This window comes from Actinomycetospora callitridis (assembly GCF_028737265.1).
Taxonomy (GTDB): domain Bacteria; phylum Actinomycetota; class Actinomycetes; order Mycobacteriales; family Pseudonocardiaceae; genus Actinomycetospora; species Actinomycetospora callitridis.
In genome coordinates, this window is the sequence record NZ_JAQZAK010000005.1 from 53,364 (window position 1) to 108,996 (window position 55,633).

At 75.4% G+C, this 55,633-nt stretch carries 58 protein-coding genes (2 of these 58 only partly in view); 39 read left to right on the forward strand and 19 right to left on the reverse strand.

The features are described from left to right. The 3 genes in view from PH191_RS17550 to PH191_RS17560 are tightly spaced (at most 54 nt apart) and all read right to left on the reverse strand, a layout consistent with a single transcriptional unit that may run on beyond the window. Positions 1–188 carry the start of a DUF2267 domain-containing protein gene (locus tag PH191_RS17550; RefSeq protein ID WP_274195916.1) on the reverse strand. Its footprint begins 259 nt before the window's first position, so 188 of the gene's 447 nt are visible here — the first part of the coding sequence; its start codon is at positions 186–188; its stop codon lies beyond the left edge, outside the window. Positions 189–242: 54 nt separating this feature from the next. Continuing rightward, the gene (locus PH191_RS17555) at positions 243–560 is read right to left on the reverse strand and encodes a hypothetical protein (RefSeq protein WP_274196179.1); all 318 of its coding nucleotides are present in this window, start codon (positions 558–560) and stop codon (positions 243–245) included. Continuing rightward, entirely contained in the window at positions 560–1,651 is a 1,092-nt protein-coding gene (locus PH191_RS17560; RefSeq protein WP_274195917.1) for a glycosyltransferase family 9 protein, read from the reverse strand. Before PH191_RS17560 ends, PH191_RS17555 begins: the two co-directional genes overlap by 1 nt. 37 nt (positions 1,652–1,688) lie before the next feature. On the opposite strand from PH191_RS17560, the gene PH191_RS17565 reads away from it, so the two are divergent. From PH191_RS17565 to PH191_RS17585, 5 genes are read left to right on the forward strand one after another with little or no spacing between them, the layout of a single operon-like run. Beyond that, complete coding sequence (locus tag PH191_RS17565; RefSeq protein WP_274195918.1) at positions 1,689–2,570, forward strand: MBL fold metallo-hydrolase; 882 nt, start codon at positions 1,689–1,691, stop codon at positions 2,568–2,570. After that, positions 2,563–2,928, forward strand: a complete 366-nt coding sequence (locus PH191_RS17570) for a hypothetical protein (RefSeq protein ID WP_274195919.1) — start codon at positions 2,563–2,565, stop codon at positions 2,926–2,928. The genes PH191_RS17565 and PH191_RS17570 overlap by 8 nt, the downstream gene beginning before the upstream one ends. A gap of 31 nt (positions 2,929–2,959) precedes the next feature. Continuing rightward, on the forward strand, positions 2,960–4,099 hold the full coding sequence (locus PH191_RS17575; protein ID WP_274195920.1) for a glycosyltransferase family 4 protein: 1,140 nt from the start codon (positions 2,960–2,962) through the stop codon (positions 4,097–4,099). Continuing rightward, complete coding sequence (locus PH191_RS17580; RefSeq protein ID WP_274195921.1) at positions 4,099–5,100, forward strand: glycosyltransferase family 9 protein; 1,002 nt, start codon at positions 4,099–4,101, stop codon at positions 5,098–5,100. Before PH191_RS17575 ends, PH191_RS17580 begins: the two co-directional genes overlap by 1 nt. A 9-nt stretch (positions 5,101–5,109) precedes the next feature. Continuing rightward, a complete protein-coding gene (locus PH191_RS17585; RefSeq protein WP_274195922.1) occupies positions 5,110–6,099 on the forward strand; it encodes an aldo/keto reductase in 990 nt (329 codons plus the stop codon). 73 nt (positions 6,100–6,172) lie between these two features. Here PH191_RS17585 and PH191_RS17590 read toward each other — a convergent pair whose 3' ends face one another. After that, positions 6,173–7,630: a helix-turn-helix transcriptional regulator gene (locus PH191_RS17590; RefSeq protein WP_274195923.1), complete on the reverse strand. Its 1,458-nt coding sequence runs from the start codon at positions 7,628–7,630 to the stop codon at positions 6,173–6,175. 142 nt (positions 7,631–7,772) lie between these two features. On the opposite strand from PH191_RS17590, the gene PH191_RS17595 reads away from it, so the two are divergent. The 7 genes from PH191_RS17595 (at position 7,773) to PH191_RS17625 (ending at position 14,299) form a co-directional block, all read left to right on the forward strand. Continuing rightward, positions 7,773–8,462 (forward strand): GntR family transcriptional regulator, encoded by a 690-nt coding sequence (locus tag PH191_RS17595; protein ID WP_274195924.1) that lies wholly within the window; start codon positions 7,773–7,775, stop codon positions 8,460–8,462. A 192-nt stretch (positions 8,463–8,654) separates the two neighbouring features. Then, a complete protein-coding gene (locus PH191_RS17600) occupies positions 8,655–9,059 on the forward strand; it encodes a GlcG/HbpS family heme-binding protein (protein WP_274195925.1) in 405 nt (134 codons plus the stop codon). 92 nt (positions 9,060–9,151) lie between these two features. After that, a complete protein-coding gene (locus PH191_RS17605) occupies positions 9,152–9,625 on the forward strand; it encodes a diol dehydratase small subunit (RefSeq protein WP_274195926.1) in 474 nt (157 codons plus the stop codon). A 1-nt stretch (position 9,626) separates the two neighbouring features. Further along, complete coding sequence (locus PH191_RS17610) at positions 9,627–11,348, forward strand: propanediol/glycerol family dehydratase large subunit (protein WP_274195927.1); 1,722 nt, start codon at positions 9,627–9,629, stop codon at positions 11,346–11,348. Further along, positions 11,345–11,959 (forward strand): propanediol/glycerol family dehydratase medium subunit, encoded by a 615-nt coding sequence (locus PH191_RS17615; protein WP_274195928.1) that lies wholly within the window; start codon positions 11,345–11,347, stop codon positions 11,957–11,959. Before PH191_RS17610 ends, PH191_RS17615 begins: the two co-directional genes overlap by 4 nt. A gap of 4 nt (positions 11,960–11,963) precedes the next feature. Further along, positions 11,964–13,856 (forward strand): diol dehydratase reactivase subunit alpha, encoded by a 1,893-nt coding sequence (locus tag PH191_RS17620; RefSeq protein WP_274195929.1) that lies wholly within the window; start codon positions 11,964–11,966, stop codon positions 13,854–13,856. Between the two features lie 5 nt (positions 13,857–13,861). Next, positions 13,862–14,299, forward strand: coding sequence for a glycerol dehydratase reactivase beta/small subunit family protein (locus PH191_RS17625; protein ID WP_274195930.1), 438 nt, complete (start codon positions 13,862–13,864; stop codon positions 14,297–14,299). On the opposite strand, the gene PH191_RS17630 is transcribed toward PH191_RS17625, so the two are convergent. After that, positions 14,272–15,261, reverse strand: a complete 990-nt coding sequence (locus PH191_RS17630) for a patatin-like phospholipase family protein (protein ID WP_274195931.1) — start codon at positions 15,259–15,261, stop codon at positions 14,272–14,274. The two genes, PH191_RS17625 and PH191_RS17630, sit on opposite strands and share 28 nt — an antisense overlap. A gap of 82 nt (positions 15,262–15,343) precedes the next feature. Then, a complete protein-coding gene (locus tag PH191_RS17635) occupies positions 15,344–17,035 on the reverse strand; it encodes a metallophosphoesterase (RefSeq protein WP_274195932.1) in 1,692 nt (563 codons plus the stop codon). 137 nt (positions 17,036–17,172) lie between these two features. Between PH191_RS17635 and PH191_RS17640 the strand changes: the two genes are divergently transcribed. The 5 genes from PH191_RS17640 to PH191_RS17660 all read left to right on the forward strand — a co-directional run bounded on the left by PH191_RS17640 (position 17,173) and on the right by PH191_RS17660 (position 23,685). Then, entirely contained in the window at positions 17,173–18,864 is a 1,692-nt protein-coding gene (locus PH191_RS17640) for a CocE/NonD family hydrolase (protein WP_274195933.1), read from the forward strand. Positions 18,865–19,013: 149 nt separating this feature from the next. After that, the gene (locus PH191_RS17645; protein WP_274195934.1) at positions 19,014–20,033 is read left to right on the forward strand and encodes an alpha/beta fold hydrolase; all 1,020 of its coding nucleotides are present in this window, start codon (positions 19,014–19,016) and stop codon (positions 20,031–20,033) included. A 155-nt stretch (positions 20,034–20,188) separates the two neighbouring features. Continuing rightward, positions 20,189–20,980, forward strand: coding sequence for a SigB/SigF/SigG family RNA polymerase sigma factor (locus PH191_RS17650; protein WP_274195935.1), 792 nt, complete (start codon positions 20,189–20,191; stop codon positions 20,978–20,980). Between the two features lie 4 nt (positions 20,981–20,984). After that, positions 20,985–22,085: an FUSC family protein gene (locus tag PH191_RS17655; RefSeq protein ID WP_274195936.1), complete on the forward strand. Its 1,101-nt coding sequence runs from the start codon at positions 20,985–20,987 to the stop codon at positions 22,083–22,085. Positions 22,086–22,131: 46 nt separating this feature from the next. Next, complete coding sequence (locus PH191_RS17660; protein ID WP_274195937.1) at positions 22,132–23,685, forward strand: FAD-dependent oxidoreductase; 1,554 nt, start codon at positions 22,132–22,134, stop codon at positions 23,683–23,685. Positions 23,686–23,758: 73 nt separating this feature from the next. On the opposite strand, the gene PH191_RS17665 is transcribed toward PH191_RS17660, so the two are convergent. After that, a complete protein-coding gene (locus tag PH191_RS17665) occupies positions 23,759–23,974 on the reverse strand; it encodes a hypothetical protein (protein ID WP_274195938.1) in 216 nt (71 codons plus the stop codon). Positions 23,975–24,116: 142 nt separating this feature from the next. Between PH191_RS17665 and PH191_RS17670 the strand changes: the two genes are divergently transcribed. From PH191_RS17670 to PH191_RS17680, 3 genes are read left to right on the forward strand one after another with little or no spacing between them, the layout of a single operon-like run. After that, the gene (locus PH191_RS17670; RefSeq protein ID WP_274195939.1) at positions 24,117–25,175 is read left to right on the forward strand and encodes a hypothetical protein; all 1,059 of its coding nucleotides are present in this window, start codon (positions 24,117–24,119) and stop codon (positions 25,173–25,175) included. Positions 25,176–25,207: 32 nt separating this feature from the next. Further along, positions 25,208–25,528 carry a YrhK family protein gene (locus PH191_RS17675; RefSeq protein WP_274195940.1) on the forward strand — a complete coding sequence of 107 codons (321 nt, stop codon included), beginning with the start codon at positions 25,208–25,210 and terminating at the stop codon, positions 25,526–25,528. A gap of 32 nt (positions 25,529–25,560) precedes the next feature. Further along, positions 25,561–26,442 carry a DUF1206 domain-containing protein gene (locus PH191_RS17680; protein ID WP_274195941.1) on the forward strand — a complete coding sequence of 294 codons (882 nt, stop codon included), beginning with the start codon at positions 25,561–25,563 and terminating at the stop codon, positions 26,440–26,442. Here PH191_RS17680 and PH191_RS17685 read toward each other — a convergent pair. Beyond that, entirely contained in the window at positions 26,439–27,407 is a 969-nt protein-coding gene (locus tag PH191_RS17685) for an acyl-CoA desaturase (RefSeq protein WP_274195942.1), read from the reverse strand. The two genes, PH191_RS17680 and PH191_RS17685, sit on opposite strands and share 4 nt — an antisense overlap. Positions 27,408–27,606: 199 nt before the next feature. Beyond that, positions 27,607–28,488, reverse strand: coding sequence for a Rieske (2Fe-2S) protein (locus PH191_RS17690; protein ID WP_274195943.1), 882 nt, complete (start codon positions 28,486–28,488; stop codon positions 27,607–27,609). 145 nt (positions 28,489–28,633) lie between these two features. Here PH191_RS17690 and PH191_RS17695 point away from each other — a divergent pair, with 145 nt between their 5' ends. Next, positions 28,634–28,873, forward strand: coding sequence for a DUF6343 family protein (locus tag PH191_RS17695; protein ID WP_274196180.1), 240 nt, complete (start codon positions 28,634–28,636; stop codon positions 28,871–28,873). Positions 28,874–28,901: 28 nt separating this feature from the next. Here PH191_RS17695 and PH191_RS29965 read toward each other — a convergent pair whose 3' ends face one another. From PH191_RS29965 to PH191_RS17705, 3 genes are all read right to left on the reverse strand, one after another. Further along, positions 28,902–29,288, reverse strand: a complete 387-nt coding sequence (locus PH191_RS29965) for a zinc-binding metallopeptidase family protein (RefSeq protein WP_337994069.1) — start codon at positions 29,286–29,288, stop codon at positions 28,902–28,904. Beyond that, a complete protein-coding gene (locus tag PH191_RS17700; RefSeq protein WP_337994070.1) occupies positions 29,279–30,145 on the reverse strand; it encodes an amidohydrolase in 867 nt (288 codons plus the stop codon). The genes PH191_RS29965 and PH191_RS17700 overlap by 10 nt, the downstream gene beginning before the upstream one ends. A 255-nt stretch (positions 30,146–30,400) precedes the next feature. After that, a complete protein-coding gene (locus tag PH191_RS17705) occupies positions 30,401–31,243 on the reverse strand; it encodes an IclR family transcriptional regulator (protein ID WP_274195944.1) in 843 nt (280 codons plus the stop codon). A 103-nt stretch (positions 31,244–31,346) separates the two neighbouring features. Between PH191_RS17705 and pcaH the strand changes: the two genes are divergently transcribed. The 4 genes from pcaH (at position 31,347) to PH191_RS17725 (ending at position 35,305) form a co-directional block, all read left to right on the forward strand. After that, positions 31,347–32,069 (forward strand): protocatechuate 3,4-dioxygenase subunit beta, encoded by a 723-nt coding sequence (gene pcaH / locus PH191_RS17710; RefSeq protein WP_420791828.1) that lies wholly within the window; start codon positions 31,347–31,349, stop codon positions 32,067–32,069. Next, positions 32,069–32,677, forward strand: coding sequence for a protocatechuate 3,4-dioxygenase subunit alpha (pcaG, locus tag PH191_RS17715; RefSeq protein WP_274195945.1), 609 nt, complete (start codon positions 32,069–32,071; stop codon positions 32,675–32,677). The genes pcaH and pcaG overlap by 1 nt, the downstream gene beginning before the upstream one ends. Next, a complete protein-coding gene (locus tag PH191_RS17720) occupies positions 32,674–33,867 on the forward strand; it encodes a 4-hydroxybenzoate 3-monooxygenase (RefSeq protein ID WP_274195946.1) in 1,194 nt (397 codons plus the stop codon). Before pcaG ends, PH191_RS17720 begins: the two co-directional genes overlap by 4 nt. 64 nt (positions 33,868–33,931) lie before the next feature. Next, on the forward strand, positions 33,932–35,305 hold the full coding sequence (locus PH191_RS17725; RefSeq protein ID WP_274195947.1) for a glycosyltransferase: 1,374 nt from the start codon (positions 33,932–33,934) through the stop codon (positions 35,303–35,305). On the opposite strand, the gene PH191_RS17730 is transcribed toward PH191_RS17725, so the two are convergent. Beyond that, the gene (locus PH191_RS17730; protein ID WP_274195948.1) at positions 35,302–35,790 is read right to left on the reverse strand and encodes an Lrp/AsnC family transcriptional regulator; all 489 of its coding nucleotides are present in this window, start codon (positions 35,788–35,790) and stop codon (positions 35,302–35,304) included. The genes PH191_RS17725 and PH191_RS17730 overlap by 4 nt on opposite strands. An 80-nt stretch (positions 35,791–35,870) precedes the next feature. Between PH191_RS17730 and PH191_RS17735 the strand changes: the two genes are divergently transcribed. Continuing rightward, positions 35,871–36,902 (forward strand): DMT family transporter, encoded by a 1,032-nt coding sequence (locus tag PH191_RS17735; RefSeq protein WP_274195949.1) that lies wholly within the window; start codon positions 35,871–35,873, stop codon positions 36,900–36,902. A 310-nt stretch (positions 36,903–37,212) separates the two neighbouring features. Here PH191_RS17735 and PH191_RS17740 read toward each other — a convergent pair whose 3' ends face one another. Both PH191_RS17740 and PH191_RS17745 read right to left on the reverse strand, forming a co-directional pair. Beyond that, on the reverse strand, positions 37,213–38,523 hold the full coding sequence (locus tag PH191_RS17740; protein ID WP_274195950.1) for a sensor histidine kinase: 1,311 nt from the start codon (positions 38,521–38,523) through the stop codon (positions 37,213–37,215). Continuing rightward, complete coding sequence (locus PH191_RS17745; protein ID WP_274196182.1) at positions 38,520–39,182, reverse strand: response regulator transcription factor; 663 nt, start codon at positions 39,180–39,182, stop codon at positions 38,520–38,522. Before PH191_RS17745 ends, PH191_RS17740 begins: the two co-directional genes overlap by 4 nt. Positions 39,183–39,265: 83 nt before the next feature. On the opposite strand from PH191_RS17745, the gene PH191_RS17750 reads away from it, so the two are divergent. From PH191_RS17750 to PH191_RS17760, 3 genes are read left to right on the forward strand one after another with little or no spacing between them, the layout of a single operon-like run. Beyond that, positions 39,266–40,315: a LolA family protein gene (locus PH191_RS17750; protein ID WP_274195951.1), complete on the forward strand. Its 1,050-nt coding sequence runs from the start codon at positions 39,266–39,268 to the stop codon at positions 40,313–40,315. Then, on the forward strand, positions 40,312–41,277 hold the full coding sequence (locus PH191_RS17755) for an ABC transporter ATP-binding protein (RefSeq protein ID WP_420791819.1): 966 nt from the start codon (positions 40,312–40,314) through the stop codon (positions 41,275–41,277). Before PH191_RS17750 ends, PH191_RS17755 begins: the two co-directional genes overlap by 4 nt. Further along, positions 41,274–42,134, forward strand: coding sequence for an ABC transporter permease subunit (locus PH191_RS17760; RefSeq protein ID WP_274195953.1), 861 nt, complete (start codon positions 41,274–41,276; stop codon positions 42,132–42,134). The genes PH191_RS17755 and PH191_RS17760 overlap by 4 nt, the downstream gene beginning before the upstream one ends. Positions 42,135–42,140: 6 nt before the next feature. On the opposite strand, the gene PH191_RS17765 is transcribed toward PH191_RS17760, so the two are convergent. Beyond that, a complete protein-coding gene (locus PH191_RS17765) occupies positions 42,141–42,971 on the reverse strand; it encodes an NAD(P)H-binding protein (RefSeq protein WP_274195954.1) in 831 nt (276 codons plus the stop codon). Positions 42,972–43,053: 82 nt separating this feature from the next. Between PH191_RS17765 and PH191_RS17770 the strand changes: the two genes are divergently transcribed. From PH191_RS17770 to PH191_RS17785, 4 genes are all read left to right on the forward strand, one after another. Next, entirely contained in the window at positions 43,054–43,752 is a 699-nt protein-coding gene (locus PH191_RS17770; protein WP_274195955.1) for a TetR/AcrR family transcriptional regulator, read from the forward strand. 38 nt (positions 43,753–43,790) lie between these two features. Further along, entirely contained in the window at positions 43,791–45,215 is a 1,425-nt protein-coding gene (locus PH191_RS17775) for an acyl-CoA synthetase (RefSeq protein WP_274195956.1), read from the forward strand. 116 nt (positions 45,216–45,331) lie between these two features. Beyond that, entirely contained in the window at positions 45,332–45,496 is a 165-nt protein-coding gene (locus tag PH191_RS17780; protein ID WP_274195957.1) for a hypothetical protein, read from the forward strand. Positions 45,497–45,711: 215 nt separating this feature from the next. Continuing rightward, positions 45,712–46,446 (forward strand): hypothetical protein, encoded by a 735-nt coding sequence (locus PH191_RS17785; RefSeq protein WP_274195958.1) that lies wholly within the window; start codon positions 45,712–45,714, stop codon positions 46,444–46,446. Positions 46,447–46,569: 123 nt separating this feature from the next. Here the strand turns inward: PH191_RS17785 and PH191_RS17790 are convergent, their stop codons facing one another. Beyond that, positions 46,570–47,217, reverse strand: coding sequence for an SAM-dependent methyltransferase (locus PH191_RS17790; protein ID WP_274195959.1), 648 nt, complete (start codon positions 47,215–47,217; stop codon positions 46,570–46,572). Beyond that, the gene (locus PH191_RS17795) at positions 47,214–48,170 is read right to left on the reverse strand and encodes an NAD(P)/FAD-dependent oxidoreductase (protein WP_274195960.1); all 957 of its coding nucleotides are present in this window, start codon (positions 48,168–48,170) and stop codon (positions 47,214–47,216) included. Before PH191_RS17795 ends, PH191_RS17790 begins: the two co-directional genes overlap by 4 nt. Positions 48,171–48,220: 50 nt before the next feature. Here PH191_RS17795 and PH191_RS17800 point away from each other — a divergent pair, with 50 nt between their 5' ends. The 6 genes from PH191_RS17800 to PH191_RS17825 all read left to right on the forward strand — a co-directional run bounded on the left by PH191_RS17800 (position 48,221) and on the right by PH191_RS17825 (position 55,530). Beyond that, the gene (locus PH191_RS17800) at positions 48,221–48,790 is read left to right on the forward strand and encodes an XRE family transcriptional regulator (RefSeq protein ID WP_274195961.1); all 570 of its coding nucleotides are present in this window, start codon (positions 48,221–48,223) and stop codon (positions 48,788–48,790) included. 106 nt (positions 48,791–48,896) lie between these two features. Further along, on the forward strand, positions 48,897–50,777 hold the full coding sequence (locus PH191_RS17805) for a methylmalonyl-CoA mutase family protein (protein ID WP_274195962.1): 1,881 nt from the start codon (positions 48,897–48,899) through the stop codon (positions 50,775–50,777). Continuing rightward, a complete protein-coding gene (gene scpA, locus PH191_RS17810; RefSeq protein WP_274195963.1) occupies positions 50,774–52,981 on the forward strand; it encodes a methylmalonyl-CoA mutase in 2,208 nt (735 codons plus the stop codon). The genes PH191_RS17805 and scpA overlap by 4 nt, the downstream gene beginning before the upstream one ends. Next, positions 52,981–53,961, forward strand: a complete 981-nt coding sequence (meaB, locus tag PH191_RS17815; RefSeq protein ID WP_274195964.1) for a methylmalonyl Co-A mutase-associated GTPase MeaB — start codon at positions 52,981–52,983, stop codon at positions 53,959–53,961. The genes scpA and meaB overlap by 1 nt, the downstream gene beginning before the upstream one ends. 82 nt (positions 53,962–54,043) lie before the next feature. Beyond that, a complete protein-coding gene (locus PH191_RS17820; protein WP_274195965.1) occupies positions 54,044–54,400 on the forward strand; it encodes a hypothetical protein in 357 nt (118 codons plus the stop codon). After that, on the forward strand, positions 54,397–55,530 hold the full coding sequence (locus PH191_RS17825; protein WP_337994071.1) for an alkaline phosphatase family protein: 1,134 nt from the start codon (positions 54,397–54,399) through the stop codon (positions 55,528–55,530). The genes PH191_RS17820 and PH191_RS17825 overlap by 4 nt, the downstream gene beginning before the upstream one ends. On the opposite strand, the gene PH191_RS17830 is transcribed toward PH191_RS17825, so the two are convergent. Then, positions 55,510–55,633: the final stretch of an NAD(P)-dependent oxidoreductase gene (locus PH191_RS17830; RefSeq protein WP_274195966.1), read on the reverse strand. 560 nt of this gene lie beyond the right edge of the window; the window shows 124 of its 684 coding nt (coding positions 561–684); its start codon lies off the right edge, out of view; the stop codon is at positions 55,510–55,512. The genes PH191_RS17825 and PH191_RS17830 overlap by 21 nt on opposite strands.

Sequence of the window (55,633 nt, forward strand, 5' to 3'; positions counted from 1 at the left end):
GCGAGGCCGGAACTGATGGCCTTGCCCAGCTCGTTCAGCGTGGCGCGGACCAGCACCTCGGCCTCGGACTGCGTCTCCAGCCCGATCCGGCGCTGGACCTGCCCGGTGAACGCCGCGAGCGTGGCGCTGGAGCGCGCCGGGTTCGGGTCGTCGGGGTTCTCGTCGGACTGCACCGGCGGGGTGGTCATGTCTTCTCGTGCCTCCAGCTCGTGACTGCTTCTTCTCCGGACACGGGCACCCACTCAGGAGGCGGGCGCAAACCCCTCGTCGCCGGCGCGTCGCACTCCCTCGGTCCAGCGGTCGCGGCGCTGGGCCTCGGTCTGCTCCCACCACTCCGGGCCCCGCTCGCCGAGCGCGGTCTTCGCCGCGTGCACCCGAGCCCGCGCGGACGCCTCCGCGTCGGCGTCGTCCGCGCGCTTCGCGGTGCCCACGTCCCGGCGCGCGGCCATGAGCCAACGGCGCAGGACCGAGGCGTCGTCCTCGGGGATCAGCGGATCGGTCGCCCGCCAGCGCCGTCCGTCGATCACGACGTGGTGGCCGTCGTCGGTGTGCTCGACCATCACGCCACGTCCACATCCATGCCCACGCGGCGCAGGCGCCGGGACGCCGCGAGCACCTCGTCGGGGCCGATCGCCAGGCACTCCTGGTCGAACGGGCACACGAGCTGGCGGCACGGGCTGCAGGACACGGGACGCGTGAGCACCTCGGCGCGGGTGGAGCGCGGCCGATACTGGTCGACGGTCTCGGTGCCGGCGAACAGCTCGACCACCGGTGCGCCGACGGCGTCGGCGAGGTGCACGCCCCCGGAGTTGTTGGCGACGACGACCTCGGCGTCGGTGAGCACCGCCGCCAGGTCGCCGAGCTCCAGGCCCGTGACCGGGAGCCCCACGTCGCCGGCGACCGCCGCGACGAGCTCCGCCTCGCGCTCGGTGCCCGTCACCGCGACCGTCAGCCCGTCCTCGGCGAGACCCCGGACGACGGCGGCGAACCGCTCGGGGGGCCAGCGTCGCGACGGGCAACTCGCACCGGGGGCCACGACGGCGTAGCGGGCGAGGTCGAGCGCGGCGGGGACGTGGGCGTCGAGGGGGACGCGGGCGTGCAACGTGTGCCCCTGCGACGGCACGCCCACGGCGGCGAGCAGCCCGAGCATGCGGTCGACCTGGTGCACCTCGTCGGGCGGGGCCGGCACCCAGTGGGTCAGCAGGGCGCCGCCGAACTCCTTCGACGTGCCCACCCGGACGCCGATGCCGGCGCGGCGCGCGAGCTCGGCGGCCGGCCACGGCGACTGCGAGAACGACGTGAGCACGATCGCGGCGTCGTGGTCGCGGGCGGTGAGCTCGGCGACGAGGTCGGCGTCCGGGTCGGCGCCCGGGACGAGGTCGAGCTGCTGCCAGGACACCGAGGCGGTGACGACGTCGTCGACCTCGGGGAGCAGGGCGGCAGCGGCCGCGCCGCCGGGGGAGGCGAGCAGGTCGAGCGACGCGTGCGGCGCCGCGGCGCGCAACGCCCGGAACACGGGACCGGTCATCAGGACGTCGCCGACGTTGTCGGGACGCACGACGAGGATGCGGCGCATCGAGGACCACTCGGGGTCGCCGTACCCTGGGCGGTGCGCGGCGGGGTGCCGGAGGTCGGCGGGGAGGTCGGGCACGGCGACGAGTACCCGAAGGTGCTGGCAGGCTCACCCCGTGAGCTGGTCGCCCTGGTTCCACGCGCGGCCCGTCGCCCGCGGCGTCTGGCTGGTCGCCGAGCCCGGCCACGTCAACTCGTGGCTCGTCGCCGGGCGCGACCGCGCGGTGCTCGTCGACTCCGGGCTCGGGATCGCCCCGATCCGCCCGGTCGTCGAGGCGCTCACCGACCGGCCCGTCGACGTCGTGCACACCCACGCCCACCTCGACCACGTCGGCGGCGACGCCGAGTTCTCCCGCGTCGCGATCCACCCGGCGGGGGTCGCCGAGCTGACGGCCGGCGCGAGCGCGGCCGAGCGGCGCCGCTACCTCGCCCACACCCGCCGGATGCTCGCCGCCGCCGACGCCTACCGGGCGCTCGACCGCGACTTCCTCCACCTGCTCTCCGCCGACTCCGACCCGCGCCCGCTGCCGCCCGGCGTCGACGAGACCACCTGGGCGCCCGGGCCGGCGCCCACGCCCGACCTCCTCGCCGACGGGGACGTCGTCGACCTCGGCGGCCGGGAGCTGCGCGTCCTCCACACGCCGGGCCACAGCCCGGACTCGGTCTGCTTCCTCGACGAGCGCGCCGGCCTGCTGTTCGCCGGCGACACGGTCAACACCGGCCCGACCTACGCGCAGGCCCCGGAGGCCGACCTCCCCGCGTTCGCCGCGTCCACCGCCCGGCTGGCGGAGCTCGACGTCCACCTCGTCCTCATGGCGCACTTCGGCCGCGCGGTCGCCGAGGGCGCCTACCTGCGCGAGGTCGCCGACGCCTTCGCGCGCCTGCTCGCCGGCGGTGTCGACGGGCCCGTCCTGCGCCCGGCGCGCGACTGCGACGCCGACCCGGTGCGCGAGGCCGTGTTCGACGCGTGCTCGATCTACGTGCCCGCCGATGAGTGAGCGCCGGTCCGAGACCGCCGACGGCGTCGAGGTCCTCGTCTCCGGCGACGCCTCCCGCGACGCCCTGGCGCAGCGGGCGCTCGCCCGCGGACCGGCGCTGACCGAGCGGGCGCTCGGGTTCCTCCGGGGATGGCTGCACGACGGCTTCGCGCCGGAGCGGGGAAGCTTCGAGCTGGTCACGCTCGAGGTCCCCGCCGCCCGGGAGCCCGGCGGGGGTGACGTCGTCCTGCGGTTCGTGTTCACCCTCGACGCGGCGCCCGAGGAGTACGGCTACACGTGGTTCGAGGTGGTGCTGAACGACCGGGACCACCCGCCGGACCCGTTCTGGCCGGTCGGGGTACGTGTCAGCTTCTGGTGAGCGAACGGCCGGGATCGGGTACCGACGGCGGGTGGCAGACCTCCGCGTCGCGCTCGTCCACGGGCGCGCCGACCCCGCGCACGACGGCGTCGCCGACTACACCGTCCACCTCGCGCAGGCCCTCGACCGCCACGGCGTGGACGTCGTCGACGTGCCCGTCGACCCGGGGGCGCGCGGGTTGCTGCGCGCGGCACGGTCGCTGCGGGCGAGCGGCGCGGACGTCGCGCACGTGCAGTTCGCGCCGTCGGCGTTCGGGTTCTCCGGCGCCCCGGGGCTGCTCGGCGACCTCGCGGGGATGCCGCTGGTGACGACGCTGCACGAGTACGGCTGGTGGTCGTGGGCGCCCCGGGTGCCGGACGGCGTGTGGTCGTTCCTCGAGCGCCGTCGCCTCGCCGACCGGGAGACCGGGCGCCTCGTCCCGCGCAGCGCGGCGGTGCTCACGACCAACGGCGAGCACGCCGCGACCCTGCGGGACCGCCTCGGCGTCGAGGCCGGCCGCGCCCCGCTGCTGCCGAACGTCGAGGTCGACCCGGACGCCCCGGATCGGGCCACCACCCGGCGCGCCCTCGGCGTGCCCGCGGACGCCGAGCTCGTGGTCTTCTTCGGCTTCGTGCACCCGGTGAAGGGCCTGCGCTACCTCGTCGACGCCGTCGCGCGCCTGGCCGCCGAGCGTCCGCGGCTGCACCTGCTGGTCCTCGGCGGGTTCACCTCGCTCGCCCTGCCCGAGGACGAGGCCGCGGCGTTCCGCGACGAGCTGACCGCGCACATCGCGGCGGCGGGCGCGACCGACCGCGTGACGATCACCGGGCACCGCCCCGCCGGCGAGGTCTCGGCCGCGCTGCAGGCCGCGGACGTCGCGGCGTTCCCGTTCACCGCGGGGGCGACGCTCAAGAGCGGTGCGCTGCTCGCCGCACTCGACCACGGGCTCCCGACGCTGGTCACCCGCCGCCCCGACGCCCCCGAGGACCCCGACCTCGCCGACGGCGAGACCGTGGTGATCGCCCCGCAGGTGCGCGACGCCGACGTCCTGCACGACGGGCTGCGCCGTCTGTTCGGTGACGACGACCTGCGCGCGCGGGTCGCGGCCGGCGGGCACCGCCTCGTCCGCGGCCGCGACTGGGACCGGCTCGCCGCGTCGCACGTGGCCACCTACCGGGCGGTGCTCCCGTAGTGCGCCGGGTCCTCGTGATCGACCTCCTCGGCGGGCTCGGTGACCTGATCATGGTGCTGCCGAGCGTGCACGCGCTGGCCGAGGCGCACCCCGACGCCGAACTCACCGTCCTGACCCACGCGCCCGGGGCCCCGCTGCTGGCGCGCGACCCGGCCGTGGCCGCGGTTCGCACCGCCGAGAAGCACGACGAGCGCGCCGCGGTCGAGGCGGCGCTCGCCGACCTCGCACCCGACCTCACCGTCACGACCACCCGCTTCGACGGTATCGGCGACCTCGTCGACACCGACGCCGCCGCCCGCGGCACCCGCGCGGTGAGCAACCTCTGGCGCAACCCGCCGCCCGACGAGCTGGTGGGCGAGCGCTACCAGCGGATCCTCGCCGCCGAGGGCGCCATCGCCGACACGATCCGCCCGCCCCGCGTCGTCCTCGACCCCGCCGAGCTCGCCGCCGGAGGGCACACGCTCGTGCAAGCCCTGCGTCCACGCTGGCACTCAACGCCAGGAAATCCGCATCCTCAGCCGGCGAGAGACGAGACCCCGCCCACCGTCCTCGTCCCCGACGCCGGCATGGCGGTCAAGCGCTGGCCCGCCCGCCGCTGGGCGGGGCTCGCGAGCTCCCTCCCCGGCCCGGTCCTCTCGATCGGCCCCGTCGACGGCGCCGAGGAGCTCCCCCCGACCGACCTCCGCGGCCTCGCCGCGCAGTTCGCCGCCGTCGCGGAGGCCGGCGGGGTCGTCGTCGGCCCCGACACCGGCCCGGTGCGCCTGGCCGCGGCGGTCGGCGCCCGCACGGTCGCGCTCTTCGGTCCCACGGCCGCGGCGCGCTACGGCCTGGAGGAGGGCGTCAACCTCCAGGGCCTCCCGGAGTGCCCGCACCGCATGCCGACGGCCATCACCGAGCAGGTCTGCTGGTGGGAGGCGACCTGCCCGCTCGCGCCCGAGCCCGCCTGTCTGCTCGATCTCACCGTCGACCGTGTGCGCGGGGCCGTGCTCGCCGACGGGTAGAACGGGGAGATGCGCTACCTCGATCTCCCCACGGCGAAGAAGTGGTCGGCCATCGGGCTGGGCACCTGGCAGTTCGGTTCCCGCGAGTGGGGGTACGGGCAGGACTACGCCGCCGGCCCCGACAGCGAGGCCGCGAAGATCGTGGCACGCGCCCTCGAGCTCGGTGTCACGGTCTTCGACACCGCCGAGGTCTACGGCCTCGGGCGCAGCGAGCGCATCCTCGGCGACGCCCTGGACCGCGCCGATGCCGACCCGCAGACCACGGTCGTCGCGTCGAAGATCTTCCCGGTGCTGCCCGTCGACCAGGTCGTCGTCCAGCGCGGCACCTCCAGCGCCGCCCGGCTGCGTCGCAAGCTCGACCTCTACCAGGTCCACCAGCCGAACCCGGTGGTCGGCGACGGCACGACCATGGCCGGCATGCGGACCCTGCAGGCCGCGGGCGTCGTCGACGAGGTCGGCGTCAGCAACTACTCGCTGGACCGCTGGCAGGGCGCCGAGACCGCGCTGGGCAGCCAGGTGATCTCCAACCAGGTGCAGTACAGCCTCGTCTCCCGCGGGCCGGACAAGGAGCTGCTGCCCTACGCCCGCACCGCCGGGCGCGCGATCCTCGCCTACAGCCCGCTCGCCCAGGGCCTGCTGTCCGGCAAGTTCGACGCGGACCACCGGCCCGCGAACCGCGTGCGCTCGCTCAACCCGGTCTTCCTGCCCGAGAGCCTGCGCCGCGTGACGCCGCTGATCGAGACGCTGCGCGCCGTCGCGGACGCGCACGACGCGACACCCTCGCAGGTCGCGCTGGCCTGGACCATCCACCACCCGGTGGTCGTCGCCATCCCCGGCGCGTCCAGCGTCGCCCAGCTCGAGAGCAACTGCGCGGCCGCGGAGATCACGCTGACCGACGACGAGTACCTCGCGCTCACCGTGGCCGCCGAGTCGTTTCGGCCGGTCGGGGGCTTCTCGGCGCTCACCGGGATCGCCCGCGCGCAGCTCGGCGTCGGGTAGACCCGGAGCGAACGGGGAGTTCGCGCGCGTAGAAGCAGCGAACAGCGCGTTCGTTGCAGAACCAGGAGAACGCTCAGCCCAACCGCGCCAGCATCGTCCGGTTGTGCGTGCCGGTCTTGCGCAGCAGGGACCCGACGTGCTTCTCGACGGTCTTGGCCGAGATGGCCAGGGCGCGGGCGATCTGGCGATCGGTGAGCCCGCGGGCGACGAGGCGGCGCACCTCGGTCTCGCGGGGCGTGATGCCGGCGGCCGGGCGGGGCGGGGCGGCGAGACGGCCGAGCTGGTCGTCGGCGAGCAGGCTCTCGCCGCGCCCGGCGGCGGTCACGACGGCGACGAGGCGCTCGGCGCCCGCGTCCGGGTCGACGCAGCCCTTCACGCCGGCGGCGACGGCGGCGCGCAGGCGGTCGTCGGGACAGTGGTCGGCGAGCAGGACGACGGCGGGGGGATCGGGCAGGGCGGCGAGGGCGTCGAGCTGGGCGACGAGGTCGTCGCCGAGCAGGTCGTGCTCGACGACCAGGACGTCGGGGCCGAGCAGGCGACAGGCGCCGGCGAGGTCGTGGGCGCTGCCGGTGGGCGAGACCTCGGAGACCATGCCCAGCCCGGGCGCGCCGAGCTGGAGCAGGCGGACGACGCCCGCCCGGACGACGGGACGCCGCGCGGCGACCACGACGCCGGTGCGCGTGCGGCCGGGGGCGGGCACCGGGCCCGCCGTGCAGGGCACGGTGAGCCGCAGGCGCGCGCCGCGGCCCGGCGCGCTGTCGATCTCGAGCTCGCCGTCGAGCCGGCGCGCCCGCGCGGCCATGGCGCGCAGCCCGAGCTGTGCCCCGGTGGCCTCGACGCGGCGGCGTGACTGGGCGCCCGCGTCGAACCCGCGCCCGTCGTCCTCGACGAGGACGGTCAGCGTGCCGGGGCCGTGCAGCAGCCCGACCCGCACGCACGCGGCGTCGGCGTGGACCGCGACGTTGAGCAGGGCCTCCTGCACCATGCGGAAGACCTCGTCGGCCACGTCGTCGGCGACGGTCCCGGCGCCGACGGTCATGAGGTCGGCGCGCGTCGTGCCGCGGGCCTCGACCCACGCGAGCTCCTCGCGCACGGCCTGCTCGAGGGTGCGGCCGGCGAGGACGCCGCCGTCGGCGAGCGCGAGGGCGGCGTAGTCGGCGAACAGCTCGGCGAGGTGGAGGTCGGCGGGGGAGAAGCCGCCGCACCCGGCGGTGACGACGCAGGCGCCGACGACCCGCGGACCGCGGCGGACGGGCACGGCGAGCACGCCCGGCTCGCCGGGGGCGTCGACCAGCACCGGGTCGCAGCTCGCGACGAGCTCCTCGACGACGTTCCCGGGCACGGCGACGCCCTCGGCGTCCGGCCCCGCGAGCACGGTCCAGGTGCCGGTGGCCTCGTCGACCCGCACGACCCAGCCGTCACCCCCGGTGAGGGTGCCCAGGTGGTCGGCGATGCGTCGCAGCAGCGGGTCCGGCGCGGCGGGCGCCGAGGGGGAGGCGGTGACGACGCTGGACAGTGCCGGTACGACCACCGGTGGCCCTCCCTGAGTCCTCGGCGACGGTCCTCACGACACCGGTCCCGATCGTCCGCTCCGACCGGTCACCGCATGCATACAAGATGCATCGATGAAGTGAGAGTAGGGTCACCGCGACTCCGAGGGCAAGGGCGGTGCGGTGACGGGGACCGGCGGGATGTCGGCGAAGGAGCGGGCGTACCGCGACACGAAGGCCCGCATCCTCGACGGGTCGCTCCCGGGTGGTGATCTCATCACCGAGGGCCAGGTCGCCGATGCGCTCGCGATGAGCCGTACCCCGGTGCGGGAGGCGTTCCTGCGCCTGGAGGCCGAGGGCCTGCTGCGGCTGTTCCCGAAGCGCGGCGCGCTGGTGGTGGCGGTGTCCCCCAGCGAGGTCGAGGCGGTGCTCGAGGCCCGGGAGCTCGTCGAGGGCCACGCGCTGACCAAGCTCTGCGGCTCGCCGGAGGCCGACCGCGCCGTGGTGGCCGACGCGCTGCACGAGGTGCTCGACATCCAGCGGGCGGCGCTGGCCGCGGAGGACGAGCCGGCCTTCGCCGAGGCCGACCGGCGCTTCCACATCACGCTGGTCGAGAGCGCCCGCAACATGATCCTGCTCGAGCTCTACGCCTCGCTGCGCGACCGGCAGCTGCGCATGAACCTCGGTTCGCTGGACCGCGGCCCCCACCGGCCGCACGAGATCCTCGCCCAGCACGAGGCGATCGTCGACGCGCTCGGCCGGGGCGTCGCCGACGAGGCCGTGCTGCGGCTGCGCGAGCACCTGGACGCCACGCGCGGCGCGGTGGTCGGTCGTACCGCCGGCGCCGGCGGCGCGAGCGCACTGGGCCGCTAGCGGCCGGTCCGCTCGTCCGGGCGGCCTGGGGGAAATCCCCCAGGGATCCCGGTGGGAATGTCCCCGTGGTCCGGGACGCCTCCGCGCTCCTAGCGTCGCCTCGCCGGGCGGTGCCCGGCCGCCCTCCCCGACCGGTCCGTCCCCGGACCGGTCCGGTGCAGGGCGCCCACTCACTGCGCGGAGGTGACCCGGATGCCGGGACTGACCCTGGCCGAGGCCCGTCGGATGCTCGACGCCGGCCTGGCGGAGGCGGACAGGATCGGCCAGCCGATGAACGTCGCGATCCTCGACGCCGGCGGCCACCTGCTGGCGTTCGCCCGCCAGGACGGCGCCATCCGGGCCAGCATCGACATCTCCCAACGCAAGGCCTCGACCGCGCTGCTCATGGAGGCCCCGACGGCCGCGCTTATGCCCCTGGTGCAGCCGGGCGCGGAGCTGTACGGCCTCGAGCAGACCGCCGGCGGGATGGTCGTCTTCGGCGGCGGCATCCCCGTGCAGCGCGACGGCGAGCTGGTGGGCGCCGTCGGCGTCAGCGCCGGTTCCGCCGAGCAGGACGTCCAGGTCGCCGAGGCCGCGGTCGCGGCCGTCAAGGCCTGATCAACCCCCCCATCCCGTCACGCCGCCACCCGACCCACCCCCGCCGACGTCGTGGTGCCCACCGCGACCACCTCGGTCAAGGAGAAGACGTCATGACGACGAACCCGGATCTGGCACCCGACCTGACCGCGGCGGACTACCCGCTCTCGGTCCACCGCCCCGAGCTGCTGCACACGCCCACCGGCAAGACCCTCGACGACCTGACGATGGCCGCGGTCGTCGCCGGGGACATCACGTCCGAGGACCTGCGCATCAGCCCGGAGACCCTGGCCCTGCAGGGCCAGCTCGCCGCGGCCGCCGGCCGCCGCCAGCTCGCCGAGAACTTCCAGCGCGCCTCGGAGATGACCACCATCCCGGACGCCGAGGTCCTGGAGATGTACAACTCGCTGCGGCCCAACGCCTCCACGGCGGCCCAGCTCGAGGAGATCGCCTCGAAGCTCGAGAACACCTACTCCGCCACCACGTGTGCCGCCCTCGTCCGCGAGGCGGCCCAGGTCTACGCGGCCCGCAACCTGCTCGCGGAAGAAGAATCCCCCGTCGCTCCGCTCGCCCCGCAGGAGGCCTGAGATGACCGCCGTAGCACCCCGCGCCGAAGGGACGGGCGCGTCCCTGACGACGTCCAAGCGCACCGAGGTCCTGGAGGACCGACCCGTCAACCTGGACGGCTTCGTCGAGGAGTGGCCCGAGAAGGGCCTCGTCGCGATGGAGTCGGACTTCGACCCGCAGCCGTCCGTGCGCGTCGAGGACGGCCGGATCGTCGAGCTCGACGGCCGCACCCGCGACCAGTTCGACTTCATGGACACGTTCATCGCCGACCACGCGATCGACGTCGACACCTGCGAGGCCGCCATGGCGACCGAGTCGGTGGAGATCGCGCGGATGATCGTCGACCCGCGGACCTCGCGCGCCGACGTCGTCGCCGTCGGCCGGGGCCTGACCCCCGCGAAGATCCTCGACGTCGTCAAGCTGATGAACGTCGTCGAGATCATGATGGGCATCCAGAAGACCCGCTCGCGGCGCACCCCGGCCAACCAGGCGCACTCGACGAGCGCCAAGGACAACCCGATCCAGGTGGCGGCCGACGCCGCCGAGGGCGCCGTGCGCGGGTTCGCCGAGCTGGAGACCACCCTCGGGGTCGTGCGCTACGCCCCGCTCGTGGCGATCGGCCTTCAGGTCGGCGGCCAGGTCGGGCGCGGCGGCGTGCTCACCCAGTGCGCGCTCGAGGAGGCCACCGAGCTCGACCTCGGCATGCGCGGCATCACCGCCTACGCCGAGACGATCTCGATCTACGGCACCGAGTCGGTGTTCGTCGACGGCGACGACACCCCGTGGTCGAAGGCGTTCCTCGCCTCCGCCTACGCCAGCCGCGGCATCAAGATGCGCTTCACGTCGGGCACCGGGTCGGAGGTGCAGATGGGCAACGCCGAGGGCCGCTCCATGCTGTACCTGGAGATCCGCTGCATCCTCATGGCCAAGGGCGCCGGGGTGCAGGGCCTGCAGAACGGTTCGATCTCGTGCATCGGCGTGCCCGGCGCGGTGCCGGGCGGCATCCGTGCGGTGGCGGCGGAGAACCTCGTCGCCAGCTGGATGGACCTGGAGTGCGCCTCCGGCAACGACCAGTCGTTCTCCCACTCGGCGATGCGCCGCACCAGCCGGCTGCTGCCGCAGATGCTGCCGGGCACCGACTTCGTGTGCTCCGGGTACTCCGCGGTGCCGAACAAGGACAACATGTTCGCCGGGTCGAACCTCGACACCGACGACTACGACGACTGGAACGTCATCCAGCGCGACATGCAGGTCGACGGCGGCCTGCGCCACGTCCGCGAGGACGTGATCCTGCAGGTGCGCAACAAGGCCGCGCGCGCCATGCAGGCGCTGTTCGCCGAGCTCGACCTCCCGCCGATCACCGACGAGGAGATCGAGGCGGCGACCTACGCCAACTCGAGCGACGACTACCCCGACCGCGACGTGCTCGCCGACCTCGAGGGCGCCCGCAGCGTCATGGAGCGGGGCATCACCGGCATCGACCTGGTGCGGTTCCTGGAGCGCGCCGGGTTCGGCGACGTCGCGGAGAACTACCTGCAGGTCCTGCGCCAGCGCGTCTCGGGCGACCTCCTGCAGACCGCCGCCGTCCTCACCGGCGACTTCACCCCGCTGGCGGCGATCAACGACGCCAACGACTACGCCGGTCCCGGCACCGGTTACCGCCTGACCGGCGAGCGGTGGGAAGAGCTCAAGAAGCTCCGCCACGTCACCTCCGCCGAGAACCCTGAGGAGGAGGTCGTATGACCGCCGCATCCGATCTGGCTGCATCTGGTTCGGCCGCACCCGTCGACTCCGTCCGGACACTCGCGCTCAACGAGGTCGGGCCCGCCGAGCGCGGCACCCGGCCCGAGGAGGTCGTCATCGCGCTGTCCCCGGCCTTCGGGGACCCGTTCACGAAGACGATCGTGGACGTGCCGCACGCCGAGGTGATCCGCCAGCTGCTGGCGGGCATCGAGGAGCGCGGCGGCGTGGCGCGGGTGATCAAGGTCTACAAGACCGCGGACCTCGCGGCGATCGCGCACCACGGGGCCAAGCTGTCGGGCTCGGGGATCGCGGTGGGCGTGCTGTCGCGGGGCACCACGGTGCTCCACCAGCGCGACCTGGCGCGGCTGTCGAACCTGGAGCTCTTCCCCCAGGCCCCGTTGCTCGACGCCGAGGTCTTCCGCATGATCGGGTCGAACGCCGCGCAGTACGCGCAGGGCCAGTCGCCCAAGCCGGTGCCGACGCGCAACGACCAGATGGCCCGCCCGCGCTGGCAGGCCAAGGCGGCGCTGCTGCACCTCAAGGAGTTCGAGTGCATCGACCACTCCCGCGAGGCGGTGGAGGTCGAACCGGTCATCACGAAGGTGGACTGAACGCGTGTCCCTCGTCGATCCTCCCGTCGCTGCGCTCGCCCTGGTGATCGGCGTCGACATCGGCAACTCCACGACCGAGGCGTGCATCGCCGACGTCGGTGACGGGGAGGTCGGGCGACTCGCCTCCTCGCTGACCCGGACGACGGGGGTCAAGGGCACCCCGGACAACACCACCGGTGCCGTCACGGCCGTCCGGCGGGCCCTCGAGGCCACCGGGCGGCCGGCCGGTGACCTCGCCACCGTCCTGCTCAACGAGGCCACGCCGGTGATCAGCGGTCTCGCGATGGAGACGATCACCGAGACGATCATCACCGAGTCGACGATGATCGGGCACAACCCCGACACCCCGGGCGGTGACGGTCTCGGGGTCGGGATGACCGTGTCCCTCGACGACCTGACGACCGTCGAGGAGGAGGTCCCGGTCGTCGTCGTGGTGGGGGCCGGCGCGGACTTCGACGACGTCGCACACGCCCTGAACACGGCCGGCGAGCGCGGCGTCGACGTCGTCGCGGCCGTGCTGCACGGCGACGACGCGGTGCTCGTCGTCAACCGCCTGACACGGCGGATCCCGGTGGTCGACGAGGTGTCGGCGGTCGACCGGGTGCCGCTGGGCATGCTCGCCGCGGTCGAGGTGGCCGCGCCCGGGCGCACCATCCGCACCCTGTCGGACTCCTACGGGCTCGCCTCGACGTTCGACCTGGACGCCGAGCAGACCCGCCAGGTGTCCCCGGTGGCGCGGGCGCTGTCGGGCAACCGGTCCGCGGTCGTCGTCCGCACCCCGGCCGGCGACGTCACCGACCGGCGCATCCCCGTCGGCACCCTGACCCTCTCCGGCGCCGGGCGCTCGCTCGACGTCGGCGTCGACGAGGGTGCGGACGCGATCATGGAGGCGATCGGGCGGGTCGCGCCGCTCGACGACGTCCACGGCGAGGCCGGCACGCACGTCGGCGGCATGCTCGCGAAGGTCCGCGACACGATGACCGACGTGACCGGGCAGCCGGCGTCGGAGATCCGGATCCGCGACGTCCTCGCCGTCGACACCCTCGTGCCGGCCGTGGTGCGCGGCGGGCTCGCGGGGGAGGTCTCGCGGGAGAACGCCGTCGCGCTCGCCGCGATGGTGCGCACCAGCCGCAGCCGCATGCAGGCGGTGGCCGACGCGCTGTCCGACGAGCTGGGCTGCGAGACGATCATCGGCGGCGTCGAGGGCGAGGTCGCCGTGCGCGGCGCGCTGACCACGCCGGGCACCTCGGTGCCGATCGCGATCATCGACATGGGCGGCGGCTCCACCGACGCCGCGCTGCTCGACCGGGACGGGACCGTGTCGGCGGTGCACGTCGCCGGGGCCGGGGAGCTGGTCACCAAGCTCATCGACTCGGAGCTGGGGCTCGAGGACCGGGACGCCGCGGAGTCGGTGAAGCGCCACCCGCTGGCGAAGGTCGAGAGCTTCTTCCACATCCGCCACGAGGACGGCACGGTGCAGTTCTTCTCCGATCCGCTGCCGCCGCACGTCTTCGCGAAGGTCGTCACCGTGACCCCCGAGGGCCTCGCGGCCGTGCCCGTGCGCGGCCCGCTCGAGGAGGTCCGGCGGGTCCGCCGCGAGGCCAAGCGCCGGGTGTTCGTCGTCAACGCGCTACGGGCGCTCGCGCAGGTCGCCCCGCAGGGCTCGCTGCGGCTGCTCGGCTCGGTGGTGCTGCTGGGCGGGTCGGCGCTGGACTTCGAGATCCCGGGCATGGTCGCCGACGCGCTCGCTCCCTACGGCGTCGTGTGCGGCATCGGCAACGTCCACGGCACCGAGGGCCCGCGCAACGCCGTGGCCGCGGGCCTGGTGGACGCGCACGCCGGCATGGTCGCCGGCCCGGCGCCCGAGAAGCTGCAGCGTCGGGCGGCTGCCTCATGAGCGGGATGACCAGTCCCCTGTCCGGGGTGTCGGTCCTGGGCGGGCCCGGCTGCCACGGCCGCATCGACCGTGCCGACGACCCCGCGCTGCCACCCGCGGTGCTCGTCACGGTGCACGACGACGCCCCGCCCGCCGTGGTGCGCGAGGTGTGCGCGGGCGCCGAGGAGCAGGGCATCCCCACGGCGATCCTGGCGCCGGTCGGGAGCGGGGGCGACGCCCTCGCCCGGCACGCGGCGGGCGAGTCGCGGCTCGAGGTGGGCGTGGGCATCGGGCCCGACGGGGCGGTGGTCGTGCGGCACGCCCTGGTCGCGGAGCCCGTGCTCCGGCTGGCCGGCGACGCCCCGGCGGGCCGGGTGCGGCAGGCGGGGGCCGACGCGGCGCGGATCGTCGCGGGGCTGCCGCTGCGGACCGCCGCTCAGGCGGAGGAGAGCTCCTCGTCCTGACTGTCCCACCCGTCGCCGTCGAGCTCGAGGGCGCCGCGCAGGGCGTCCTGCCCGGTCTCGATGCCCTTGCGCAGGACGTCCGGGTCGGTCTCGAGCGGGCTGATCGTGTCCGCGCCCGACGGCGGGCGGACCTCGAACAGGTAGGGCGGCTCGTCGGTGGGCGACGCCGTCGCGTGGGCGAGGCGGGAGTCGTCGGCGCGGCGGTTCTCCAGCCGGTTCCCCATCACGTGCACGAGTCCCGGCACGTTGACGGCGCCGAGGCGGGAGACCAGCGCCTTCTCCAGGCGGGTCGCGTCGACGGCGGTCTGGTCGGCGCGGCGGGTGCGCAGGACGAGCACGTGCGTGGCGCCCTGGGCGAGCGCGGTGCGGAACGGGATCGGCTCGGCGACGGCGGCGTCGACGTAGCGGCGTCCCCGGATCTCGACGGGCAGCCCCGCGAGCAGTGGCACCGCCGCGCTCGCGCGCAGGGCGAGCTGGAGGGAGGCCTTGTCGACGATCGTGTCGGCGAGGTCGACGGCCTCGCCGGTCTCGACGTCGGTGGCCACCGGGTGCAGCGGGACGTCGGCGTCGAGCACGGCCTGCCAGTCGACCGGGATGACCTTCTCGCCGACGGTGTGCACGAGGTACTCGACGTCGACGACGGGCTTGCCGCGCAGGCCGCGCCCGGGGTTGGTGACCCGCTCCATGAGCCCCGGGCGGTACCAGCCGGCGCAGCAGACCGCGGCCTGAGCGCCCACGAGCCAGCTGCCGGCCAGCGCGCCCGCCGAGGCGCCGTAGACGGCGTCGAAGCAGGTCGCGAGGCCGAGCTCCTCGAGCGCGAGCACCATCCCGCTCGAGTAGGTGGCCCGGCTGCCGCCGCCCTCGACGGCGAGCGCGACGTGGTGGCCGTCGGTCCTGTTGCTCGGGCAGGAACCCTCGGCGCTCCGGGCGGCCAGGACGTCGAGGACCGGATGGGGACGCACGTCGGCATCATGCCCGCTTCACCCGCGCCTCCACCGAACGGGCTACGTGAGCGAAATTCTCGGCTATAGCCGGGAATTCCACTCACGGACGGCGGGACAGCGTCACGCGGTCGATCTCGGTGCCGGTGTCGGTGGTGGCGCGGACGGTCAGGGTCGTCTCCCCGCCGCCGGCCGGCGGCGGGACGACGTCGACGGTGACGTAGGCGTAGTCCCGGTAGCGCGCCTGCGACCAGTCGACCTCGTCGGGCTGCTGCGCGTCCTCGCCGAGCGCCAGGTAGCTGGCCACGGTGACGCCGCTGTCGGGCCCCGGGTGGCCGCGGTGGCGGTCGGTCACGCCGTCGGGCCAGCTGTAGCGGGGCCGCCCGCCGGAGCCGACGCACACGTAGGTCGTGCCGTCGGTCTCCGGGCGCACGGTGGCGCCGTCGGGGGCCTGCACGACCGAGCGCCCGCGCCGGATCGGGTTCGTGCGCTCGTACTGGTGGTTGTGGCCCTGCAGGACGAGGTCGACCGAGAACTCGTCGCACAGCGGCGCCACGGCGGCGCGGACCCCGGCGTCGGAGGCGTGCGCCGTCGACGTCGCGAACGCGCAGTGGTGGAAGAACACGACGATCCAGTCGACGCCCGCGTCGGCGCGCAGCGCGGTCAGCGTCTGGCGCAGCCACGCCGTCTGCGCGCCGCCCGAGTAGCCCGCGTTGGTGGGGATCTCGGTCGAGAGGTCGTTGGCGTCCAGGCTGATCACGCCGACGGTGCCGTGGCGGAACGTGTAGACCGACGGGCACGCCGACGGGCCGGTGCGGGGCAGGTCGAGGCGCGCGGCGTGCCCGCCGTAGCCGTGGCTCGCGCCGCCGGCCCGGTTGTCGTCGTAGAGCGCCTCCATGTCGTGGTTGCCGGTGGCGAACATCCACGGGGTGGACGCGGCGCTGCGCTCGATGAGCCCGAAGTACGTCGTCCACACCGTCGGGTCGAAGCTCTCGAAACCGCTGCCGCCCGTGCTGCGCTCCGGGAGCCCTTCACCCGAGGGGTCGGCGTAGCAGATGTCGCCCGCGAGCAGGTGGAACGCCGGGCGCTGCCGCGCGATGCGGTCGACCATCGAGGTCGACGGCGTCAACGTCCGCCGGGTGTCGTCCGACGCGTAGTCGTTGGTGAACCCCTCCGCCCCGCTCGGCGGCAGGGTGTCGACGCCCTGGTCGGCGAACGCGGTGAAGCTCCACGGCGCCGTCGTGCCCGGGCCGGGTGCGGTGACGAAGTCGGCCTCCGGGGTCGTGGTGCCGTCGGGGAGGCGGAACCGGTAGCGGTAGCGCTCGCCCGGCGCGAGGCCGTCGGCCAGGGCGTGCACGAAGAACTGCTCGCTGCCGCGGATGGCGCCGTCGCCCTGCGGCACCCGGGAGACCAGCCGGCGCACGTCGACCGGGAGCGTCGTGCCGAACGCACCGTCGCGTCCCAGGTCGACCACGACCGGGCCCGGCGGCGGGGCGGTCAGCTCACCCGCGAACGCCATCTGGCGCTGCGGGTCGGCGCCGTAGGCCAGGTGGCGGCCGACGACGGCGACCGGCGTCTGCGCCGCGGTGGCGCACGCGGCGAGCGTCCAGGGCGCCGCGGCCAGACCCGTCGCCGCGAGCACGCCGGCCCCACCGCGCAGCGCGCTGCGGCGGCTCACCGGGTGGCGGCGCAGGAAGGAGGTGAGCCACTCGTGCTGCTCGGCGACGGTCATGCGGTCGGCCAGCTCGGCGGGGACACCGACGTCCGGTGCCTGGCCGCGGGGAGTCCGGGTCACGGGAGGCAGAGTCGTCCCCGCCGGCGCGCGGGACCACACGGGGTCTGGGCACGGAGCGAACCGCTGACGCTCCGCGAGGAACCGGGCGGATCGGCGCCGCCGGGCGGGGCCTCACGGTGATCGGCGAGACTGCCCGGGTGAGCCTCGCGACCGCCGTCCTGCGCCGGGCCATGCGCCTGCCCGCGCCCCGCACCTCCCGGGTCACGGTGGACCGCGACGTCGCGGTCCCGATGGCCGACGGCGCCGTCCTGCGCCACGACCACCACCGCCCCGCGGGCGTCTCCCGCGGACCCGTGGTGCTCGTGCGCAGCCCCTACGGCCGGGCCGGGTGGATCGGCGTCGTCTTCGGGCGCCTCGTCGCCGAGCGCGGCCTGCAGGTGGTGGTGCAGTCGGTGCGCGGCACCGCCGACTCCGACGGCGTCCTGTCGCCGTTCGACGAGTCCTCCGACGGCGGCGAGACCGTCCGCTGGGTGCTCGACCAGCCATGGTGCGACGGGCGGCTGGCCACCCTCGGGCCGAGCTATCTCGGGCTCACCCAGTGGGCCCTCGCGCCCGCCGCCGGACGCTCGCTGCGCGCGATGGGCACGCTGGTCACCGCGTCGTCGTTCCGGGACCAGACCTACGCCGGCGGGTCGTTCTCCCTGGACAACGCGCTGTCCTGGAGCGCGATGATGCGATCGATGGCGGCCGGGCCCTTCGCGCGGTCCACCCGGCTGCTGCGCGGGCGGAAGACCCTCGTCGACGCCCTCGACGTGCTGCCGCTGCGCGAGGCCGACCGGCGCGCCACCGGCGACCAGGTCGACTTCTTCCAGGACTGGCTGCGCGAGTCCGACCCCGGATCGGCGTACTGGGCCCGCCGCGGCTACACCGCCGGCGTCGCCGAGGTGGCCCGCGCCGACGTCGACGTGACGATGACCGGCGGCTTCCAGGACATCTTCCTGCCCTGGCAGCTCGCCGACCACGCCGCGCTGCGCGCCGCGGGCGCCCGCCCGCGCCTCGTCCTGGGCCCCTGGGTGCACACCTCCGGACCCGGCATCGCCGCCGGCCTGCGGGAGTCCCTGGCCGCGTTCGAGCGTGTCTTCGACGGCACGCACGGCAGCGGCGGGGTCGTCGCGGCCACCACCGAGGACGCCCCGGTGTCGGTGACGCTCTCCGGCGACGGTGGCGTCCGGCGTCTCGCCGACTGGCCGCCGCCCGACGCGGTCCACCGGACCTGGTTCCTGCGCGCCGACCACTCGCTGTCGGTGCAGCCGCCGCCCGACCGCACCGCGGGCGCCGTGCACTGGCCCGGCACGCGCATCGACTACGACCCGACCGACCCCACGCCCGCCGTCGGCGGCCCGATCCTCACCGGGCGGTCGGGGCCCCGCGACCAGACCGCGCTCGAGGCCCGCACCGACGTCGCCGTGTTCAGCTCCGATCCGCTCGCCGAGGACGTCGTCGCCCTCGGGCCGGTGTCGGCGACGGTGTTCCTGCGCGCCGAGGTCGAGCACCTCGACGTGTTCGTGCGGGTGTGCGACGTCGACCCCCGCGGCCGCTCGGTGAACATCACCGACGGCCTCGTCCGCCTCGCCCCCGACGACCCGGCGACCGCCGCCGACGGCAGCCGCGAGGTGGCCGTGGAGCTCTGGGACACCGGCCACCGCTTCGCCGCCGGGCACCGCCTGCGCGTGCAGATCTCCGGCGGCGCCCACCCCCGGTTCTCCCGCCACCCCGGGACGGGCGACCCGCTCGGCGAGGCCACGACGCTCGTGCGCCAGCCCCGCGAGGTGCTGCACGACGCGGCCCACCCGACGGCCGTCACGCTGGCCGTCGAGCCCCGCCACTAGTCGACCGGCGGCACCGCCCTGCTCCGACGGGGTGAGACACGATCGGTCCTGCCGACCGCGTCACACCGCCCGTCGGTCCCCGGGTGCTGCTGGCCGACGCCACCGGCTCCGGGCGTGCAGGTCCCGGGTCCGCTGTCGATCCTGGGGACATGGCCGTCCTGCCCTCCGAGCGGGCCGGCGCGGTGGCCGTCGACCCCGGGGGAGGGGTCACGGAGATCGCCCCGGCCCGGACGGAACCGTCCGCCTCCCCCACGACCGAGCGCCCCGCCACCCGTCCGCCGCGCCCCGTCCACGACGTGCGCACCACCGACGGCGTCCCGCTGCACGTCGAGATCCACGGCCACCACGGCCCGGTCGTGGTGCTCAGCCACGGCTTCACCGTCGACTCCGACGAGTGGTCGCCCCAGGTCGAGGCCCTGACCCACCGCGCGCGGGTCGTGACCTGGGACCAGCGCGGCCACGGACGCTCCGGGTGGGGCGATCCCGCGAACGCGACCATCGACCAGCTGGGGCGCGACCTCGCCACCGTCGTCGACGCCGTCGCCCCGTGCGGGCGGGTGGTGCTCGGCGGGCACTCGATGGGCGGCATGAGCGTGCTCGCGCTGGCCCGCCAGCACCCGGAGTGGTTCGGCACCCGCGTCGCCGGGGTCTTCCTCGTCGCCACCTCCGCCGGCGACCTCATCTCCGACGGGCCGCTCGGCGCCCTGCACGCGGTCGCGCGCCGCGCCGGGGTGCTGCCCGCGGTGCTCCAGGGGGCCCGGCTGGCCGCGCCGGTCGCCGACCAGCTGCCGTGGCGCGACTCCGCCCTCGGCCGCTGGCTGGTGCGCCGCATGGCGTTCACCGCCGACGCCTCCGACGACGACGTGCGCCGGCTGCAGGCGGCCACCGAGAGCCTGCCGCTGACGGTGACCTCGGCCTTCTCGTCGTCGCTGCTCTCCCACGACGAGACCGGCTCGCTGCCCGTCCTGGCGTCGGTGCCGACGACGGTGGTGACCGCCGCCGACGACCGTCTCACCCCGGCGACCCACGGCCGGCGCATCGCCGAGGCCCTCGGACCGCGGGCCCGCCTGGTGCTGGTCGACGGCGCGGGGCACGCGGTGAACTGGACGCACCACGACGTGGTCGACGCCGCACTGCTCGATCTGGTGGACCGGCTGCGTCACGCCTGACGGCCCGATGTGTGACCTCGGGGCGTACGGGGCACTGACACCTCACGAAGGCATTCTCCGGTTCAGACAGACAGCCGGGTCAGCTCACCGACAACGAGCGCCCCGTCTGACTGGTCTCCCGATCAGCCTGTCGGGGCCCCACCAGGGGTGACCGCATGGCTGGACGAACGACCGACTACGACGAGTACGTCCCGCTGCTCGCCGAGTACGCGGACCTGCCCGAGGACGACCCGCGCCGCGACCGGGTGCGCGAGAGGTTGGTCCACGGGTTCCTGCCGGTGGCGCGCAACATCGCCCGGCGGTTCGCCCGGCGTGGCGAGCCCACCGACGACCTCGAGCAGGTGGCCTCGCTGGGCCTGCTGCACGCCATCGAGCGCTTCGACCCGGGCCGCGAGCGGGACTTCCTCTCCTACGCCGTCCCGACGATCATGGGCGAGGTGCGGCGGCACTTCCGCGACTCGGCCTGGTCGGTGCGCACGCCGCGCAGCGTCAAGGACCGCTACGTCGCCGTGGGCTCGGCGACCGCGTCGATGTCGCAGCGCCTCGGACGGGCCCCGACGGCCGCCGAGCTCGCCGAGCACCTCAACATGACCCGGGACGAGGTCGCCGAGGCGATCTCGGCGCACGGCTCCTACCAGCCGGCGTCGCTGGACGAGTCCCTCGGCTCCGGTGACGACTCGGCCCTCGTCGACATCCTCGGGGTCGTCGACGGCGAGCTCGACCGGGTCGAGATCCGGTCGCTGGTCGGGTCCCTGGTGCGCGACCTGCCCGAGCGCGAGCGCACGATGCTCGCCCTGAGGTTCGTGCACGAGAAGACGCAGGCCGAGATCGCCGCGGTGCTGTGCATCTCGCAGATGCACGTCTCCCGGCTGCTCTCCCGCACCCTCGCCGCCCTGCGCGACCAGATCGAGCGCGAGACCACCGCGGAGCAGCTGGTCGCCGTCTGATCCGGTGGCGATCTCCCGGTCCACACGGCTCGCCCGGGCGCGCACCGTGATCGAGGGGTGGCCCGGGCGCGCCGGCACCCGGCTCGCCGAGGCCGCCTGGCGGATCGCGCTCGCCGCGCTCACCGCGGCGGTCTCGTGGGTGCTGGCCCAGCACCTGCTCGGCCAGCCGTCGCCGATCTTCGCGCCGATCGCCGCCGTCGTCTGCCTGACCGACGCGCCCGGGGTGCGCGGTCGCCGCGCCGTCCGGCTGCTCGCCGGGGTGTGCGTCGGCGTCGGCGTCGGGGAGCTCGCCGTCCGCGTCCTGTCCGGCGGCTGGCTGCAGGTGGGCGTGGCGGTGGCGGCCGGGATGCTCGTCGTGTCCCTCGGCAGCATCAACTCGCTCACGCTGCTCCAGGCCGGCATCGCGTCGCTGCTCGTCGTCGGCCTCGCGTCGCCCCAGACCGGGTGGACGCGCCTGCTCAGCGCCCTGATCGGCGGGGCGCTCGCGCTGCTGGTCAGCCAGGTCCTGGCCTCGCCCAGCCCGCTGCGCCTGCTCACCGACGCGGCGCGCGACGCGCTGCGCGTCCCCGCCGGGGCCCTCGGGGAGGTGGCCGGGGCCCTGCGGGAGCCGTCGGCGGCGCGGGCCGAGGCGGCGGTCGAGTCGCTGCGCGGGAGCCAGGCCCCGCTGGCGGCGTTCCTCGACGCGCGCGACACGGCCGGTGCCCTGGTGACGACGACGCTGCGCGGGCGCCGGGAACGGGCCAGGGTCACCGAGCTGTGCGATCGCCTCGCGGGCATCGAGTACGTGCACGCGAGCTCGGTGCTGCTGGCGCGCACGGCGGCCGAGGCGCTGGCCGACGGGGCCCGGTTCCCGGACCACCTGGTCCGCGGGGTCGACGAGCTCGCCGCCGCGGTGCGCGCCCTCGCCGCGGACCCCGCCGCACCCGACCCGCACGCCGACGACCCGGACGGACCCCGCCCGGCCCACGAGATCGCCGACGAGCTCGCGGCGACCCGCGCCGGCGGGCTCGACGACCGCGACGCCCAGCTCGCCGCCCAGCTGCACCTGCTGGCCGTCGACGTGGCGGCGCTGCTCGACCCGTCCCGGGTCCCGTCGGCGGCGTGATCGAGCGCGCCGTTTGACGCCGCGGGCGGCCGGACACCTCGGTCCCATGGCCACCACGCCCCTGCCCGCCCGCGAGATCTCCGCGTGGCACGACCCGGAGCACGCCGAGGAGCCCGACACCTATCCGGCCCTGCGCGGCGACCGCCGGGTCGACGTCGCGGTCGTGGGCGCCGGGATCACGGGCCTGACGACGGCGGTCCTGCTCGCGCGGGAGGGGCTGCAGGTCGCGGTGCTGGAGGCCCGCCGGATCGGCGCCGTCGCGTCCGGCAACACCACCGCCAAGATCTCGCTCCTGCAGGGCACGCGCGCCGCGACACTCGACCACCGGCACTCCCAGGAGACCGTCGACGCCTACCTCGCGGCGCACCGGGCGGGGTTCGACTGGCTGCTCGACCGCGCCCGGCACGCGGACTGCGACCTCGAGCGCCGCGCCTCCGTGACCTTCGCGACCGACGGGCGCTCGTCCGCCGCCGCGGAGACGATCCGGCGCGAGGCCGCGGTGCTGCGCCGCGCCGGGTTCCCCGCGCAGCTCGGGACCGAGGTCGGCCTGCCGTTCGAGGTCTCGGAGGCCGTGACGCTCGCGGACCAGGCGCAGTTCGACCCGATGCCCTACCTCGCCGACCTCGCCCAGGAGCTGCACGAGGGCGGCCACCACGTGTACGAGCACACGCGGGTGCGCAGCGTCTCGCTCCTCGGCGCGCCGCGGCTGCGCACCGAGCACGGCGAGGTCCGGGCCGAGCGCGTCGTCCTCGCCACCGGCGTCCCGATCCTCGACCGCGGCCTCTACTTCGCCCGCGTCGAGCCCAGCCGTTCCTACGCCCAGGCCGTGCGCGTCGACGGCCCGCTGCCCCCGGCGATGTACCTGTCGGCCGACCAGCCGGGGGTGTCGCTGCGCACCGCGGTGATCGAGGGGGAGGAGCGGCTGCTCACCGGCGGCTTCGGCCACCGGGTGGGCGCCAGCACGCCGACGTCGTCGCACGAGCAGGACCTCGCCGACTGGGCGACGCAGCGCTTCCCGGTCCGGGAGATCACCCACCGCTGGTCGGCCCAGGACTACCTGCCCGAGGACGGCCTGCCGTTCGTGGGTCCGATGCCCTGGCAGTCACGGGTCCTGGTCGCGACGGGGTTCGCGAAGTGGGGCATGACCGGCGGCACCGCGGCCGGCCTGGCCCTGCGCGACCACGTCGTGGGGCGCGCCAACCCGTGGTCCGGGGCGCTGCGGGCCGACCGCGCACCGGTCGCGTCCGCCCTGCCCGCGCTGGCGAGGGCGAACGGCCAGGTGGGGCGCTACCTGGCCACCGGCTGGGCCCGCCCGCACCTGCCGTCCGAGACCCCGCTGGCCGAGGGGGAGGGCCGGATCGAGACGACCCCCCGCGGCAAGGTCGCCCGCTGCCGCGTCGCGGGGGTCGAGCACGAGCTCGGCGCCGTGTGCCCCCACCTCGGCGGCATCGTGGCCTGGAACGACGCCGCGCAGAGCTGGGACTGCCCGCTGCACGGCTCCCGCTTCGCCCCCGACGGCAGCATCCTCGAGGGCCCCGTCACCGCCCCCATGGCCGACGCGCCCGGCCTCGCCCGCGTCGCGACGCCGCGCTCGCCCTGACCGCACGGCGTGACCGCACCGGGTGCAAGCCCTGCGTCCACGCTTTCACTGGGTGCCAGGAAATCCGCGTCGATCATGAACCTCGGTCGGGCCGTGGCGGGCGGCGCAGGCGCTGCTCGCGGGGCAGGTGCGTCTCGGGCGCCTGACGGCGCCGGACCGGCGGGCGGACGTCGTCGACGGGCACGTCGGCCGGTTCCTCGGGCGCCACGGGCTCACCGCCGACGTCGGCGGGCGTCTCCTCGGCGGCCGCGCCCCCGGCCCACCGGTGTCGTGTCAGCCAGCGACGCACGTCCGCACCTCCCGGTCGGTGTCCACTGTGGCCGTGGATCGCGTCGGACGCTACGGAGAAACGGGTGCGGGGGGAGTGGGGCCAGGTCCCCGTTCGCCTGGGGCATTCCCGACCGTCGGCGGGGTACGGCACCGTGTGCCCCATGCCCCCGGGTGCGGAGACCACCGACGAGACCGACGAGGAGCTGCCCACCTCCCTCGAGGACGCCGCCGACCTGCTCTACGGGGTGGGGCGCGAGGAGTTCATCGGGGTGCGCGACGCGCTGGTCAAGCAGGTCCGCGCCGCGGGCGACCGCGAGCTGGCCACCGAGATCGGCGGGCTGCGCAAGCCCTCGGTGGCGGCCTGGGTGGCCAACCGGCTGGCGCGCGAGTACCCCGACGAGGTCGAGGGCCTCGAGGAGCTCGGCGGGTCGCTGCGCGACGCCCAGGAGAAGCTCGAGGGCGACGCGCTGCGCCAGCTCTCCCGCCAGCGCCACGGGCTGATCAACGCGCTGGTCGAGCGCGGCCGGCGCATCGCCCGCGAGGAGGCCGTGCGTCTCGGGGACCCGGCCGTGCGCGAGCTCGAGAAGACGATCGGGGCCGCGCTCGCCGACCCCGCCGCCGCGCGGGCCCTGGCGGGCGGGCAGCTCGCCGGCGGGATGGAGGCCGGGCCGGGCCTCGGCGACGGCGGGATCAGCGCCGCGCTCGGCGGCCCCGCCTCGGGCGCCCGCTCCGCCCGCACGGCACGGCCGTCGCGGCCCTCGCAGCGCCGTCCCGATCGCCGGCCCCCGCGCGCGCCCCGCACCGGGGACGCCACGGCGCCCGAGCCCGAGGAGCAGGTCGACCGGGATGGGGAGGACCAGGAGCGCGCCGAGCAGGAGCGGCGGGAGCGGGAGGAGCGGGACCGCCGCGAGCGCGAGGAGCGCGAGCGTGCCGAGCAGGCCGCCCGCGAGACCCGCGAGCGCGCCGAGGAGGCCGCCGAGCTGGCCCGTCGCGCCGCCGAGGACGCCGACACGGCGACGGGCGGGGCCGAGGACGCCGACGCCGTCGTGAGCGACCTGCGCGCCCGGCTCGAGGCCGCCGAGGAGACCCGCCGGACGGCCTGGGACGCCGCCGACGCCGCCGCCCGCGAGCGCGACGCCCGTCGCCGGGAGGCCGACCGCGCCCGGGAGGACGCGGAGACCGCCGAACGCCACGCTCGCACGCTCGGGGTACAGATCTGACTCCGGGAGCCCCGACGCGGCAGGCTGTCACCATGAGCAGACCACTGCCACCGCCCGCGGACGGCGAGATCGAGAGGCCCCCGCTGATCTTCTCGATCGGCCACGAAGAGCTGATCGTCCGCCGGCGCTACGAGGTGGCGTCGATCGTCAACGACATCCTCATCGCGCTGTGGTTCCTCATCGGCAGCATCCTGTTCTTCTCGGAGGCCACCACCTACGCGGGCACCTGGTTCTTCGTCGTGGGCAGCATCGAGCTGCTGCTCCGCCCGGGGATCCGCCTGGCCCGTCGGGTGCATCTCCAGCGCATCCCCGGCTCCGAGGGCGTCCCGACCGGGAGCAGCCCCGACTTCTGAACGTTTCGCCGCGGCGCGAGCCGGGTGACTGGGTGGACGTGACCACCGAGCACACGGCCCGAGAGGCCGGCGAGGCCGTCGAGGACGCGGCCGAGGAGGCGGTCGACCGCACGCTGCACGGCGGCGGCGACGCCCCGAGCCGCCTCGTGGAGCTCCTCGGGCGCGCGGGCCTGATCGCGTACGGCGCGGTCCACCTGCTCGTCGCCGGGCTGGGCCTGCGGCTCGCGTTCGGCGCCCGTGCCGCCGAGGTCGACCAGCAGGGCGCGGTCGCCGCCGTGGCCTCGGTGGGCACGCTCGGGACGCTGCTGCTGGTCGTGTTCGTCGCCGGACTGGTGGCGTTCGCGGCCTGGCAGATCGCCGCGACCGTCGCCGGGTTCCGCTGGGTGTCGGGCGGCGAGCGCTTCCGCAAGCGGGTCGGCGCGGCGTCGAAGGCGGTCGCGGTGCTCGCCGTCGCGCTCGCGGCCGCCCGCAGCGTGCTGGGCGACCAGCAGAGCGGCCGCGCGGGACCCCAGAAGCTCGTGACGTGGCTCCTGGCGCTCCCGGCCGGCAACCTGCTGGTGGCCGCGGTCGCGATCACCGTCATGGTGATCGCGGGCACGATGGTCTACACCGGCGTCGCCCGGACCTTCATGGGTGACCTCGTCGACGACATACCGGCCGGGGCGCGGCGTGCCGCGGTGGTGCTCGGCGCGGTGGGCAACGTCGCCCGGGCCGCCGCGTTCGGCGCCGTCGGCGTGCTCTTCGCCGTCGCGGCGCTGCGCGGCGACCCCGCGCGGGTCGGCGGGCTGGACGCCGCCCTGCGCGAGCTCGTCAGCCGGTGGCAGGGCGTGAGCCCGCTCGTGCTGATCTCGCTCGGGATCGCGGCGTTCGGCCTCTACTGCGTCCTCGACGCCCGCTACCGCCGCGCCTACTAGGCGCGCGCGGCCAGCCGGTCGAGACGCCGGGGCGTCGGCCACTTGACGTGGCTGACCCAGCCGAGCTTCTCGAAGATCCAGATCAGGCGCGCCGAGATGTCGATCTGGCCGCGACCGACGCCGTGGCGCGCGGAGGTGGGGTCGGCGTGGTGCAGGTTGTGCCACGACTCGCCCATGCTCGGGATCGAGAGCAGCCAGACGTTCGTCGAGCGGTCACGCGCCCGCCAGGGGCGCTCGCCGACGAGGTGGCAGATCGAGTTCGTGGACCACGCCACGTGGTGGGTGAGGCCGATGCGCACGAGGCTCGCCCAGAAGAACGCGGTGAGCGCACCCCACCACGACCACGTGATGAGCCCGCCGAGCAGCGGCGGCGCGAGCAGGCTGATCACCGTGAGCGGTGTGAACCAGCGGTTGACCGCGCGCATGTCCGGGTCGGCGAGGAGGTCCGGGGTGAACCGCTGCTGGTTGGTCAGCGAGCGGTCGAAGATCCAGCCCATGTGCGCGTGCCAGAAGCCGCGCACGAGCGCCACCGGCGAGGTGCCGAACGCCCAGGGCGAGTGCGGGTCGCCCTCCTTGTCGGCGAACAGGTGGTGCCGGCGGTGGTCGGCGACCCAGTGCCGGATCGGCCCCTGCACCGCCATGCTCCCGGCCACGCCGAGGGCGATCCGCAGGGCGCGCTTGGCGCGGAACGCGCCGTGGGTGAAGTACCGGTGGAACCCGACGGTGACGCCGAGCATGGTCAGCACGTAGAAGAGGGCGGTCAGCCCGACGTCGATCCACGTCAGCCCCCAGCCCCAGGCCAGTGGCACGGCGGCGATGAGGGCGATGAAGGGCACGAAGGCGAACAGGTAGACCATCACGTGCGGCGCGATGTGGCGCACGTGGTCGGACAGGTCCCCCTGGGGGGACGCGGGAGTCGGTGTGGCGGGCGGGTCGGCGGGGGGCGAGGCCGGACCGGACGTCATGCGGAGGTGCTCCCGGGGGGTGCGGCGGGTCGTGGCCGACGGGATCGTCGACCAGGTGGTGGATGCCGGATTTCTACCCTGACACGGGCCCGGCGGTCCCCGCGCTGCGGGAGTGCGGGGACGCGCGGCCGCCGGACGGGTTTCGCCCGGTGGCCACTCGACGCTCACCCGGACGCACCGTCCTGGTGCAGCCGATCGGTCAGCTCGCCGGGACGCCTCCGTAGCCGGTGACCGCGAGCTCGAGACGGCCGTCACGCACCCTGGTGCGGAACGTCGGCTGCGGCGCGGTGGCCGGGCCGTGCACCACCGACCCGGTGTCGAGCCGGAAGACGCTGCCGTGCCAGGGGCAGACGACGCACTCGGGCCCGTCGCCGTTCGTGATCCGGCCTTCGTGCAGCGGGGCCGAGGCGTGGGCGCAGCGGTCGGCGAGGGCGTGGATCCGCTCGCCGCGACGCACGACGAGCACGCCGACGTCACCGACGATCCGCCGCGTCGGCTCGCCCTCGGGCAGCTCGTCGACCGTGCCGACGTCGGTCCAGTCGCCCGGCGCGATGTGCGGGTAGCCCTCGGCGTGGTTGGCGCCCATCGCCTGGTGGTAGGCCATGTGTCCACCGAGGGTGGCACCGGCCGAGCCGACGGCCAGCGCGGCCCAGCCGAGCACCGCGCCCCGGAATCCGCGTCCCCGGGCCCGCGCGGCCAGGGAGGCGGCGTAGCCCGTGAGCATCACGATATTGGCGGCGGCGTGCACGACCCCGACGCGCTGCTGCTCCTCGTGCCCGTCGGCGTAGTCCGCCCAGCCGGCCGCCGCGGTCGGCACCGCGGAGACCAGCCCGAGCGCGATGAGGACGGTCGCCGGCCTGCGGGTGCGCGGCGCGACGTCGAGGACGCCCGCCGAGACGAAGCTGCCGAGCGAGAGCTGCGCGAGCACCGGGTGCAGCGGGTGCCCCATCCACACCCCGTGCAGGGCGTCCTTGACGTCCTGGCGGCGCAGGAGCTTGTGGACGAGGTCGCGCGCCGGGGCGGCGACCTTGTCGAGTGCCTGGGTGTTCGCGAGACGGTCGATGTCGTCGAACGGGCGCATGGGGGTCCTCCCGGGCGGTGGTGGTGCCCGGGTTTCGCCGATCTCCACGGTCGGGCAAACCCGAAGGCTCCAGGAACACGGGCGACGAACGGAGCGAGGCGGTGACCGGAAGCCCCGGCGCACCCGCGAGGACTACGAGCGCGGGCTGCCCGACTACCACGACCCGACGGCCGGCTTCGGCGGCGCGGCGCCGACCTACAGCGCGCTGACGCTGCGGGCGGTGCTCGCCGTGTTCGGGCTGCTGACCTCCCTCGCGGGCGTCGTGATCTTCATCCTCGTGCTCTGGCTCCCGTGGGCGGCGACCGCCTTCGGGGTCGTCGCGGCGGTCTGCGTCGTCGACCTCGCGTGGGTGCTGCACCGCAAGAGGCGCGGCGAGCCCGGCTAGACGGCGTGGCCCGGCGCACCGCGGGCGGTCACGCCCCGGGCAACCAGGTGCGTACCGCCGTCGCCAGCGCCGTGACCCCGAGCGTGAGCGTCGGTTCGATGACCGGGGCGTAGTGCGGCGAGTGGTTGGAGGGCACGGAGAGCAGGGCGGGGTCGCTCATGTCACCGGTGGTGAACAGCGCCGGGTCGGTGCCGCCGAGCAACCAGTAGGACAGCGGGGCGCCGGCGGCGGTCGCGAGGATGCCGACGTCCTCGCTGCCCGCACCGGCCCCCGGGTCGAGGATCGCGTCGGGCCCCAGCCACGCGGCGAAGGCCTCCAGCGTCCGGCCGAGGGCGGCCGCGTCGTTGACGACGACGGGGAAGCGCTCGATCTCGGTGATCGTCGGCTCCTGGGGCGCGCCCGAGGTCACCGCCACGCCCCGCACGATGCGCTGACCGCCCCGAGGATGCGCTGCCGCACCCCGGTGTCGTAGCTGCGGATGTTCAGCTGCAGCTCGGCCTCCCCGGGGATGACGTTCGCGGCATCCCCGGCGTGGATCGAGCCGACGGTCAGCACGCCCGTCGCCGTGCTGGGGATCTCCCGGGAGACGATGGTCTGCAGGCGCAGGACCGTCTCGGCGGCCATCACCACGGGGTCGACCGAGGCCTCCGGCATCGATCCGTGCGCCCCCTTGCCGACCAGCCGCACGCGCAGCGAGTCGGAGCCGGCGTACGAGGCCCCGGCGTGCCCGGCGATCTTGCCCGCCGGCAGTGGCGCGACGTGCTGGCCGAGGACGACGTCGGGGCGCGGGAATCTCTCGTAGAGCCCGTCGTCCACCATGGCTTGGGCGCCTGCCCCGAGCTCCTCAGCGGGTTGGAAGGCCAGCAGGAGGGTGCCCGACCAGCGGTCCCGAGCGGTGGCGAGGGCCTCGGCCGCGCCGAGCAGGCAGGTCGTGTGCAGGTCGTGACCGCACGCGTGGTCGACGGACACGGTCTTGCCGTGCTCGTCGGTCGCGGTGACCGTGCTGGCGTAGTCCAGCCCGGTCTCCTCCCGGACCGGCAGCGCGTCCATGTCGGCCCGCAGCAGGGCGGTGGGGCCGGGCCCGTTGCGCAGGGTCGCGACCACCCCGGTCCGCCCGACCCCAGTGGTGACGGCGAAGCCCAGGCCGTCGAGCCGCTCGCCGACGATCCCGGCGGTGCGGTGCTCCTGGAAGCCGAGCTCGGGGTGCCGGTGGAGGTCCTTGTACAGCTCGGCGAGCCCGGGATCGATCGTGATGTCGTCGTGTGCGGCCACGGCTGGTCCTTCCCCCGACGTGTCTCCCCCGACGAGGCGCTCGTCGCCGTGTCCGTCGCCGTGGCGACGTGGTGAACGCGTCCGACGTGGTGGACGACGCTGCCCCCGGTGGCCGACGGTAGGGCGCGCGCCGGGGGCGGTGGAAGACGACGTCGCACCGGGTCGGCACACGGCTGGGCCGGGCTGGGGCACTCAGGCGCTCGGGTGCGTTCGCCCGGAGCGCCGGGCCGCTCGATCCGTCCGGACGCGCCGTGGTCAGGTCCCGCGGCCGGCGTGCGCGGGGCCGCCGGCGGCACCCGGAGGTGCGGTGACCACCCCGGACGGACGGCGCCGCGCCGACGGCGAGCCCAGGGCCCGGGAGATCCCGCGGGCGGTGGCCCGGACGGCCGGGACGATGGTCCGCGGGTCGCTGCCCGCGCTCGGCACGACCACCGACATCGCCGCGACGACCCGGTCGTCCTCCCCGCGGATCGGGGCCGCGACCGAGAGCGAGAGCAGGTCGACCATCCCGTCGCAGACCGCCACGCCCTCGCGCCGGACGCCGGCCAGGGTCCGGCGCAGCGCGTGCGGGTCGGTGACCGTGCGCGGGGTCAGGGCGCTCAGGGGGCCGGCGAGGACCTCCTCCTGCACCGAGGCGTGGGCGAACGCGAGCAGCACCTGGCCGACCCCGGTGGCGTGCAGGGGCATGCGCCCGCCGACGCGGCTGAACACGCGCACGGCCTCCGGGTGCGCGAGGCGCTCGACGTAGACCACCTCGTGGCCGTCGCGCACCGCGAGCTGCACGTTCTGCCGCGTCGCCTCGTAGAGGTCCTCGAGGTAGGGCATGGCGCGTTCCCGCAGGCCCAGGCTGCGCGGCGCGAGCGCCCCGACCTCCCAGAGTCGCAGGCCGATCCGGTAGCGGCCGTCCTCGCCGCGCTCGAGGGCGCCCCAGGCGGCGAGCTCGCCGACCAGCCGGTGCGCCGTGGACAGCGGGAGACCGGCCGCGCGGGCGATGCCCGACAGGGACAGGGCCTCCGCCCCGGGGCCGAACGCGGACAGGATCCCGAGCACGCGACCGGTGACCGACGGTCCGCTCTGACCGTCGCGCTGAGGGCTCACCCTGCGCTCCTTCCGGTGGCCGGAAGCTCGATTCTGGCACGGCGCCGGCGCCAGGCACCCTGGCGGCGTGAGCGCAACGCAGGAGCCCGCGACGCAGCGGGCGGTGTCCGCCGAGATCGCCGAGGCCGCGGCCGCGCCGACGCGGCCCGACGGCCATCCCGAACGGGCCTACCGCCCCTACCGCAGCACCGCCCTGCGGTCCCCGCAGCGACCCCTCGTCGTCACGCCGCCGAGCCTGACCGAGATGGCCGCGCCGGTGTTCGGCGCGGCCGACGTGGCCCCGATCGACTCCGACCTGACCCGGCACCACGCCGGCGAGCCGCTCGGCGAGCGGATCATCGTCACGGGCCGGGTCCTCGACGGCGACGGGCGCCCGGTGCGCCACCAGCTCGTCGAGGTCTGGCAGGCCAACGCCTCCGGGCGCTACCGCCACGAGGGCGACCAGCACCCCGCGCCGCTCGACCCGAACTTCACCGGCGGCGGCCGGGCGCTCACCGACGACGAGGGCCGCTACCGCTTCGTGACGATCAAGCCGGGCGCGTACCCGTGGCGCAACCACACCAACGCCTGGCGTCCCGCGCACATCCACTTCTCGCTGTTCGGCACGGCGTTCACCCAGCGCCTCGTCACGCAGATGTACTTCCCCGGGGACCCGCTGTTCGGGCTCGACCCGATCTTCCAGTCGGTCACCGACGAGAAGGCGCAGCAACGGCTGATCGCCGCCTACGACCACGACGTGACCCAGCCGGAGTGGGCGCTCGGCTACCGCTGGGACATCGTGCTCGACGGCGCGCACGCCACGCCGCCCGACGTGGACGGAGCCTGATGCTCGACCTCACGCCCTCCCAGACCGTCGGGCCGTTCTTCGCGTTCGGCCTGCCCTTCGACGGCGGCGGCGACGTCGTCCCCATGGGCACGCCCGGCGCGATCACGCTGCACGGCACCGTGCGCGACGGCGCCGGCGTGGCGGTGCCCGACGCGCTGCTGGAGTTCTGGCAGACCGGTCCCGACGGTCGCGTGCCGGTGCGCCCGGGCGCGCTGCACCGCGACGGCCGCTCGTTCACCGGCTTCGCCCGCGTCCCCACCGACCGGGCCGGCGACTACCGGCTGCGCACCCTGCGGCCGGCGGCACCGTCGGGCTCCCGCGACGCCCCCCACATGGCCGTGACGGTGTTCGCGCGCGGCCTGCTGCACCACCTGTTCACCCGCGTCTACTTCCCGAACCACGTCGAGGCGAACGCCGCCGACCCGCTGCTCGCGCAGCTCGACGAGGAGCGCCGGGCCACGCTGATGGCCGTGCCCGACGGCGGCGTCACCGGCCCCGGGTACCGCTTCGACATCCGGATGCAGGGCACCGGGGAGACGGTGTTCCTCGACCTCTCCGCCCACGGGCTCGCCCAGCCGCCGGCCGCGACCACCGAGACCCCGGCGTGAGCGCCCCGGACCGCACGCAGGTCGCGATCGTCGGTGGCGGACCCGCGGGTCTGATGCTGGCGCACCTGCTGCGGCTGCGCGGGGTGGACTCGGTGGTGCTCGAGGCCCGGCCGCGCGGGCGCGTCGAGACCCGCCAGCGCGCCGGCATCCTCGAGCACGGCACGGTCGAGGCCCTGCGCGAGGTCGGCGCCGACGCGCGGATGGACGAGCTCGGCATGCCGCACGACGGCTTCGAGCTGCGCTTCTCCGGGCGCAGCGTGCGCGTCGACATGCAGGAGCTCACCGGCGAGCGCGTGATGATCTGGGCGCAGACCGAGGTCACCAAGGACCTCATCGCGCTGCGCCTGGAGCAGGACGAGCCGCTGCTGTTCGACGCCGAGGTGCTCGCGGTCGAGGACGTCGAGACCGACGGTCCGACCGTGCGCTACCGCCACGAGGGCGCCGAGCACGTGCTGCGCGCCGACGTCGTCGTCGGCGCCGACGGCTCCCACGGGCCGGCGCGCCGCGCGATCCCCGAGCACCTCGTGCGGCGCTTCGAGCGCATCTACCCGTACTCGTGGCTGGGGATCCTCGCCGACGTGGCGCCCTCGTCGCACGAGCTGATCTACGCCCGCGGGCGCACCGGGTTCGCGCTGGCCTCGATGCGCTCGTCGTCGGTCACCCGCGCCTACATCCAGGTCCCGAACGGCACCGACGCCGCCGACTGGGCCGACGAGGCGATCTGGGACGAGCTCGCGGCACGCTTCGCGCTCGACGACGGGTCGTTCACCCTGGCCCGGGGGCCGATCACCGACAAGTCGGTGACCCCGATGCGCAGCGTGGTCACCGAGCCGATGCGCCACGGGCGGCTGTTCCTCGCCGGCGACGCCGCGCACATCGTCCCGCCCACCGGGGCGAAGGGCCTCAACCTCGCGGTCGCCGACGTGCGCGTGCTGGCCGAGGCGCTCTCCGAGTGGTTCGCCACCAAGGACGAGACGCTGATCGACGCCTACTCCGACACCGTGCTGCGCCGCGTCTGGAGGGCCGCGCACTTCTCCTGGACGATGACCACGATGCTGCACGTCGACCCCGACGGCGACCCCTTCGACGAGCAGCTCGCCCTGGCCCACCTGCGCCACATCGCGACGTCGGAGTCCGCCCGTCGCGCGCTGGCGGAGAACTACCGGGGCCTCGCCCTGGGTGCGGTGTAGCCGGCGCCTAGGCTGCGCCCGACGAGCGGCCTCGTCGAGCGCAGACCCCGGGGGAGAACACCGCATGGGCGACCGGCTGATCTTCCAGCTCGGCACCAACAACTGGCAGCGCGACGGGGAGTTCGCCCCCGGCTCGGGGATCCTCCACGAGGCCCACCACACCGCGTACAACGATCTGCCCGGCGTGCGCTGCTACTCGGTGTTCCCGTCCCGGGTGCAGCGCTGGCGCACCGACGACGTGCGGGTCTTCCCGCTCGAGCACGACATCCCGATCTGCGAGTCGATCTCCCCGGTCTCGAGCTACCGGTGGCACGCGATGGACCCCGACGAGGTCGACGCGTACCGGGCGCGCCTGACGGCCTTCGTCACCGAGTGGATCGACGAGATCGAGGCCACCACCGGCGACGAGTTCGGCCTGGCGATCGCCCACCACGCGTTCATGAACGCCGTGGTCATGCGCGACGTGATCCGGGCGCGGACGGCGGCGGGACGCCCGCGCATGCCGCTGCTGGACTTCGCCCACGGCACCGAGCTCAAGATGTACGTGCACGAGCAGCGCGGCGACAACCCCGCGGAGTTCCCGTGGCGGTTCCTCCCGTTCATGCAGCAGGAGAAGATCTTCGACTGGTCCGCGGGCCCGGAGCACGGCGTCGACGTCGTCGCCTCGATCTCGTCGGAGCAGATCGAGGCGTTCTCGGCGGTCTTCCCGGAGTTCCCGCGCGAGCGGATGGTGCTCTCCCACAACGGCTACAACCAGCACGCCTTCTTCCCCGCCCCGGAGCTCTACGCCGACCGCGAGCGGGTGCTCGCCGGCTTCACGACGCAGCCGCCGGTCGGGTCCGAGCGGGCGCCGGAGGCGGTCGCGCCCGAGGGCGGGTTCGACGCCGTCGTCGCGTTCGTCGGCAAGTTCGCCGACTGGAAGCGCCTGGACGCCCTGCTGCGCGCGGCGGCCTCCTACGAGCGCGGCGATCGGCGCGTGCTGACCCTCGTCGCGGGCTCGGGGCCGGTCGAGGAGCAGGTGAAGATGCACGACCTCGCGGCCTCGCTCGGCCTGGAGCGGACCTACTTCCTCGGGCCGCGCCAGCAGGAGGAGCTCGCGACGCTCTTCGCCTGCGCCGACGTCGGCGTGTTCCCCTCGTACCGCGAGCCGTTCGGGCTCGTGTTCCTCGAGTGCATGGCCTGCGAGACCCCGGTGATCGGCGCCGATTCCGGCGGGCCGCGGGACTTCGTCACCGACGAGGTCGGCACGCTCGTGCCCGAGACCGACAACCGCGAGGAGCTCGCCGACTCCCTCGCCGCCGCGGTCACCCGGGCGCTCGACGAGGGCTGGAAGCAGGGCAAGGGCCCGGACGCGGCCCGCTACGCGCGCGATCGCTTCAGCGTCGTCAAGCAGGTGTCGGACCTGCTCGGCGAGGTGGACCGGCTCACCGGCGACTAGATCCGGGTGACCCGGTCCACCAGGCCCGAGGTCGCGACCATCGTCGTGAACCGTGCGACCCCCGGGACGCGGGCGAGCGTGCGCCGCAGCAGCACGTCGAGGGCCTCGACGTCGGCGACGTCGACGCGCAGCAGGTAGTCGACGTCGCCGGTGACGTGGTGGCAGCTCACGAGCCCGGCGAGGTCGACGATGTGGCGCTCGAAGCGCCCGACGGTGTTGGCGGTGTGGTCGACGAGCGTCGCCGTCAGGTGCACGACCAGCCCCCGGTCGACGGCGTCGGGGTCGAGGACCGCGCGGTAGCCGCGCACCACCTTCTCGCTCTCGAGGCGCCGCAGCCGGCGCTGGGCCGACGACGCGGAGATCGACACCGCCTCCGCGAGGTCGGCGAGGCTCTCCCGTCCGTGGTCGGCGAGGTGGTCGAGGATGCGGCGGTCGACCCGGTCCAGGGCGGGCTGGGCGGATCGTGCACGGTGTGGCGCGGTCATGACGCCATCATGCGCCTGCGGGCGGGCGACCGTGGAAGATCGCCCGGCATCACCCGCGGCCGCGCGCGCATCGTGGAGGAATGACGAGGCGAACGGCGCTGGGCGCGATGGTGCTGGCCGGCGCGGGGTGGGGAGCGGTCTTCGTGGCGCCGGAGCTGGCGCCGCTCGCGCCCGCCCTGCTGCTGGCGATGGGGAGGTTCGTGGCGTTCGGGGCGGTGTCGCTGCCCCAGCTGCGGCGCGTGCTGCGCACGGACGTCCCGTGGGTGCGGGTGACCGCGCACGCGATCACGGGCTCGCTGCTCTACTACGGCCTCGTCGCCCTGTCCGTGCGCCTTGCGGGCCCGACCATCGCCGTCGCGACCATCGGCCTCGTCCCGGTGGTCATGGCGCTGATCTCCGCGCGGCACCGGGGGCGCGCGGGCCTGATGGCCCTGCTGCCGGCCCTCGCCCTCGTCGGCGTCGGGCAGGTGCTCGTGCACACCTCGCCCACGCCCGGCCCCGGCGGCTGGTCCGCGGTGATCGGCACGCTGCTCGCGCTCGTCGCGGTGGCGTCCTGGAGCTGGTACGGCCTCGACTCGCACCGCCTGCTCGCCGACCGCCCCGACCTCGGCCCGGTGCTCGCCGGCGCCCAGGGTCTCGCCGCCGGGGTGCTGGCCCTGCCGCTGGCGATCTGGCTGCTCGCGACCGGTGGTGTGCCCGCCGAGCCGGTGCGCGCCCTGCTCGTCGTGCTCTTCCTCGGCCTCGTGTCGTCGTGGCTGGCGGTGCGGCTGTGGCACGCCGCGGCCGCGCGGCTCTCGCCCGTGCTGGTCAGCCAGTTGATGGCCCTCGAGACCGCCTGGGGCTTCGTGTTCGCCGCGCTGCTCGCGGGCGCGGTGCCCGGCCCGCTGGCCCTGCTCGGCGAGGTGGCCCTCGTCGCCGGCGTCGCCCTGGCCGTGGTCACCGACGGGCACCGCGAGCGGCGGGCTCTCGCCGCTCACGGGACCCCGGGCTCGTCGGCGAGCAGCGCCCGCGCCGCCCGCAGTGCCGCGTCACGCACGCGGGACGAGCGGGGGTCCTCGGCCGAGGTGTGCGCGACGGCCTCGAGCAGCGCGCACACCTCGAACCCGGCGTAGTCGCCGGCGAGCCCGGCGTAGCGACCGATCGCGACCCGCCGTCGCAGGACGGCGGCGGCGCGGTCGATGGTCTCGGCGTCGAGCCGCGCGCGGGCGCGGCGATGATCGGCGTGGGCGGACACGGCGGCTCCCCGGGGGCAGGCACGAACGGACAACTGCGCCGCGGGGGAAGCGCGACACCGACCATCCTGCCCTCGACCCCCGACAACGGGCCGGCGCGCGCCGGGGTCCGTGGGAGCGAGGGCGTCCCTGGGTGCGTGGGACGCAGCGAGGGCGTCCCTCGCTGCTCGGCCCCGGGTCCCGCGAACCCTCAGCCCACCGGCCAGCGCACGACCAGCCGGGTCCCGCCGTCGGGCGAGGTCGTCGCGCGGGTGGTGCCGCCCCGCCCGGCGACGAGGCGCGCGACGAGCGCCAGGCCGAGGCCGCTGCCCTCGCCCGCCTCGGGGGTCAGGCGGGTGAAGCGGTCGAACACCCGGTCGCGGTCCGCGGGCGCGATGCCGGGCCCGTCGTCGTCGACCAGCAGGCGCACCCACCGCCCGGCGGGCACCACCGACACGTGCACCACGGTCGCGGCGTGGCGCCGGGCGTTGGCGAGCACGTTGTCGAGCACGATCGCGACCTCGGCCGGCGTCGCGGCGACCGTCACGGGCATCGGGGCCCACAGGGTCATCGCGACCAGGGGCTCCTCGGGCAGGCGCGCGAGCGCCTCGCCGACCGCGTCGACGAGGTCCACCGGCCGCGCCGGCATCCGCTCGCCCGAGTCCGCGCGCGCCAGCGCCAGCAGGTCGCCGACCAGGTCCGAGAGCCGCGCGGCCTCCCGCGCCACCGACCGCCACGTCTCGTCCACCGAGGCCTGATCCGAGACCTGCCCCGGGTGCGCGACGGCGACGTCGGCCTGGGCGCGCAGGGCGGCGATGGGGGAGCGCAGCTCGTGCGCGGCCTCGCTCGTGAAGCGCTCGAGGCGCCCGACCGCGTCGTCCCGGCGGGCCAGCAGCGCGTTGATCTCGACGGCGAGGGCGGCGAGCTCGTCGCGCGAGGGCGGGACCGGCAGGCGCTCCCCGGGCGCCACCGCCGCGGCCGCCACGCGCATCCGGTCGACCGGACGCAGCGCCACCCGCGTCGCGACCCACGCCGCGACGCCCACCCCGACCGCGCCGAGCAGGGCGGCCACGGCGAGCCAGCGGGCCGCGTCGGCGAACAGGCTCGCGGCGCCGACCAGGTCGCGCGACGCCAGGACCAGGCGCGGCGACCCGTCCGGCGCCGGCACCGGCACGGCGACCCAGCGCTGCGGTCCGAGTGGGCCCTCGACGACGGTCACGGGCTGCCCGGCGGCCAGCCGGGACAGGGCGTCCGCGTCCACCGGGCGGGGCCCGCGGCCGTCGACCGGCGACCCCGCCGCGTCCACCACCCGCACGCCCGGCGGCACCGGCGTCCCGCCGGCGACCGCTCCCGTCGCGGCGGCCGCGCGCTCGGCGAGCGTCTGGTCCCCGCTCTCCACCAGCGCGGAGAACAGCAACCCGCCGGCCACCCGGCCCACCGCGAGCAGCGCGACGACGGCGACGATCCCGACCACCAGGGTGATCCGCGTCCGCAGCGAGCGGCGCGCCCACCAGGACGTCACCCGGAGCCCAGCCGGTAGCCCCGCCCGCGCTCGGTGCGCACGAGCTCCCCGGCGCCGACCGCGGCGAGCTTGCGCCGCAGGTAGCCGACGTAGACCTCGACGACGTTGCGGCTCGCCGACCCGCCCCCGCCCCACACCGCGGCGAGCAGGTCGTCGCGCGTCATCACGGCGTCGGGGTGCACCGCCAGCGCGTGCAGCACGGCGAACTCGCGGGCCGAGAGCTCGACGTCGCGGCCCTCCCACGTCACCGACCGGGTCGCGGGATCGAGGCTCAGCGCGCCGTGCACCACCCGCGTGGTCGCGGGTCCCGAGCGGCGCAGCATCGCGCGCAGCTGGGCGACGAGCACGACGAACGAGAACGGCTTCACGAGATAGCCGTCGGCGCCCAGGTCGAGCCCGTCGGCCTGGTCGACCTCGCCGTCCTTGGCCGAGAGCAGCAGCACCGGCGTGGCGACGCCCTCGGCGCGCAGCGCCTCGAGCACCCGGTAGCCCGAGAGGCCGGGCAGCATGATGTCGAGGACCACGGCGTCGTAGGCGCCGGTCGAGGCCTCCTGCAGGCCCGCGTGGCCGTCGGCGACCGACCGGACCTCCATGCCCTCGGCGGCCAGCCCGCGGGCGAGGGCGTCGCGCACCCCCGGCTCGTCGTCGACCACCAGCACCCGGGGCACGGCACCGACGGTAGGCCTCCTCCCCGTCGCCGACGCTGAGAGGAGTCTCAGCACGCGGGGGACACGATGGGGTCATGGGTCGCAGGCGCTGGGTCGGGGCAGGGTTGGGTGCGGTGCTCGTGGGCGCCGTCGGTGTGGGTCTCGTGGTCGCCCCGGCGGGCGCGTCGGCGGCGCCGGTGCTGCCGCCGGTGAGTCCCGAGGACCTCGTGTCCTCGGTGATGACCGCCGACCAGCAGCCGTTCGCCGGCGAGGTCGAGGTCGACAACGCCCTCGGGCTGCCCGCCGTCCCCGGCGTCCCGCAGCTCGCGAACGGCACGTCCTCGGTGCGCGTCTGGTCCGGCGGCGAGGGACGCGGGCGCGTCGCGCTCCCGTCGTCCGACGGCGAGCGGACGCTGGTCTCGGACGGGACGACGCGCTGGTCGTACGACTCGCGCGACCGCACCGCGACCCGCGCCCCGGCCGGGGAGGGCCGTCCCGACAACGCGGAAGCCGGCCCCGACAACCAGGACCCGACCACCGCCGCGACGCAGGCCATCGCGACGCTGCGGCAGTCGAGCACCGTCGCCGTCGACGGCACCGCCGAGGTCGCCGGCCGGGCCGCCTACCAGCTGGTGCTGACCCCGCTGCCCACCGAGCGCACGCTGCTGCGCGAGGTGCGCGTGGCGGTCGACGCCGAGACCCGCCAGCCGCTGCAGCTCACGGTGCTCGCGCAGGGCTCGGGCGAGCCGGCGCTGCAGGTCGGCTTCTCCGAGATCGCGTACGGACCGCAGGACGCGTCGCTGTTCACCTTCACCCCGCCGCCCGGGACGACCGTCCGGGACGCGCCGGCCGGCGAGGGCCGTCCGGACCGCCCCGAGGGCGAGGAGCAGGGCCAGCGGGTCGGCGAGGGCTGGGACACGGTGATCGTGGGCCGGGCGCCGCAGGGTCAGCCGGAGGGCCAGCCCGAGGGCCAGCAGCCCGAGGGTGCCCCGGACCTGTCCACGCTCGGCACGCCGGTGAGCGGCCCGTGGGGCAGCGGCCGCGTGATCACCACCGCCGTCGCCACCGTGATCGTCACCGACGACGGCCGGATCGCGGCCGGTGCGGTGCCGCAGCAGGTGCTCACCGAGGCCCTGGCCCGGTGACGGCGGGGACGAGCGCGCCGACGGACCAGCAGCCGGCGACCGTGTCCTCCTCGGACGCGGTCGCCGCGCGGGTCCGCGGGCTGCGCAAGACCTTCGGGGACACGGTGGCGATCGACGACGTCGACCTCGACGTCCCGGCCGGCGCCGTGCTCGGGATGCTCGGCCCGAACGGGTCGGGCAAGACCACCCTCATCCGGATGCTGCTCGGGCTGACACGCCCGACCGCCGGGACGGTGGAGCTCCTCGGCCGCAGCGGCAACGACCTGGCCTCGGCGCTCCCGGACGTCGGGGCGCTCGTCGAGGGGCCGGGCTTCCACCCGTTCCTCTCCGGTCGCGACAACCTCCTGCGCGCCGCCGCCGCCGAGCCGCGCCTGGACGGCAATCTGCGCGAGCCGGTGGACGCGGCCCTGGAGCGTGTCGGGCTCGCCGACGCTGCCCGCAAGCGCTACCGCGCCTACTCCCTGGGGATGAAGCAGCGCCTCGGGCTCGCCGCCGCGCTGCTCGTCCCCCGGCGCCTCGTCGTGCTCGACGAGCCGACCAACGGCCTCGACCCGGCGGGCACCCGCGACGTCCGGCGGGTCGTCGCCGAGCTGCGCGCGTCGGGGGCGACGGTGCTGCTCTCGTCGCACCTGCTCGCCGAGGTCGAGGCGGTGTGCAGCCACGTCGCGGTGCTCCAGACCGGGACGCTGCTGGTGGCGGGCGAGCTGCAGACGCTGCTCGACGCGGACACCGGCGGCCTGGTGGTGAGCACCCCCGACGTCGACGACGCGATCCTCGCCCTGCGCGAGGCCGGCGCGCCCTCGTACCGCGCCGAGGGCGGGGTCGCGGTGCCGCCCGGTCGGCTCGAGGCGCCGGAGGTCGTGGCCGCGCTGGTCGCGGCGGGCGTCGCGGTGTGGGAGGTCCACCGGCGTCGGGCCCACCTCGAGGAGCTCTTCGCCCGCCTGACCGAGGAGGACGCGTGACGACCCTCGAGACGCGCACCGCCACCCGGACCACGGCCCCGCTCGGACGGCTCGCGGCCGCCGAGGTCCGCTGGGTCCTGCGCCGCCCGCGGACCCTCGTGCTGCTCGGGCTCCTGGCCCTCGTCCCCGTGGCGATCGGCGTCGGCATCGCCCTGACCGGCGGGCCGGGTGACGGCGACCGCGACGGCCCCGGGCTGGTCGCCGCGGTGGCCGGCAACGGCCTGGTCCTGCCGATCGCCGCGATGGGGCTCGCCCTGACGTTGCTGCTGCCCCTCACCGTCGCCACCGCGTCCGCCGACGCCCTGGCCGGCGAGGCCTCGCACGGCACGTTGCGCGGGCTGCTCCTGGCGCCGGTCGGGCGCACCCGGCTGGTCGTGATGAAGGCGGTCGGCGTCGTGACCGTCGCCGTGCTGGCCGTCCTGCTGGTCGCCGTCGTCGGCGTGCTCACCGGGCTCGTCGTCGTCGGCGGCCCGAGCGGCACCATGATCACGCTCTCCGGCACGACGCTCGGGCTCGGCGAGGCCCTCGGGCGCGTCCTGCTCGTGGCCGCCTGGACCGTCGTCCAGCTCCTCGCGGTCGCCGCGGTGGCCCTCGCGGTCTCGGCCTTCACCGAGCACCCGCTCGTCGTCCTGGCGTCCGTGCTCGGCGGGCTCATCGTCTTCGGTGTCCTCGCCGCGATCCCGTCGCTGGAGTGGCTCCAGCCCCTGCTGCTGACCTCCGGCTGGAGCGCCGGCACCGACGCCCTGCGCGACCCGCTGCCGCTCGACGGCCTCGTCTCCAGCACCGGGCGCGCGCTGGTCTACCTCGTCCTCGGCGTCGGGATCACCGTGTGGCGCATGCGGCGCCGGGACGGGTAGGGCGGCTCAGACGAACGCGTCGCGGTGGTCGCGGACCCAGGCCGCGAAGCTCCGGCCCGGCGTCCCGAGCAGCGGGGCGACGTCGTCGACCGGCTGGGGCTTGCCGTCGCTCGCCGACCAGAGACGCAGCAGGGTGTCGGCGAGCCAGGGCGGGGCGAACCGGCCCATCCGCTCGCGGTACTCGTCGGCCGAGAGCGCGGCCACCTCGACCTCGCGCCCGACCTCGGCGGCGATCACGCCGACCTGCTCCCGGAACGACAGCGACTCCGGCCCGGTGAGGCTCGGCGCGGTGCCCCGGACGGCGCCGCCGGTGAGCGCGGCGACGGCGACGTCGGCGATGTCGGCCTCGTGGATCGGGGTGACGTGGCTGTCGGGCAGGGGCAGCTCCACCCGGCCCGCGCGCACCCCGTCGGCCCAGTCGAGGGTGTTGGCGGCGAACGCGCCGGGGCGCAGGAACGTCGCGGTGACCTCGGAGTCCCGCCAGGGCGCCTCGACGACGCGGTGCATCGCGCCGATCCGGTCCTCGGGGTCGTCGTCGATCACCGACAGCGAGGAGAGCAGCACGATGTGCTCTACCCCGGCAGCGCACGCGGCCTCGGCCACCACGGACCCGTCGCCCGAGGCGTAGAGGAAGGCCTGCTCGACGCCGTCGAACGCCGCGGGCAGCGTCGACGGGTCGGCGAGGTCGGCGGCGACCGTGGCGACGCCCGCGGGCACATCGAGGACGGACGGGTCGCGCCCCGAGGCGCGCAGCCGGTCGGCGGGGACGCCGGCGGCGAGCAGGCCGTCGAGGACGGCGTGGCCGACGTGGCCACGGGCTCCGGTCACGAGGATCATGCGAGCACCTTCCTTTCACGAACAGCGTTCGTCACGAACACCGTACGCCACGAACGCCGTTCGTCAAGCTAGGGTCGTCCGTGTGCCCCCCGGACCCCGCACCCGCCCGGCGAAGACCGCCCTCAGCCGCGAGGCGGTGGTCGCCGCGGCGCTGCGCGTCGTCGACGAGGTCGGCTACGACGCCGCGAGCATGCGGCGGGTGGCGGCGGAGCTCGAGACCGGGCCGGCGTCGCTCTACGTCTACGTCGCCGACCGCCACGAGCTGATGGAGGCGGTACACGACCTCGCCCTGGCCGACGTCGCGCTCCCGACCGAGGCCGACGGCGATTGGCGCGCCCGCCTCGAACTGCTGATCGACCGCATGGTCGCGGCGCTGTCCGCCCACGCCGACATCGCGATGGCGGCCATCGCCGGGGTGCCGCTGGGTCCGCACTCGTTGCGGGTCAACGAGGAGGTGCTGCGCCTGCTGCGGGTCGGCGGCATCGACGACGCCGCCTGCGCCTGGGCCGCCGACCTCCTCGGGCAGTACGTGGCCTCCTCGGCGCTCGAGCAGGCGGCGTGGCACCGGGAGCAGCGCCAGATCGCCGATCCGGACCGGGCGACGACCGAGGCGATGGGCGCCGCGTTCGCGGGTCGCATCGACGCCGTCTACGCCGCCCTGGACCCCGCGCAGTTCCCGACGATCGTGGCTCTGCGGCCCCTCCTGACCGGCGGCGGGGGCGACGCGCGGGCCTCCTGGAAGCTGCGGGTGATCGTCGACGGCCTCCTGGCCCAGGGGTAGCCGCGCGCCGTCGCGCGCGGGTGCCCATCATGGGCGCCATGACGCTGCTGGCTGCGCTCCTCGAGGGAGGCCTCGACGACCCCGAGGCGATCCGCATCGGGGACACGTCGATGTCCGGCCCGGAGCTGCTCGGAGCGGCCTCGGTGGTCGCCGACCAGATCGTCGACCGGTCCGCCGAGGGCCCGGTCGCGGTGCTCGCCGAGCCGACGGCACAAGCGATCGTGGCGATGGTCGGCGGCCTGCTGGCCGGCACCCCGGTCGTCCCGGTGCCCCCGGACGTCGGGTCCGGCGAGCGCGCGCACCTGCTCGCCGACTCCGGGGCGTCGCTCTGGATCGGGGAGCGGCCCACGGACGTCACCCTGCCGGTGCGCAAGGTCGACCTGAGCCGCCGCAGCGGCGACGTCGCCCGCGAGGCCCCGCTCGACGGCCCGGCCCTGGTGCTCTACACGTCGGGGACCACCGGCGCGCCCAAGGGCGTGCTGCTGTCGCGGACGGCGATGGCGGCGGGGCTCGACGGTCTCGCCGACGCGTGGGAGTGGACCGCCGACGACACCCTCGCCCACGGCCTGCCCCTGTTCCACGTCCACGGGCTGGTCCTCGGTGTCTTCGGTGCGCTGCGGCTCGGGTCGCGGCTGGTGCACGTCGGACGACCCCGCCCCGACCTCTACGCCTCGGCCGTACGCGACCACGGCGCGACCCTGCTGTTCGGGGTGCCGACGATCTGGTCGCGGATCGCCGCCGACCCGGCCGCCGCCGAGGCGCTGCGCTCCGCGCGGCTGCTCGTCTCCGGCAGCGCGCCCCTGCCCGTCCCGGTGTTCGAGAAGCTGCGCGAGCTCACCGGCCAGGCGCCCGTGGAGCGCTACGGCATGAGCGAAACGATGATCACCCTGTCGGTCCGGGCCGACGGCGAGCGCCGCCCCGGGTGGGTCGGCGTCCCCGTGGCGGGCGTCGAGACCCGGCTCGTGTCCACCGACGAGGAGACCGACGGCGAGCTGCTCCCGCACGACGGCGAGTCCATCGGCGAGCTGCAGGTCCGCGGGCCCGGCCTCTTCACCGGCTACCTCGGGCGGCCGGAGGCCACGGCGGAGACGTGGACGAAGGACCGCTGGTTCCGCACCGGCGACGCCGCGGTGATCGACCCCGGCGGCTACCACCGGATCGTCGGTCGCCGGTCGGTCGACCTCATCAAGACCGGCGGCTACCGGGTCGGCGCCGGCGAGATCGAGACCGCGCTGCTCGAGCACGACGGCATCCGCGAGGCCGCGGTGGTCGGCGAGCCCGACGACGACCTGGGCCAGCGGATCGTCGCCCACGTCGTGCTCGCCGGCGACCCGGTGGACCCCGAGGAGGTCATCGCCTTCGTCGCCGAGCGCCTCTCGGCCCACAAGCGCCCGCGCGAGGTCCGCGTCGTCGACGCCCTGCCCCGCAACGCCATGGGCAAGGTGCAGAAGGCGCGCCTCTGAGCAGCGGCGACCATGTCTGAGTAGTGGGCTACTCATGACCTTTCCTTCGACGTGACGGAAGCTCGTCCGAGCGCGGCCCGGCCGCCTCCCGCTTCCGCGTCGAAGGGATCCGACCCATGAGCAGCGAGGCCGGCGTCGCCGCGACGGATCCCGAGCCCGACGTGCCGGAGCCGGCCGAGGCCGCTGCCTACTGGTGTCCCGAGCACCTCCAGGCCTGCCCGCCCACCTGCCAGGTGCTGATCCAGTGGCACGACACCCACGACCTGCCCGACCACTGGTAGCCCGGCGACTGGTGGGACCCGCAGGGCGACCCCTGGCAGTACCACCCGCGCGACAACCCGAACGGCTGGGACCCGGTCGAGAACCCCTGCGGCTACCACCCGCGCAGCGAGCCCCACTGCTGGGAGCTCGACCGCAACCCGGAGGGCTACCACCCCGAGTACAACCCGAACTGCTGGCACCCCGACTACAACCCGTACGGCTGGCACCCACCGCCGTGCCCTTCGGCTGGAGCCCGATCCACCAGCCGTTCGGCTGGCACCCCGTCTACTACCCCTGGGGCCACGACCCGTACTACAACCCGGGCGGCTGGCACCCGCAGGAGAACCCGGACGGCGACGCCGACCCCAACGGCCGCTACACCCCCGAGGACGCCGAGGGCGAGGAGCCGCCGCAGCCGACCGACCCCGACGACGACACCACCGAGCCGCCGGGCAGGCCCCTGAACGAGATCGACCGCGAGCTGCAGGACCAGCTCGCCGAGCCCACCCCGGCTCCCGGGGAGACACCGGAACCGCTCGATCCTCGCGTCGTCGAGCTGCAGCTGGAGCGCCAGGAGGCGCTGGACTCCGGGGACGAGGGGAGGCTCGAGGAGATCGACGCCCGTATCCGGGAGCTCGAGGCCGAGGGTCCGGACGCCCCGGCCGGCCCGGCCACCCCGGACGGTGAGGAGGCCCCCGAGGAGGCCCCGGACGCCGCGGCGGCCACGCCGGACGTCGAGTTCGCGGGCACCCGGGAGGCGCCGCCCGAGGACGACACCGACGAGCAGGACACGAGCGCGCCGGCCGAGTCGTCCGAGGACCAGGAGTCCCCGGAGCCGGAGCCGGAGCCCGCGACCGAGACCGAGACCGAGTCCTCGGCGGCGGCGTCGTCGTCCGACGAGGAGAGCAGCGGCGGCGACGGCGGTGGGAGCGACAGCGGCGGGGACGGCGGCGACTCCCTGCTCCCCTGACCCAGCGACCCTCCGCCGGGACGCTTCGGTTTTCGAAGCATCTGAGCGGGAGGTCATGGCTCGACCCGAGCGGACCTCCGCCCCTGACAGCCCTCGTCGGGGCGTCGACGCGGGGTTCCTCGCTCACCCAGGGCGCCGGACCCTCAGGACGGCGTCGTAGAGGAACCGCGGCCGCCCGTCGGGCTGGACGGCGTCGCGACCGCGGCGCTCGGCCACCTCGACCGTCCAGCCGTCGAGCGCGTCGCCGAGCTCGGTGACCAGCTCCTCGGCGGTGGCGAACATGTCGTGCGGGTGGTGGTGCCCACCGTCGTGTCCCGCCTCGGGAGGCATGCCCTCCGGGTCGTGCCCGACGAGCAGCAGCGTCCCGCCGGGGGCCACGGCACGGGCGATCGCGCGGTAGAGGCGGGGCCGCACCGCGCCGGGGAGCTGCATGAAGTGCGCGGTGACGAGGTCGTGGGAGCCGGGCAGCTCCTCGGCGAAGAGGTCGACCGGGATCGTCGTCACCCGGTCGGCGACGCCCTCGGCCTCGGCGCGCGCGGCGACGCGACCGAGGGCGACCTCCGAGACGTCGATCGCGGTGACCCGCCAGCCCTGCTGCGCCAGCCAGATCGCGTCACCGCCCTCGCCGCTGCCGACGTCAAGCGCGGTGCCGGGCGCGAGGTCGGCGACCTCCTGGACGAGGACGGCGTTCGGGGCGCCGCTCCAAATCTGCTCGCTGCCGCTGTAGCGCTCGTCCCAGAACGCGGCGGTGTACTGCTCGTGGGTGGTCATGCGACGGCTCCCTCGCGGTGGCGGGCGACGGCCCGGGCGGTGTCCTCGACGACGAGATCGGCGTTGATGCGGGCGCCGGCGAGCGTGCCGGCGGCCGCGGAGGCGACGACCTGGGCGGACAGGTCGCTGACGTTGCCCGCGACCCAGACGCCGGGCACGACGGTCTGCCCCGTGACGTCCTCGGCCGCGGCGTAGCGCCCGCCCCACGGGTGGTCGGCGAAGGGGACGCCCAGGTCCTCCAGCACCGCACTGCGCGCGACGAAGCGCGGGGCGAGGGCCAGCGCGGTGCGGGGCAGCACGCGCCCGCTCGCGAGGCGCACGCCGGAGAGACGGTCGTCGGTGATCTCCAGGCCCGTCACCTCCTCGTCGACGACGGGGATACCGAGGGCGGCGAGCTCCTCGGCCTCCTCGGCGGTGGGCTCCGGGGCGTGGTGGCGCAGGTAGACGAGGTCGGCGGTCAGCTGCCGGAAGAGCTTCACCTGGTGCAGGCTCCCCGGCCCGGTACCGAGCACGGCCAGCGGCTGGTCGCGCACCTCCCAGCCGTGGCAGTACGGGCAGTGGAGCACGTCGCGGCCCCAGAGCTCGCGCACACCGGGCAGGTCGGGCAGCTCGTCGACCAGGCCGGTGGCGACGAGCAGGCGCCGCGCGTGCAGCGTCTCCCCGTCGGCGGTGTCGACGGCGAACAGGTCGCCGACGCGCCGGGCGGCGACGGCGGTGCCGGGGCGCACGCGGCCACCGTAGGACTCCACCTCCGCGCGCCCGAGACGCACGAGCTCGGCGGGCGGGAGGCCGTCGCGGGTGAGGAAGGCGTGCACCCCGGCGGCCGGGGCGTTGCGGGGCTCGCCGGCGTCGAGCACGAGCACCGAGCGGCGGGAGCGGGCGAGGGTCAGCGCGCCGGACAGCCCGGCCGCGCCACCCCCGAGGACGAGGGCGTCGAGGGGTTCGTCGTTCATGCTCACGAGCCTGCTCCGCGGCGCCCCGCGCGACGAGGATTCTTGCCAGAATGGCAAACGTGACGACCGACGACGTGCTCGACGGGCTGGGCGCACGGCTGGCGACCCGGCGACGGCGGGAGGGCCTGGGGCTCGCCGAGCTGGGCGAGCGCACCGGGATCTCGGTCAGCACCCTCTCCCGGCTCGAGACCGGCGGCCGGCGGGCCACCCTCGAGCTGCTGCTGCCGCTGGCGACCGTCTACGGCACCGGGCTCGACGAGCTCGTCGGGCTGCGCGAGGCCGCGCCGGCCCGCGACGCGCCGGTCTCGCGCAGCGAGGACACCGTCATGTACCGCCTGTCCCGCAGCCCCGGCCAGCCCGCGGCCTACAAGTTCGTCTTCTCGCCCGCCCGCAACACCCCGCCCGACGAGCTCCCCGTCCACCAGGGCTGGGAGTGGGTCTACGTCCTCGCCGGCCGGCTCCGCGTGATCAACGGCGATGACGACCTCGTGCTGCGCCCGGGCGAGGCGACCGAGGTCGACACCCGCCGCCCGCACTGGCTCGGCACCACCGGCGAGGGCCCGGTCGAGGTCCTCGCGCTCTTCGGGCGCCAGGGCGAGCGCGTGCACATGCGCGCCTGACCATCGTGTTCTGACACGGTCAAGCACTCACGAGGGCGCAGGCCCGAGGGTGGCCTGTCGCACGGTGGAGAACCGGTCGGCGCTGCCGGTTCTACGATCCCGGGTCATGACCTCAGGTGGGACAGAGCTGGACGAGGCGCCCGAGGAGCTGACGCTGGCGGCCGAGTTCGACGACCCGACGCGCGCGCAGTGGCAGGAGCTCGTCGCCGGCGTGCTGGCGAAGTCGGGCCGGGAGGTGACGCCCGAGGAGGCCGAGGCCGCGCTGGCCACGGTGACCGACGACGGCATCACGATCGCCGGGCTCTACGCCGCCGAGGACGCCCCGGGCGTCGACACCGGCGTCCCCGGGCTCTCGCCGTTCGTGCGCGGCGCCCGCCCCGAGGGGCAGGTCGCCGACGGGTGGCTCGTGCGCCAGCGACACGCGTTCCCCGCCGACGTCGAGGTCGCCGAGGCCCACGACGTCCTCATGGCCGAGCTGGAGAACGGCGTCTCGTCGCTCTGGCTCGTGCTCGGCGACGCCGGCGGCCCGCCCGTCGCGGCACTCGACGGGCTGCTCGAGGGCGTGTTCGTCGACCTCGCGCCGATCGCCCTCGAGGCCGGCCGCGACACCCCGGACGCCGCCGCGGCGCTGCTGCGCTTCGCCGAGCAGGCCGGGGCCGGCGCGATCCCCGGCTCGCTCGGCTACGACCCGCTGCTGGACCGCACGCAGGGCGGGCCCGCGCTCGATCAGCAGTACCGCGACGCCCTCGTCGAGCACGCGAGGACGGCCGCCGCGAGCCACCCGCAGCTGCGCACCGTGGTCGCCGACGGCCGGCCCTACCACCGCGCCGGCGGCAGCGACGCCCAGGAGCTCGGGGCCGCGCTGGCCGCCGGGGTCGCCGCCCTGCGCACGCTCACCGAGGCGGGCCTGAGCACCGACGAGGCCTTCGCCCGCCTGGAGTTCCGCTTCGCCGCCACCGCCGACCAGTTCGCGACGCTGGCCAAGCTCCGGGCCGTGCGCCGCTGCTGGGACCGCATCGGCGACGTCAGCGGCGCCGCGGAGAGCAGCCGGGCGATGGCGCAGCACGCCGTCACGAGCCCCGCGATGATCACCCGCCGCGACCCCTGGGTGAACATGCTGCGCAGCACCGTCGCCGCCGTCGGCGCGGGACTCGGCGGTGCCGCGGCCGTCACGGTGCTGCCCTTCGACAGCGAGCTGGGTCGCCCCGACGAGGCCGCCCGCCGCCTCGCGCGCAACACCCAGGCGCTGCTGCTCGAGGAGTCGCACCTCGCGCACGTGATCGACCCGGCCGGCGGCTCCTGGTACGTCGAGTCGCTCACCGACGCGCTCGCCCACGCGGCCTGGGAGGAGTTCACGCGCATCGAGCGCGACGGCGGGATCGAGGCCGTGCTCGACGACGGCAGCCTCGCCGCCCGCCTCGACGCGACCTGGCAGCAGCGCGCGGGGCGCATCGCCGCCCGCTTGGACCCGATCACCGGCGTCAGCGAGTTCCCGAACCTCCACGAGGAGCTCCCGCGCCGCGCGCCGCGCCCCGACACCGACCACGAGGGCGGCCTGCCGCGGCGTCGCTACGCCGAGGTGTTCGAGACGCTCCGGGACCGTGCCGACGCCGCCGAGGAGCGCCCCACGGTCTTCCTCGCGACCATCGGCAAGCTCGCCGAGTACACCGCCCGCGTGTCGTTCACCCAGAACCTGATGGGCGCCGGCGGCATCGTCACCGTCGACGGGCCGGGCGGCACGGACACCGCGGAGATCGCGAACGCCTTCCGCGGGGCCGGCACCCCGGTCGCGGTGATCGCGTCGTCGGACAAGAACTACGACCAGTACGCCGCCGACGTCGCGGCCGCCCTGCGCGAGGCGGGTGCCGCGCGCATCCTGCTGGCGGGGAAGAAGGACATCGACGGTGTGGACGGCACGCTCCACGCCGGCTGCGACGCGGCCGCCGTCCTGCGTGACACGCTCGACGAGCTGGAGGGTCAGCGATGAGCATCCCGAACTTCGGCGACGTCGAGCTCGGCACGCCCGAGGCCGCCTCCGGCGACTGGGAGGCCGCGCTCGAGGCGTCGACCGGCAAGGGCTCCGAGGACCTGGTGTGGGAGACCCCCGAGGGCATCGGGGTCAAGCCGCTCTACACCGACGCCGACCTCGAGGGCCTCGACTTCCTGCGCACCTACCCCGGCATCACGCCCTACCTGCGCGGGCCGTACCCGACGATGTACGTCACCCAGCCCTGGACGGTGCGCCAGTACGCCGGGTTCTCGACGGCCGCGGAGTCCAACGCGTTCTACCGGCGCAACCTCGCGGCTGGGCAGAAGGGCCTGTCGGTCGCGTTCGACCTGCCGACGCACCGCGGCTACGACTCCGACAACCCCCGCGTCTCCGGCGACGTCGGCATGGCCGGGGTGTCGATCGACTCGATCCTCGACATGCGCCAGCTCTTCGACGGCATCCCGCTGGACCGCATGTCGGTGTCGATGACCATGAACGGGGCCGTGCTCCCGGTGATGGCGCTCTACGTCGCCGCGGCCGAGGAGCAGGGGGTGTCGACGGACCAGCTCGCCGGGACCATCCAGAACGACATCCTCAAGGAGTTCATGGTCCGCAACACCTACATCTACCCGCCGAAGCCGTCGATGCAGATCATCTCGGACATCTTCAGCTTCACCTCGGAGAAGATGCCGAAGTTCAACTCGATCTCCATCTCCGGCTACCACATCCAGGAGGCCGGGGCCTCGGCCGACCTGGAGCTGGCCTACACGCTGGCCGACGGGGTGGAGTACCTGCGGGCGGGCCGTGATTCTGGGCTGACTGTCGACGAATTCGCGCCCAGGCTGTCCTTCTTCTGGGGCATCGGCATGAACTACTTCATGGAGATCGCCAAGCTCCGCGCGGCGAGGCTGCTGTGGGCGAAGCTCGTGGCGTCGTTCGGCGCGACGAACCCGAAGTCGCTCTCCCTGCGCACGCACAGCCAGACCTCGGGCTGGTCGCTGACCGCCCAGGACGTCTACAACAACGTCGTCCGCACCTGCGTCGAGGCGATGGCGGCGACGCAGGGCCACACCCAGTCGCTGCACACGAACGCGCTCGACGAGGCGCTCGCGCTGCCCACCGACTTCTCCGCGCGCATCGCCCGCAACACCCAGCTGCTGCTGCAGCAGGAGTCCGGGACGACGCGCACCGTCGACCCGTGGGGCGGCTCGGCCTACGTCGAGCGGCTGACCCAGGAGCTCGCGCAGCGGGCGTGGGCCCACATCCAGGAGGTCGAGTCCACCGGCGGCATGGCGCAGGCGATCGACGAGGGCCTGCCCAAGATGCGCATCGAGGAGGCCGCCGCCCGCACGCAGGCGCGCATCGACTCCGGGCGCCAGCCGCTGATCGGCGTCAACAAGTACCCGCTGACCTCGGGCGAGGACGTCGACGTCCTCAAGGTCGACAACGCCGACGTGCTGCGCCAGCAGGTCGAGCGCCTCAAGCAGCTGCGCGAGGACCGCGACGACGACGCCGTGCGCTCGGCGCTCGAGCAGCTGACCAACGCCGCCCGCGCCGCGTCCGAGGGCACCCGGGAGAGCGGTCTCGAGAGCAACCTCCTCAAGCTCGCCATCGACGCCGCGCGCGCGAAGGCCAGCGTCGGGGAGATCTCCGACGCGCTCGAGGAGGTCTACGGCCGGCACCGCTCGGACGTCCGGACGATCTCCGGGGTCTACCGTGACGAGGTGGGCGAGAACTCCGCCGTCGAGCAGGCCAGGCAGGCTGCGCAGGCGTTCGAGGAGGCCGAGGGCCGCCGGCCCCGCATCCTCGTCGCGAAGATGGGCCAGGACGGGCACGACCGCGGGCAGAAGGTCATCGCCACCGCGTTCGCCGACCTCGGCTTCGACGTCGACGTGGGCCCGCTGTTCCAGACCCCGGGCGAGGTCGCGCGCCAGGCCGTCGAGTCCGACGTGCACGTCGTCGGCGTCTCGTCGCTCGCCGCCGGGCACCTCTCGCTCGTGCCCGCGCTCCGCGACGAGCTCGCCGAGGCCGGTGCCGGGGAGATCCTGATCGTCGCCGGCGGCGTCATCCCGCCCGGCGACCACCAGGAGCTGCTCGACAAGGGCGCCGCGGCGATCTTCGGCCCGGGCACCGTGATCGCCGAGGCGGCCACGCAGCTGCTGGAGACCCTGTCGCAGCGGCTGGGGCACAGCACGTCCTGATGGATCTGGACAAGTACGTCGACGGCGTCCGGTCCGGTTCGCGGCTCTGGATCGGCCGGGCGATCACGCTCGTCGAGTCGACCCGCCCCGACCACCAGGAGGCCGCGCAGGAGCTGCTCGTCGAGCTGCTGCCGCACGCCGGCGGGGCCCGGCGGATCGGCATCTCCGGGGTGCCCGGCGTCGGGAAGTCGACGTTCATCGGCGCGCTCGGGTCGACGCTCACCGCCGCGGGGTCGAAGGTGGCGGTGCTGGCCGTCGACCCGTCCTCGACCCGCTCCGGCGGCTCCATCCTCGGCGACAAGACGCGGATGAACGAGCTCGCAGGAGACGACGACGCGTTCATCCGCCCGTCGCCCACCGCCGGGACGCTCGGCGGGGTCGCGAAGGCGACGCGCGAGACGATGGTCGTGATGGAGGCGGCGGGCTACGACGTCGTCATCGTCGAGACGGTCGGCGTCGGGCAGTCCGAGACGACCGTCGCGCAGATGGTCGACTCGTTCCTCTTCCTCACCCTCGCCCGCACCGGCGACTCGCTGCAGGGCATCAAGCGCGGCATCCTCGAGATCGCCGACGTGATCGCGGTGAACAAGGCCGACGGTCCCCACGCCCGCGAGGCGAAGCGGGCGGCCCGGGAGCTCGAGCAGGCGCTGGCGATGCTCCGGGGGGAGCGCGAGTCCTGGAAGGTCCCGGTCCTGACCTGTAGCGCCGCCGAGCGCACGGGTCTCGACGACGTCTGGTCGGCGCTGGTGCGCCACCAGGAGCACCTCGACGCCGAGGGCGGCCTCGCCGAGAAGCGCGCCCGCCAGCAGGTGGACTGGACCTGGCAGATGGTCCGCGACCGCGTGCTCGGGCGCCTGAAGGACCATCCCGAGGTCAAGGACATGCGCAGCGAGCTCGAGCGCGAGGTGCAGGCCGGCGAGCTGACCCCGGCGCTGGCCGCCGACCGCATCCTCGACGCGTTCCTCGGCACGCGCGGCTGACCCGGTCACCGTCCGGGGGAGATGCTTCGAAACCGAAGCGTCGCGGGCGAGGTGGTCGACTCCGAGCGGGTAGAACGTGCTCATGAGCGAGGAGCCCGCCGGCGGTCAGAACCCCCTCTGGGGCCTCATCTCCGGACTGCGCGGGGTGGCGGACAACGTCGTGCGGGCCGCGGGCGCGGCGAACCCGCTCGGCGATCTGCCCGCCCTGCCCGACATCGCCACCCACCCGGGCGCGATGTCCGCCGCGCAGCTCGGGGCGATCCGCACGGCGCTGCAGGCCCAGCGCGACGCCGTCGCCGCCATGCAGAGCCAGCTCGTCGCGTTCGACCAGCAGCTCCAGGTGCTCCAGCGCCTGCTCGTGCCGATGGCGGAGTGGAGCGAGACCTGGGCGCGGCTCGAGGCCCGGGTGGTCCCCGGGACGTCGTCGGACGACCGGTGAGTGGCGAGCCGGTGCTCCCGGACCCGGGGGCGCCGGGCCTGCACGACGTCATGCCGGCCGTGCTCGCCGGGCTCGGCGCGGGCCCCGTCGTGCCCGGGCTGGCACTGCCCGAGGCGCGCGCGGTGGGGCTCCTGCTCATCGACGGGCTCGGACACGCTCAACTGCGCGAGCACGCGCGCGACGCCCCGTTCCTCGCGGCGATGGCGGAGCACGGTCCGCTGCCGGTCGGCTTCCCGTCCAGCACCCCGATCAGCCTGACGACCCTCGGCACCGGGCTGCCGCCGGGCGCCCACGGCACCCTCGGCGTCCGGTTCCGGGTCGACGACCTCCTGCTCGACGCCCTGACCTGGACCGCCGACGGCAAGGACGTGCGCGAGCAGCTGGTGCCCGAGGTCGTCCAGCCGCACCCCACGGTGTTCGAGCGGGCCGCCGCGCAGGACGTCGGGGCCACCGTCGTCTCGTACCGGGCCTTCCGCGGGTCCGGGCTGACCCGCTCGGCCCTGCGCGGCGCGGACTACCGGGGCGTCGGGGCCCTCGGCGACCTCGCCGCCGAGATGATCGAGGCCCTGGGCCGTCCGGGGCGACAGCTCGTCTACGGCTACCACGCGGACCTCGACCAGCTCGGGCACCTCCACGGCCCGGGGTCGCTCGCCTGGCGGTTCCAGCTGCGCCAGCTCGACCACCTCGTCGAGCAGCTCGTCGCGGAGCTCCCCGCCGACGCGGTGCTCGCCGTGACCGCGGACCACGGGATGGTCACCGTGGACCGGAAGCACGACGCCGACACCGACCCTGACCTGCTCGCCGGCGTCGCCCTCGTCGGCGGCGACCCGCGCGCCCGCCTGGTCTACGCCCGCCCCGGCGCGGCCGACGACGTGCTCGCGTCCTGGCGCGGGGTGCTGGGTGACGACGCGTGGATCCGCGCCGACGCCGAGGCGATCGCGCAGGACTGGTTCGGGCCGCTCGACGACGCGCTGCGGACCCGGGTGCCGGACGCCGTGGTCGCCCTGCGGGGCACGGCCGCGGTCGTGCGCTCGGAGGAGGAGCCCCTGCTCTCGCGCCTGCCGGGCCAGCACGGATCGCTGACCGCCGAGGAGCGGTACGTGCCTCTCCTAGTTGCTGATGGCCGGTGAGGCGCCGACGAAGCGGTCGTCGGTGAGCTGGTCGACGAGGACCGACGCGACGTCGGTGCGTGCCATCGGCGCCCCGACGTCGCCGCCGAGGAACCCGGCGCGC

Excerpts from the sequence above, each read along its gene's own strand:
- PH191_RS17555 (WP_274196179.1), bottom strand. The coding sequence starts at position 560 with ATGGTCGAGCACACCGACGACGGCCACCACGTCGTGATCGACGGACGG.
- PH191_RS17570 (WP_274195919.1), top strand. The coding sequence starts at position 2,563 with ATGAGTGAGCGCCGGTCCGAGACCGCCGACGGCGTCGAGGTCCTCGTC.
- PH191_RS17585 (WP_274195922.1), top strand. The coding sequence starts at position 5,110 with ATGCGCTACCTCGATCTCCCCACGGCGAAGAAGTGGTCGGCCATCGGG.
- PH191_RS17600 (WP_274195925.1), top strand. The coding sequence starts at position 8,655 with ATGCCGGGACTGACCCTGGCCGAGGCCCGTCGGATGCTCGACGCCGGC.
- PH191_RS17605 (WP_274195926.1), top strand. The coding sequence starts at position 9,152 with ATGACGACGAACCCGGATCTGGCACCCGACCTGACCGCGGCGGACTAC.
- PH191_RS17610 (WP_274195927.1), top strand. The coding sequence starts at position 9,627 with ATGACCGCCGTAGCACCCCGCGCCGAAGGGACGGGCGCGTCCCTGACG.
- PH191_RS17615 (WP_274195928.1), top strand. The coding sequence starts at position 11,345 with ATGACCGCCGCATCCGATCTGGCTGCATCTGGTTCGGCCGCACCCGTC.
- PH191_RS17625 (WP_274195930.1), top strand. The coding sequence starts at position 13,862 with ATGACCAGTCCCCTGTCCGGGGTGTCGGTCCTGGGCGGGCCCGGCTGC.
- PH191_RS17645 (WP_274195934.1), top strand. The coding sequence starts at position 19,014 with ATGGCCGTCCTGCCCTCCGAGCGGGCCGGCGCGGTGGCCGTCGACCCC.
- PH191_RS17650 (WP_274195935.1), top strand. The coding sequence starts at position 20,189 with ATGGCTGGACGAACGACCGACTACGACGAGTACGTCCCGCTGCTCGCC.
- PH191_RS17660 (WP_274195937.1), top strand. The coding sequence starts at position 22,132 with ATGGCCACCACGCCCCTGCCCGCCCGCGAGATCTCCGCGTGGCACGAC.
- PH191_RS17670 (WP_274195939.1), top strand. The coding sequence starts at position 24,117 with ATGCCCCCGGGTGCGGAGACCACCGACGAGACCGACGAGGAGCTGCCC.
- PH191_RS17675 (WP_274195940.1), top strand. The coding sequence starts at position 25,208 with ATGAGCAGACCACTGCCACCGCCCGCGGACGGCGAGATCGAGAGGCCC.
- PH191_RS17685 (WP_274195942.1), bottom strand. The coding sequence starts at position 27,407 with ATGACGTCCGGTCCGGCCTCGCCCCCCGCCGACCCGCCCGCCACACCG.
- PH191_RS17690 (WP_274195943.1), bottom strand. The coding sequence starts at position 28,488 with ATGCGCCCGTTCGACGACATCGACCGTCTCGCGAACACCCAGGCACTC.
- pcaG (WP_274195945.1), top strand. The coding sequence starts at position 32,069 with ATGCTCGACCTCACGCCCTCCCAGACCGTCGGGCCGTTCTTCGCGTTC.
- PH191_RS17725 (WP_274195947.1), top strand. The coding sequence starts at position 33,932 with ATGGGCGACCGGCTGATCTTCCAGCTCGGCACCAACAACTGGCAGCGC.
- PH191_RS17730 (WP_274195948.1), bottom strand. The coding sequence starts at position 35,790 with ATGACCGCGCCACACCGTGCACGATCCGCCCAGCCCGCCCTGGACCGG.
- PH191_RS17735 (WP_274195949.1), top strand. The coding sequence starts at position 35,871 with ATGACGAGGCGAACGGCGCTGGGCGCGATGGTGCTGGCCGGCGCGGGG.
- PH191_RS17750 (WP_274195951.1), top strand. The coding sequence starts at position 39,266 with ATGGGTCGCAGGCGCTGGGTCGGGGCAGGGTTGGGTGCGGTGCTCGTG.
- PH191_RS17765 (WP_274195954.1), bottom strand. The coding sequence starts at position 42,971 with ATGATCCTCGTGACCGGAGCCCGTGGCCACGTCGGCCACGCCGTCCTC.
- PH191_RS17775 (WP_274195956.1), top strand. The coding sequence starts at position 43,791 with ATGACGCTGCTGGCTGCGCTCCTCGAGGGAGGCCTCGACGACCCCGAG.
- PH191_RS17780 (WP_274195957.1), top strand. The coding sequence starts at position 45,332 with ATGAGCAGCGAGGCCGGCGTCGCCGCGACGGATCCCGAGCCCGACGTG.
- PH191_RS17790 (WP_274195959.1), bottom strand. The coding sequence starts at position 47,217 with ATGACCACCCACGAGCAGTACACCGCCGCGTTCTGGGACGAGCGCTAC.
- PH191_RS17795 (WP_274195960.1), bottom strand. The coding sequence starts at position 48,170 with ATGAACGACGAACCCCTCGACGCCCTCGTCCTCGGGGGTGGCGCGGCC.
- PH191_RS17800 (WP_274195961.1), top strand. The coding sequence starts at position 48,221 with ATGGCAAACGTGACGACCGACGACGTGCTCGACGGGCTGGGCGCACGG.
- PH191_RS17805 (WP_274195962.1), top strand. The coding sequence starts at position 48,897 with ATGACCTCAGGTGGGACAGAGCTGGACGAGGCGCCCGAGGAGCTGACG.
- scpA (WP_274195963.1), top strand. The coding sequence starts at position 50,774 with ATGAGCATCCCGAACTTCGGCGACGTCGAGCTCGGCACGCCCGAGGCC.
- meaB (WP_274195964.1), top strand. The coding sequence starts at position 52,981 with ATGGATCTGGACAAGTACGTCGACGGCGTCCGGTCCGGTTCGCGGCTC.
- PH191_RS17820 (WP_274195965.1), top strand. The coding sequence starts at position 54,044 with ATGAGCGAGGAGCCCGCCGGCGGTCAGAACCCCCTCTGGGGCCTCATC.